Annotated in this window: 56 protein-coding genes (2 of these 56 cut by a window edge); 27 read left to right on the top strand and 29 right to left on the bottom strand. The window is 67.5% G+C overall.

All coding sequences use genetic code 11. The features are described 5' to 3' along the window. On the top strand, positions 1–536 hold the end of the coding sequence (locus tag H2037_RS07035) for an acetyl-CoA C-acetyltransferase (protein ID WP_292119562.1). 640 nt of this gene lie to the left of the window's left edge; only the last 536 of its 1176 coding nucleotides appear in the window; the start codon falls outside the window, past its left edge; it ends in the stop codon at positions 534–536. Positions 537–595: 59 nt separating this feature from the next. Here H2037_RS07035 and htpX read toward each other — a convergent pair whose 3' ends face one another. Further along, entirely contained in the window at positions 596–1564 is a 969-nt protein-coding gene (gene htpX, locus H2037_RS07040; RefSeq protein ID WP_292119565.1) for a zinc metalloprotease HtpX, read from the bottom strand. Between the two features lie 93 nt (positions 1565–1657). Here htpX and H2037_RS07045 point away from each other — a divergent pair, with 93 nt between their 5' ends. The 3 genes from H2037_RS07045 (at position 1658) to H2037_RS07055 (ending at position 3424) form a co-directional block, all read left to right on the top strand. Then, positions 1658–1915, top strand: coding sequence for a succinate dehydrogenase assembly factor 4 (locus tag H2037_RS07045; RefSeq protein WP_292119568.1), 258 nt, complete (start codon positions 1658–1660; stop codon positions 1913–1915). Between the two features lie 79 nt (positions 1916–1994). Further along, positions 1995–2432, top strand: coding sequence for a hypothetical protein (locus tag H2037_RS07050; RefSeq protein WP_292119571.1), 438 nt, complete (start codon positions 1995–1997; stop codon positions 2430–2432). A gap of 59 nt (positions 2433–2491) precedes the next feature. Continuing rightward, entirely contained in the window at positions 2492–3424 is a 933-nt protein-coding gene (locus H2037_RS07055; RefSeq protein ID WP_292119574.1) for a hypothetical protein, read from the top strand. Between the two features lie 18 nt (positions 3425–3442). Here the strand turns inward: H2037_RS07055 and pyrF are convergent, their stop codons facing one another. Beyond that, complete coding sequence (gene pyrF / locus H2037_RS07060; protein WP_292119575.1) at positions 3443–4174, bottom strand: orotidine-5'-phosphate decarboxylase; 732 nt, start codon at positions 4172–4174, stop codon at positions 3443–3445. A gap of 88 nt (positions 4175–4262) precedes the next feature. Between pyrF and H2037_RS07065 the strand changes: the two genes are divergently transcribed. After that, complete coding sequence (locus H2037_RS07065; RefSeq protein WP_292119578.1) at positions 4263–4958, top strand: MarC family protein; 696 nt, start codon at positions 4263–4265, stop codon at positions 4956–4958. A 4-nt stretch (positions 4959–4962) separates the two neighbouring features. Here the strand turns inward: H2037_RS07065 and H2037_RS07070 are convergent, their stop codons facing one another. Continuing rightward, positions 4963–5373, bottom strand: a complete 411-nt coding sequence (locus tag H2037_RS07070; protein ID WP_292119581.1) for a metallopeptidase family protein — start codon at positions 5371–5373, stop codon at positions 4963–4965. A gap of 128 nt (positions 5374–5501) precedes the next feature. On the opposite strand from H2037_RS07070, the gene H2037_RS07075 reads away from it, so the two are divergent. Beyond that, positions 5502–7859, top strand: coding sequence for a PAS domain-containing sensor histidine kinase (locus tag H2037_RS07075; protein WP_292119583.1), 2358 nt, complete (start codon positions 5502–5504; stop codon positions 7857–7859). Here the strand turns inward: H2037_RS07075 and H2037_RS07080 are convergent. Together H2037_RS07080 and H2037_RS07085 are read right to left on the bottom strand one after the other, a co-directional pair. Further along, complete coding sequence (locus tag H2037_RS07080; protein ID WP_292119586.1) at positions 7856–9505, bottom strand: M28 family metallopeptidase; 1650 nt, start codon at positions 9503–9505, stop codon at positions 7856–7858. The two genes, H2037_RS07075 and H2037_RS07080, sit on opposite strands and share 4 nt — an antisense overlap. Positions 9506–9542: 37 nt before the next feature. Then, positions 9543–10748 (bottom strand): TIGR03862 family flavoprotein, encoded by a 1206-nt coding sequence (locus H2037_RS07085; RefSeq protein WP_292119588.1) that lies wholly within the window; start codon positions 10746–10748, stop codon positions 9543–9545. Positions 10749–10812: 64 nt separating this feature from the next. Here H2037_RS07085 and greA point away from each other — a divergent pair, with 64 nt between their 5' ends. Further along, on the top strand, positions 10813–11292 hold the full coding sequence (greA, locus tag H2037_RS07090) for a transcription elongation factor GreA (protein WP_292119773.1): 480 nt from the start codon (positions 10813–10815) through the stop codon (positions 11290–11292). A gap of 6 nt (positions 11293–11298) precedes the next feature. Here the strand turns inward: greA and H2037_RS07095 are convergent, their stop codons facing one another. The 12 genes from H2037_RS07095 to H2037_RS07150 are packed head-to-tail and all read right to left on the bottom strand — an operon-like array spanning position 11299 to position 21179. Beyond that, the gene (locus tag H2037_RS07095; protein ID WP_292119590.1) at positions 11299–11736 is read right to left on the bottom strand and encodes a helix-turn-helix domain-containing protein; all 438 of its coding nucleotides are present in this window, start codon (positions 11734–11736) and stop codon (positions 11299–11301) included. A gap of 11 nt (positions 11737–11747) precedes the next feature. Beyond that, positions 11748–13385, bottom strand: a complete 1638-nt coding sequence (gene lnt, locus H2037_RS07100) for an apolipoprotein N-acyltransferase (RefSeq protein ID WP_292119593.1) — start codon at positions 13383–13385, stop codon at positions 11748–11750. A 4-nt stretch (positions 13386–13389) separates the two neighbouring features. Next, on the bottom strand, positions 13390–13836 hold the full coding sequence (ybeY, locus tag H2037_RS07105; protein WP_292119596.1) for an rRNA maturation RNase YbeY: 447 nt from the start codon (positions 13834–13836) through the stop codon (positions 13390–13392). Then, positions 13833–14819, bottom strand: coding sequence for a PhoH family protein (locus tag H2037_RS07110; protein ID WP_292119600.1), 987 nt, complete (start codon positions 14817–14819; stop codon positions 13833–13835). Before H2037_RS07110 ends, ybeY begins: the two co-directional genes overlap by 4 nt. After that, positions 14819–16264, bottom strand: a complete 1446-nt coding sequence (miaB, locus tag H2037_RS07115; RefSeq protein WP_292119603.1) for a tRNA (N6-isopentenyl adenosine(37)-C2)-methylthiotransferase MiaB — start codon at positions 16262–16264, stop codon at positions 14819–14821. Before miaB ends, H2037_RS07110 begins: the two co-directional genes overlap by 1 nt. A 44-nt stretch (positions 16265–16308) precedes the next feature. Beyond that, a complete protein-coding gene (locus tag H2037_RS07120) occupies positions 16309–16794 on the bottom strand; it encodes a Fur family transcriptional regulator (RefSeq protein ID WP_292119776.1) in 486 nt (161 codons plus the stop codon). Positions 16795–16822: 28 nt separating this feature from the next. Further along, positions 16823–17266 carry a ribosomal protein S18-alanine N-acetyltransferase gene (rimI, locus tag H2037_RS07125; protein WP_292119605.1) on the bottom strand — a complete coding sequence of 148 codons (444 nt, stop codon included), beginning with the start codon at positions 17264–17266 and terminating at the stop codon, positions 16823–16825. Further along, positions 17263–17943: a tRNA (adenosine(37)-N6)-threonylcarbamoyltransferase complex dimerization subunit type 1 TsaB gene (gene tsaB, locus H2037_RS07130; protein ID WP_292119608.1), complete on the bottom strand. Its 681-nt coding sequence runs from the start codon at positions 17941–17943 to the stop codon at positions 17263–17265. Before tsaB ends, rimI begins: the two co-directional genes overlap by 4 nt. A 10-nt stretch (positions 17944–17953) precedes the next feature. Continuing rightward, positions 17954–18358 (bottom strand): helix-turn-helix transcriptional regulator, encoded by a 405-nt coding sequence (locus tag H2037_RS07135; RefSeq protein ID WP_292119610.1) that lies wholly within the window; start codon positions 18356–18358, stop codon positions 17954–17956. A gap of 45 nt (positions 18359–18403) precedes the next feature. After that, a complete protein-coding gene (locus tag H2037_RS07140) occupies positions 18404–18991 on the bottom strand; it encodes a helix-turn-helix transcriptional regulator (protein ID WP_292119612.1) in 588 nt (195 codons plus the stop codon). 59 nt (positions 18992–19050) lie between these two features. After that, a complete protein-coding gene (locus tag H2037_RS07145; RefSeq protein WP_292119615.1) occupies positions 19051–19623 on the bottom strand; it encodes a NifU family protein in 573 nt (190 codons plus the stop codon). A gap of 38 nt (positions 19624–19661) precedes the next feature. Further along, complete coding sequence (locus H2037_RS07150; protein WP_292119617.1) at positions 19662–21179, bottom strand: helicase HerA-like domain-containing protein; 1518 nt, start codon at positions 21177–21179, stop codon at positions 19662–19664. Positions 21180–21275: 96 nt separating this feature from the next. On the opposite strand from H2037_RS07150, the gene H2037_RS07155 reads away from it, so the two are divergent. From H2037_RS07155 to H2037_RS07165, 3 genes are all read left to right on the top strand, one after another. Continuing rightward, positions 21276–22418 (top strand): AI-2E family transporter, encoded by a 1143-nt coding sequence (locus tag H2037_RS07155; protein ID WP_292119619.1) that lies wholly within the window; start codon positions 21276–21278, stop codon positions 22416–22418. 350 nt (positions 22419–22768) lie between these two features. Next, positions 22769–27625: an NAD-glutamate dehydrogenase gene (locus H2037_RS07160; protein WP_292119622.1), complete on the top strand. Its 4857-nt coding sequence runs from the start codon at positions 22769–22771 to the stop codon at positions 27623–27625. 108 nt (positions 27626–27733) lie between these two features. Then, positions 27734–28201: a universal stress protein gene (locus tag H2037_RS07165; RefSeq protein WP_292119623.1), complete on the top strand. Its 468-nt coding sequence runs from the start codon at positions 27734–27736 to the stop codon at positions 28199–28201. Position 28202: 1 nt separating this feature from the next. Here H2037_RS07165 and H2037_RS07170 read toward each other — a convergent pair whose 3' ends face one another. Beyond that, on the bottom strand, positions 28203–28676 hold the full coding sequence (locus H2037_RS07170) for a MarR family transcriptional regulator (protein ID WP_292119626.1): 474 nt from the start codon (positions 28674–28676) through the stop codon (positions 28203–28205). A 114-nt stretch (positions 28677–28790) separates the two neighbouring features. On the opposite strand from H2037_RS07170, the gene H2037_RS07175 reads away from it, so the two are divergent. Next, positions 28791–29216, top strand: coding sequence for an organic hydroperoxide resistance protein (locus H2037_RS07175; RefSeq protein WP_292119629.1), 426 nt, complete (start codon positions 28791–28793; stop codon positions 29214–29216). On the opposite strand, the gene H2037_RS07180 is transcribed toward H2037_RS07175, so the two are convergent. Together H2037_RS07180 and timA are read right to left on the bottom strand one after the other, a co-directional pair. Further along, entirely contained in the window at positions 29213–30295 is a 1083-nt protein-coding gene (locus H2037_RS07180) for an MltA domain-containing protein (RefSeq protein ID WP_292119632.1), read from the bottom strand. The genes H2037_RS07175 and H2037_RS07180 overlap by 4 nt on opposite strands. A 53-nt stretch (positions 30296–30348) precedes the next feature. Continuing rightward, positions 30349–30990 carry a TIM44-related membrane protein TimA gene (timA, locus tag H2037_RS07185; RefSeq protein ID WP_292119779.1) on the bottom strand — a complete coding sequence of 214 codons (642 nt, stop codon included), beginning with the start codon at positions 30988–30990 and terminating at the stop codon, positions 30349–30351. Positions 30991–31185: 195 nt separating this feature from the next. Here timA and secB point away from each other — a divergent pair, with 195 nt between their 5' ends. After that, the gene (gene secB / locus H2037_RS07190; RefSeq protein ID WP_292119634.1) at positions 31186–31707 is read left to right on the top strand and encodes a protein-export chaperone SecB; all 522 of its coding nucleotides are present in this window, start codon (positions 31186–31188) and stop codon (positions 31705–31707) included. Positions 31708–31749: 42 nt separating this feature from the next. Here the strand turns inward: secB and dnaQ are convergent, their stop codons facing one another. The 5 genes from dnaQ to H2037_RS07215 are packed head-to-tail and all read right to left on the bottom strand — an operon-like array spanning position 31750 to position 35442. Then, positions 31750–32475: a DNA polymerase III subunit epsilon gene (gene dnaQ, locus H2037_RS07195; protein WP_292119635.1), complete on the bottom strand. Its 726-nt coding sequence runs from the start codon at positions 32473–32475 to the stop codon at positions 31750–31752. Between the two features lie 6 nt (positions 32476–32481). Beyond that, on the bottom strand, positions 32482–33132 hold the full coding sequence (gene coaE, locus H2037_RS07200) for a dephospho-CoA kinase (protein WP_292119636.1): 651 nt from the start codon (positions 33130–33132) through the stop codon (positions 32482–32484). Further along, the gene (locus tag H2037_RS07205) at positions 33129–33959 is read right to left on the bottom strand and encodes a shikimate dehydrogenase (RefSeq protein ID WP_292119638.1); all 831 of its coding nucleotides are present in this window, start codon (positions 33957–33959) and stop codon (positions 33129–33131) included. Before H2037_RS07205 ends, coaE begins: the two co-directional genes overlap by 4 nt. Before the next feature lie 11 nt (positions 33960–33970). Beyond that, complete coding sequence (locus H2037_RS07210; RefSeq protein WP_292119640.1) at positions 33971–34567, bottom strand: nucleoside triphosphate pyrophosphatase; 597 nt, start codon at positions 34565–34567, stop codon at positions 33971–33973. Next, positions 34564–35442, bottom strand: a complete 879-nt coding sequence (locus H2037_RS07215; protein ID WP_292119642.1) for a pyruvate, water dikinase regulatory protein — start codon at positions 35440–35442, stop codon at positions 34564–34566. The genes H2037_RS07210 and H2037_RS07215 overlap by 4 nt, the downstream gene beginning before the upstream one ends. A 461-nt stretch (positions 35443–35903) precedes the next feature. Between H2037_RS07215 and hemE the strand changes: the two genes are divergently transcribed. The 3 genes from hemE to H2037_RS07230 are packed head-to-tail and all read left to right on the top strand — an operon-like array spanning position 35904 to position 38505. After that, positions 35904–36962, top strand: a complete 1059-nt coding sequence (gene hemE, locus H2037_RS07220; RefSeq protein ID WP_292119644.1) for a uroporphyrinogen decarboxylase — start codon at positions 35904–35906, stop codon at positions 36960–36962. Then, positions 36959–38041, top strand: a complete 1083-nt coding sequence (gene hemH / locus H2037_RS07225) for a ferrochelatase (RefSeq protein WP_292119645.1) — start codon at positions 36959–36961, stop codon at positions 38039–38041. Before hemE ends, hemH begins: the two co-directional genes overlap by 4 nt. Next, on the top strand, positions 38038–38505 hold the full coding sequence (locus H2037_RS07230; protein ID WP_292119646.1) for a CopD family protein: 468 nt from the start codon (positions 38038–38040) through the stop codon (positions 38503–38505). The genes hemH and H2037_RS07230 overlap by 4 nt, the downstream gene beginning before the upstream one ends. A gap of 47 nt (positions 38506–38552) precedes the next feature. Here the strand turns inward: H2037_RS07230 and H2037_RS07235 are convergent, their stop codons facing one another. Beyond that, positions 38553–39287, bottom strand: a complete 735-nt coding sequence (locus H2037_RS07235; RefSeq protein ID WP_292119648.1) for an SDR family oxidoreductase — start codon at positions 39285–39287, stop codon at positions 38553–38555. Between the two features lie 82 nt (positions 39288–39369). On the opposite strand from H2037_RS07235, the gene H2037_RS07240 reads away from it, so the two are divergent. The 11 genes from H2037_RS07240 (at position 39370) to H2037_RS07290 (ending at position 49730) form a co-directional block, all read left to right on the top strand. Then, complete coding sequence (locus H2037_RS07240) at positions 39370–39810, top strand: helix-turn-helix domain-containing protein (RefSeq protein WP_292119650.1); 441 nt, start codon at positions 39370–39372, stop codon at positions 39808–39810. 211 nt (positions 39811–40021) lie between these two features. Further along, entirely contained in the window at positions 40022–41455 is a 1434-nt protein-coding gene (gene rho, locus H2037_RS07245; protein WP_292119652.1) for a transcription termination factor Rho, read from the top strand. A 50-nt stretch (positions 41456–41505) separates the two neighbouring features. Further along, complete coding sequence (locus tag H2037_RS07250; RefSeq protein ID WP_292119653.1) at positions 41506–41730, top strand: DUF6489 family protein; 225 nt, start codon at positions 41506–41508, stop codon at positions 41728–41730. A 168-nt stretch (positions 41731–41898) separates the two neighbouring features. Then, on the top strand, positions 41899–43206 hold the full coding sequence (gene mnmE, locus H2037_RS07255; RefSeq protein ID WP_292119654.1) for a tRNA uridine-5-carboxymethylaminomethyl(34) synthesis GTPase MnmE: 1308 nt from the start codon (positions 41899–41901) through the stop codon (positions 43204–43206). Positions 43207–43309: 103 nt separating this feature from the next. Then, complete coding sequence (gene mnmG / locus H2037_RS07260; RefSeq protein WP_292119656.1) at positions 43310–45205, top strand: tRNA uridine-5-carboxymethylaminomethyl(34) synthesis enzyme MnmG; 1896 nt, start codon at positions 43310–43312, stop codon at positions 45203–45205. Continuing rightward, positions 45205–45837 carry a 16S rRNA (guanine(527)-N(7))-methyltransferase RsmG gene (rsmG, locus tag H2037_RS07265; RefSeq protein WP_292119658.1) on the top strand — a complete coding sequence of 211 codons (633 nt, stop codon included), beginning with the start codon at positions 45205–45207 and terminating at the stop codon, positions 45835–45837. Before mnmG ends, rsmG begins: the two co-directional genes overlap by 1 nt. Before the next feature lie 4 nt (positions 45838–45841). Beyond that, complete coding sequence (locus H2037_RS07270; RefSeq protein WP_292119781.1) at positions 45842–46639, top strand: ParA family protein; 798 nt, start codon at positions 45842–45844, stop codon at positions 46637–46639. 51 nt (positions 46640–46690) lie between these two features. Further along, positions 46691–47572, top strand: coding sequence for a ParB/RepB/Spo0J family partition protein (locus H2037_RS07275; protein WP_292119660.1), 882 nt, complete (start codon positions 46691–46693; stop codon positions 47570–47572). 39 nt (positions 47573–47611) lie between these two features. After that, positions 47612–47809 (top strand): hypothetical protein, encoded by a 198-nt coding sequence (locus H2037_RS07280; protein WP_292119662.1) that lies wholly within the window; start codon positions 47612–47614, stop codon positions 47807–47809. A gap of 197 nt (positions 47810–48006) precedes the next feature. Then, positions 48007–48696, top strand: a complete 690-nt coding sequence (locus tag H2037_RS07285) for an outer membrane lipoprotein carrier protein LolA (RefSeq protein WP_292119665.1) — start codon at positions 48007–48009, stop codon at positions 48694–48696. Positions 48697–48932: 236 nt separating this feature from the next. Continuing rightward, the gene (locus H2037_RS07290) at positions 48933–49730 is read left to right on the top strand and encodes an exodeoxyribonuclease III (RefSeq protein WP_292119668.1); all 798 of its coding nucleotides are present in this window, start codon (positions 48933–48935) and stop codon (positions 49728–49730) included. Positions 49731–49801: 71 nt separating this feature from the next. Here H2037_RS07290 and H2037_RS07295 read toward each other — a convergent pair whose 3' ends face one another. Both H2037_RS07295 and H2037_RS07300 read right to left on the bottom strand, forming a co-directional pair. Beyond that, on the bottom strand, positions 49802–52744 hold the full coding sequence (locus tag H2037_RS07295; protein WP_292119670.1) for a TonB-dependent receptor: 2943 nt from the start codon (positions 52742–52744) through the stop codon (positions 49802–49804). A gap of 322 nt (positions 52745–53066) precedes the next feature. Further along, the gene (locus tag H2037_RS07300; protein WP_292119672.1) at positions 53067–54536 is read right to left on the bottom strand and encodes a PLP-dependent aminotransferase family protein; all 1470 of its coding nucleotides are present in this window, start codon (positions 54534–54536) and stop codon (positions 53067–53069) included. A 60-nt stretch (positions 54537–54596) separates the two neighbouring features. On the opposite strand from H2037_RS07300, the gene H2037_RS07305 reads away from it, so the two are divergent. After that, positions 54597–55214 (top strand): hypothetical protein, encoded by a 618-nt coding sequence (locus tag H2037_RS07305; RefSeq protein WP_292119675.1) that lies wholly within the window; start codon positions 54597–54599, stop codon positions 55212–55214. A 3-nt stretch (positions 55215–55217) separates the two neighbouring features. On the opposite strand, the gene H2037_RS07310 is transcribed toward H2037_RS07305, so the two are convergent. Continuing rightward, a protein-coding gene (locus tag H2037_RS07310) for a response regulator transcription factor (protein WP_292119678.1) crosses the window boundary here: on the bottom strand, positions 55218–55295 show its 3' end. Its footprint extends 609 nt past the window's final position; 78 of the gene's 687 nt are visible here — the last part of the coding sequence; the start codon falls outside the window, past its right edge; the stop codon is at positions 55218–55220.

Raw genomic sequence — 55295 nt, forward strand, 5'->3', positions numbered from 1 at the left:
AGGACGAATACATCCGCCACGGCGCCACCCTGGAGCTGATGCAAAAACTGCGCCCCGCCTTCGCCAAGGACGGCAGCGTCACCGCCGCCAACGCCTCGGGCCTGAACGACGGCGCCGCCGCCCTGGTGCTGATGAGCGCGGACGAGGCCAAGGCGCGCGGGCTTGAGCCCCTGGCCCGCATCGTCTCCACCGCCACGGCCGGGGTCGATCCGTCGATCATGGGCACGGGGCCGATCCCGGCCTCGAAGAAGGCGCTGGAAAAGGCCGGCTGGACCGTCGCCGACCTCGATCTGGTCGAATCCAACGAAGCCTTCGCCGCCCAGAGCCTGTGCGTAGTCAAGGAACTGGGTCTCGACCCGGCCAAGGTCAACGTCAACGGCGGCGCCATCGCCATCGGCCACCCCATCGGCGCCTCGGGCGCCCGCATCCTGACCACCCTGCTGTTCGAGATGAAGCGGTCAGGCGCCAAGAAGGGCCTCGCCACCCTGTGCATCGGCGGCGGCATGGGCGTGGCCCTGTGCGTCGAGCGGGACTGAGTTGAGACAAGGGGGGCGAATTCCCGCGCCCTGAGGACCGACGGACCGAGCCGAAGAGGTCAGCCCCACGGCCCTCGCGGTCCGGTCGGCGTGGCGGGAACGCCGGTCGTGGTGCGGACCGGCGCGGGCGAGGGCGAGGCGGCAAGCGGCTCCAGCGGCGGCGGCCGAAGGGCCGTTTTCGCGGCCAGCTCGGTCAGGGCCCGCACCCGATTGACGGTCGCCGGGTGGGTCGAGAACAGGTTGTCGGCGCCGCGGCCGGCCAGCGGATTGATGATGAACATCTGGCCCGAGGCGGGATTGCGCTCGGCCGTCGGATTGTGGATTCGCCGGGCGTAGGCGTCGATCTTCTGCAGGGCGGAGGCCAAGGCCTGGGGGTCGCGGGCGATCTCGGCGCCGATGCGGTCCGCCTCGTATTCGCGGCCTCGACTGATGGCCATCTGGACCAGACCCGCCGCCATGGGCGCCAGAATCATCAGGGCCAGGGTTCCGATGATGCCCCCCGGCCGTTCGCGATCGTCGCCGCCGCCGAAGAACAGGGCGAAATTGGCCAGGGCGGCGATGGCGCCGGCGATCGTCGCCGTCACGGTCATGATCAGGGTGTCGCGGTTCTTCACATGGGCCAGTTCGTGCGCCATCACCCCGCGCACCTCCTCGCGCGTCAGCATGTCCAGCAGGCCGGTGGTGGCGCAGACGGCCGCCCGCTCCGGGTTACGGCCAGTGGCGAAGGCGTTGGGCTGGTCGCTAGGGATGATCGCGACCTGGGGCTGGGGCAGGCCGGCGTCGCGGGCCATCTGGCGCACGTCGGCGACATAGTTGCGAACCACCGCATTGGGATGCTGTTCGTCGACCGGCTGGGCCCGGTACATCTTCAGCACGATCCTGTCGGCGTTCCAGTAGCTGAACAGGTTCATCCCGCCCGCGAACACCAGGGCGATCGCCATGCCGGTCACGCCGCCGACCATATAGCCGACGCCCATGAACAGGGCCGTGAGGCCCGCCAGAAGAATGAAGGTCTTCAGATGGTTCATCGTCGTTCCACCCACGATCGCCGGTTTTTCTGGCGTCGCGGTCTTGATCCCCTATTTGAGGCCATGAGGGGCCGCCCTCAAGGGAGCTGACCTGTGACCGAACATCCCACCCCGGAAGGGCTCGACCCGACCTCCGAGCCCGAAAACACGCCGGTTTTCAATGCCGACGTGCCGCATGCGACGCCTGAGAAGCCGCTGAACGACATCGCCCGGCGCGCCCTGCTGGAAGCGGCTGATCGTCGCGCGGCCGACACGGCGGCAAACGTCACGTCTGAATATGGCGGCCCGACGGGTCCTGAACCCACCCGTTACGGCGACTGGGAGAAGAAGGGCCTGGCCGTCGATTTCTGACGCTCAGTCGCGTTTTCGCAGAACAAGGCTCGGCCATTTGCGTTAACCTTTCCTCGCAACCATTCAGAGGGAGGGCGCGATGACCGTCGCCAAGTTCAGTCTGGGCCTGGCCGTCGCTGCGGGCCTCGTGGTGTTCGCCGCCGAGAGCCAGGCCCAGAGCACCTGGGGCCAGCCCGTCTATGTTCCGGCGCCGGCGCTTCAACCGTACGACGGCCGCGCCTATGCGGCGACGGGTCGGCTGGCGACGGGTTATTCGACCTATGGCTACGTCGTCGTTCCGACCCAGCCCTACGCCTATGGTTACGGCCACGACCGCGGCGGTCGTTATGGCTGGAGCGACCCCTATCGCCACGGCCGGTCCTATTATTCACGGAGCTACGCCTATCCCCGCTACGACAACGGTCCCCGGCCAGGCTATCGCGACTGGTACGGCTATAACGACGACCGGCCCTATAGTCCGAACCGCCACCAGCGCCGGCCCTGCAACTGCGACGCCGGCTATCTGTACGATCGCTGAACAGGGCCGGCCGGGCGCCGGACTTGCCTGAGACGGGACGACGCAAAGGAGTCTGTCCCGTGACGACACAGTCCATTCTCGCGGCCGCATCGGCGGCCCTTCTGCTCTCAGCCGCGCCCGCCCTGGCCGGCGGCCCCTCCGGCGGACATGGCGGGGGCTGTGGAAGCTGTGGCGGCGGCGGTCATAGGGGCGGCGGCTACAACAGCAACGTCAATGTGAACGTGAACGCGGCGGCGAACGCCTCGGCCCATGCCGACGCATCGGCCTATTCGGCGATCAATGCCCGCGCCTTCTCAAACAGCTCCAGCTTCAGCCGCGGTTCGGTCGGCGGCGGCGTGACCTATGTGGGAGGCGGCGGTTACGCCGAAGGCGGCTACGGCGGCTATATCCCCTCGGCTCCGGTCCAGTTCGTCGGCCCAGCCCCGGTCAGCGCCCCGGTCGGCTATCCCGTCTATGGCTTCGGGCGGGACTATATCGGCTGGCGACCCTATCAGCCGCCGCGCCCGCCCGTCGATTGCGGCTGCCATGACCGCCGCGACGCCTATTATGAAGGCGGTCGTCACGCACAGCGGTATGAAGACCACCGCGAATACCGCGAGGAACGCTACGAAGAGCGGTACGAGGAACGTTACGAGGAACGGGCCGCCTATGTCAGCGCGCCGCCCGTGCATGTTCAGGCCCCGCCCGTCTATATCGAACCGTCGCGCATCTATGTGGCCGCGCCGGAGGTGCACATGGCCCCGCCGATCGTCGAGACCGCGCCCCCCGTCTATGTCCAGTCGCCCCCGGTCTACGTCCAGGCCCCGCCGGTCTATGTGGCGCCGGCCGAGGTCCATGTCGCACCGTCGCAGGTCGAGATGATCCCGCCGCCGCCTCCGATCCAGGAACCGGCGCCCCAGGCCTATTACGGCGACCTGCCGCCGCCGGAAAACGTCCCGCCCCAGGCGCCGCCGCGCCAGTATTACGCCCAGGAGCCGGGCGAGCGCGGCTGATCACCGGATATAAGTCGCCTAGATCAGGGCGATGCTCTCGGCGACCGCCAGGGCCGCCGCGCGAGGGTCGGCGGCGGCGGTGATCGGACGGCCGATCACCAGATGGGTCGCCCCGGCCTGAAGCGCGCTTTGCGGCGTCGCGGCCCGTGCCTGGTCGTCCAGGGCCGATCCGGCCGGCCGGACCCCCGGGGTGACGATCAGAAAATCGGGACGACCGGCCTCGACGGCGATCTCGCGCACCCGCGCCGCCTCGTGCGGACTGGACACGACCCCGTCGATCCCGGCCTCCAGCGCCTGGCGCACCCGGCGCTCGACAAGGTCGGCCGGTGACAGGCTGTGATCGTCGGCGGCCAGATCCTCGGCCGTCAGACTGGTCAGGACGGTGACCCCCAGAACCTTCAGCCCCGACCCGGCCACGCCGCGCGCCGCCGCCGCCATCACCTGGGGCCGGGCGTGGACGGTCAGCAGGTCGCAGCCGGCCTCGGCCAGATTGGCCGCCGCCTTCTCCACCGTCGCGCCGATATCGTGCAGCTTCCAGTCCAGGAACACCTTGCGACCCTCGGCCTTCAGATCTCGGGCCAGGTCCATGCCTCCGGCCGCGAACAGCTGCAGCCCGATCTTGTAGAAGCCCACCGCATCCTGGACCCGCGCGACCAGGGCCGCCGCCTCGGCGGTCGTCGGTACGTCCAGAGCGCAGATGATCCGTTCGTCGGGACCGCGATTAGGAACGACGGAGAGATTTTGGGTCATCGACGGACTCGCGCTGAGCGGCTATGCCGGGACGCAAGGGGTGCGTCGGCCGAGCCGGCGTAACGGGTTTCAAGGGCGAGGTGAGGCGATGAACGCGGTCGATCTGGGTGTCAACCTGTTCGTGACCCTGTTCGCCCTGCTGGACCCGATCGGCAACCTGCCCATCTTCGCCGCGGCCACGGCGGGGGCGACCCTGCGTCAGAGGATTTCGGTCTCGGCCCTGATCTGCACCTTCGCCGCCGTCTTCCTGGCCTTCTTCCTGTTCACCGGCCTGGGCCTGCTGCAGTTCTTCGGGATTTCCCTGGCGGCCTTCCGCATCGCGGGCGGCATTCTGCTGCTGCTCCTGGGTCTGGACATGACGCGGGGCGACTTCCTGGCCATGTTCGCCGACAAGGACGCCCTCGCCGACAGCCAGGACGTGCGCGGCTATGCGCAGCGGCGGTTCCAGCGTCTGGTCGTGCCCTTCGCCATCCCGCTGATGATCGGTCCGGGCGCCATATCGGCCGTCATCATCCAGGCGGGCGAGGCGGCCAAGCTGGGCTATGCCGGGACCATGGGCTCGCTGGTCGCCATCGGCGCCGCCTGCGCCGTCTCCTTCGTCTGTTTCGCCCTGACCGGCTTCCTCAGCCGGGTCCTGGGCGAGGTCGGCATGGCCATCATCGTCCGTGTCCTGGGCCTGATCCTTTGCGCCCTGGCCATCCAGTTCATCCTGCTGGGCCTGGGCGAAGCCATTCCGGGCATGATCTCCGGCGCGGTGACCACGCCGTACCCGACGGGCCGCTGAGGCGTCAGTCCGCCGCGTCCTCGATGGCGTGGATGTCGTCGTCGGACAGGCCGAAATGGTGGCCGATCTCGTGGATCAGGACATGGGCGATCAGTTCGGACAGGCCCACGTCGCCGCGTTCGCACCATTCGTCCAGGATCGGCCGACGATAGAGGAATATCCGCGACGGCTCGGCGGCCGGCCCCAAGCTGTCGCGCCGGCCGATGTCCACGCCGTGATATAGGCCGGTCAGTTCGAACGGATCCTCGATCTCCAGGTCCGCCAGGGTCTGTTCGTCCGCGAAGTCGTCGATGCGGAAGACGACCTCGCCGGCGGCGGCGCGGAACGCCTCGGGCAGGGCGTCGAAGGCCGAACGGGCCAGCCGCGCGAAGTCGTCGAGAGAGGGGGCGAAGAGGTCGTCGTCGGCGTCGGTCATGGCTTCGCTATCGCCGTCCGGACGCTGCGGCGCAACCGGGCGCGACGACGCAACCGCCGCCACGATTTTTTCTCGCGCGCTTGGGGTATGGTAAGGGCGAATCAGGTCGCCGGAATCCAAGGACAAAAATGGCCGAGGCCGACATCGCCTATGTCGCCACCGCAGGCGCAGCCGGACTGGCCCTGGCCGTCAGCGCCTGGGCCTTGCGACTGCGCGCCCGGCTGAACGCGACGACGACCGCCGCCGAACGGGCGCGGAACGTCGCCCTCAGCGACCTGGGCCGCCACGACAGCATGTTGCGCGCCTTCGATGACGTCAGCCTGGCCCTGACGGCGGAGGGTGAAGCCAGCGGCGCGCCGATCGGCCCGGCTGAACTGGTCGCCCGGCTGTGCGGCGTGGAAGATGGGGTCGCCGCCGACGCGGGGGCGATCGTGCTGACGCGCCTCAAACAGAGCCATGCCGGGCAGATTGAGGCCCTGGTCGCGACCGGCAAGGCGTTCGAAGGTCTGACCGATCTGGGCGACGCCGAGCCCTGGCGGATCGAAGGCCGGGTCGCGGGCGGCGGCGCCTGGCTGCGTCTGTCGCCGGCGTCGAGCGTCATGTTGACCGGCGCCGACGCGACCGAGAGCGGTCTGGCCATGCTGGGCGACGCTTCGCCGATTCCGACCTGGGTGGTGGACGGGACGGGCCGGCTGGCCTGGGCCAACCGGGCCTGGCTGCACGAGATCGGCGCCGACAGCGTCGCCACGGCGCTGGAGGAGGGCCTGTCCTTCGATCGGGGCGCCGACGCCTTGGTGGCCGAGGCCGGACGGCTGGGCGTGCGACAGGAAGGTTTCCGCTGGACCACCGGCGGCGGCCATCGCCGCGCCTGGCGGGTCATCGCCGAACCGGCGGGCGGCGGGGCCGTCACGGCCTTCGCCATCGAAGTGACCGAGGCCGAGGAGACGCGCGACACCCTGCGCCGTCACGTCGACGCCCATGACGAGACCCTGAACCATCTGGCCGACGCCGTGGCCATCTTCGGCCCGTCCAAGCGGCTGGCTTTCCACAACACCGCCTTCCAGACCCTGTTCGACATCGATCCGGCCTGGCTGGACGAGCGGCCGACCCATGCGGAGCTGCTGGACCGGCTGCGCCAGCGTCGACGCCTGCCGGAAGTCGTCGACTACGCCGGCTGGAAGGCGCGCGAGCTGGAGTTCTACGGCGCGTCCCAGGCCTCGCCGGACGACAGCTGGTCCCTGCCCGACGGGCGGACCCTGCGCGTGGTGCGCCAGCCCCATCCGCTGGGCGGCATATTGCTGATCTTCTCGGACATCACCGACGAACTGAACCTGCGTAGCCGGTTCAACGCCCAGATCCAGGTCCAGACCGCCACCCTCGACAAGCTGAACGACGCGGTCGCCGTGTTCGGCTCGGACGGACGGCTTCGGCTTCACAACGAGGCGTTCGAGAATTTCTGGACCCTGTCGGGCGAACAGATCGCCGCCTCGACCGATTTCGACGCCCTGGCCGAACTGTGCAAGGCCACCCTGCCCGACCCGGCCCTGTGGCTGGGGCTGAAGGCGCGGGTCGCCGATCCCGATCCGGAAAGCCGGGTCGCCATTTCCGGCGAGGGCCGCACCAACGACGGCCGGATCGCCGCCTGGCAGACCCGCCCCCTGCCGGACGGCGCCACCCTGGTCGCCTTCTCGGACGTCACGGCCCGGCGCGGGCTGGAACAGGCCCTGGTTCAGCGCGAACAGGCGTTGGCCGAGAGCCAGGCCCTGAAACGCGAGTTCGTCGGCAGCGTCTCCTATGAGCTGCGGACGCCGCTGACGACCATCGTCGGCTATTCCGAACTGCTGGAGACCATGGCCGACCTGCCCGAACGCAGCCGTCAGCACGCCGGGGCCATCCGCGTCGCGGCCAGCCAGCTGGCCCGGTCCATCGACGACGTGCTGGACATGGCCCAGATCGACGCCGGCGAAATGGAGCTGTCGCTGGGCGATCTTCGCGTTTCCGACCTGCTGGGCCAGGCGGCCGAGAAGGTTCGTCCCAAGGTCGAGGGCCGGGGCGCGACCCTGACCGTGCTGTGCGAACCGGGCCTGAAACCGATCCGGGCCGACGACCACCGTATCGGCCAGGCGTTGAACCATCTGCTGGAGAACGCCGCCCGTTCCGTCTCGGAAGGCGGCGCGGTCACCCTGTCGGCCGAGAGCGGCGCGGCCGAGGTTCGCATCACGGTGTCGGACTCGGGGCGCGGCATCCCCTATCATCTGCAGGCCCATGTGTTCGACCGGTTCGTGCGGCGCGAACGCGGCGGCCCAGGCGTCGGCCTGGCCCTGGTCAAGGCCCTGGTCGAGCTGCACGGCGGCTGGGCCGAGGTCGAGAGCGAGCCCGGCAAGGGCGCCGCCTTCATCCTTCACCTGCCCTTGGGCGCCGCGACCACCGCCGCCGCGCCCGAGCTGGAGCTGGAGGTCCCGTCGGTTCGGGCGGCCGTTTCCTAGGGCCGCATCGATTTCGAGCGGTCCCGCGCCGGGCCGAACTCGGCGCCTGGGTTCCACTCCGGCCATTGGTCCGAATCCGCCAGCTCGCGGCCTACGGCGTAGATCAAGGCCACATCGGCGGCGGCGGCGTCCATCCGCCAGGTGTGGTCCCATTCGTCCGATGGCTGGTGATAGCGGTTCTGGACATAGTCGCGGCTGGCCGCGCTGGCGCCGGTGAAGCCTGCGGCGGGGAAGAGGGCCGGGACGCCCTTCAACGCCAGCGGGAAGTGATCCGAGCGATAGAAGGCCCCGGCCTGGGGCGCCGGATCGGCGATCAGGCTGCGGCCGACTTCGGTCGCGTGGCGGGCCAGCACATCGTCCAGCTGGTTCTTGCCCTTGCCGATGACGACGACATTGGCATCGATCTCGGTTCCGGGCAGCAGGCTGTCGACATTGATGTTGGCGACCGTGGTCTCCAGCGGCCAGACCGGATTGGCGGCGTAATAGGTCGAGCCCAGCAGGCCCGCCTCCTCGCCCGACCAGGCGGCGAAGACGACCGACCGTTTCGTCGGCGGCGCGCTGGCGAAGGCGTGGGCCAGTTCCAGCAGGGCGGCGACCCCCGTCGCATTGTCCACGGCAGCATTATAGATCTTGTCGCCCGAGGCGTCCGGCGTGCCGACGCCGTAGCCGTCCCAGTGGGCGCCGTACATGACCGTCTCCTCCGGACTTTCCGCGCCGGGGATGCGGGCGATGACGTTCTTGGTCTCGACCCGGTCGGCGACCTGACCGAAATCGACGCTCAGGGTCACGCCCGGCAGGACGACGGGGCGGAAGTCGGCGCGGCGGGCGCTGGCCTTCAGGGCGGTGAAGTCGAGACCCGCGGCGGTGAACAGTTCTTCCGCCTTGGCGCGCTGAATCCAGCCCTGGAAGGGCGCGCGTTCGGCGTCGGGATCGGCGCGGACGATGTCGAACTTGGGCGCGGCGGACGAGTTCTGCAGCACCGACCAGCCATAGCCGGCGCCCGCCGTCTCATGCACCACCAGCACGCCGGCGGCCCCGCGTCGGCCCGCCTCCTGGAACTTGTAGGTCCAGCGGCCATAGAAGGTCATGGCCTTGCCGTCGAACAGATCCGCCACGGGATCGCCCGCGGGGGCCTCGAAGTCGGGGTCGTTGACCAGGACGACGATGACCTTGCCCCGGACGTCGACGTCCTTGAAGTCATCCCACTGGCGCTCGGGCGCCGTGGCGCCATAGCCGACGAAGACGACCGGCGCGTCCGTCACCGTGACATGATCGACGGGACGGTCGCTGGAAACCAGAACGTCGGGGCCGCGCTCCAGGCTGATCGTGCGGTCGCCGACGCGGGCAGCGATAGCGGCCGGGCCGTCCTGACGGGTGCGCGACAAATGGGCGACCTGAACAAAGGCTCCGTCGGGTCCGCCGCCCTCGGCCCCGGCGGCGCGGAACTGTTCGACCAGCCAGGCGACGGTCTTCTCCTCGCCCGGCGAGACGGGGGCCCGACCTTCGAATTCGTCCGAGGCCAGGACGCGCACCGCCTCGTTCATCCGCGCGGCGTCGATGTTCGGCGCGGCCTCCTGGGCCGAACCGGCCGTCGATACGGCCATCATCAGGGCCAGGGCGGAAACGGCGGGAAGAGCGTGGCGCATCGGGAACTCCTTGGGGGCGAGGGCCAGCCTGCCCGCCTCAGTCCCGGATGTCGACCCAGTCCAGCACGCCGCGGGCCGCGACGACGCCGGAGGCGAAACTGGCCTGAAGCAGATAGCCGCCGGTCGGCGCCTCCCAGTCCAGCATCTCGCCGGCGACGAAGACCCCCGGTCGGCCCCGCAGCATCAGACGGGCGTCGACCGCGTCGAGCGCTACGCCCCCGGCGGAGGAAATGGCCCGCTCAAGCCCCTGGACCCCCGTCAGTCTCAGCGGCAAGGCCTTGATCCGTCGCGCCAGGGCCGCCGGCGAATCCGGCAGGGGGCCGGCCTCGCGCAGAAGGGCCGCCTCGACGGGATTCAATCCCGCCGCCTTGCGCAGATGGTTCGACAGGCTGGCCTTGCCGCGCGGACGCGACAGCCGTTCCGTCAGCCGCCCGGTCGCCACATCCGGCTTCAGGTCGATCTCGAGATCCGCCCGTCCCTGCACCTCGACCGCCGTCCGCAGTTGGGCCGACAGGGCATAGACGGCCCCGCCCTCTATGCCGTAGCCGGCGATCATGGCTTCGCCGCGCACGGTGCGGCCGTCATGGGTCAGGGCGACGCCCTTCAACGGTTGACCGGCGAACCGCTCGCGGAACATCGACGACCAGTCGACGTCGAAGCCGACGTTGGCCGGTCGGAACGGCGCTACAGGCGCGCCCAGCCAACCAGCCCAGGCGCCGTCCGAACCCAGACGCGGCCAGCTGGCGCCGCCCAGGGCCAGGACCACGGCGTCTGGCCGTTCCAGACGCTCCCCGTCCGGCGTGTCGAAGACCAGCGCCCCGTCCCGCCACCCGATCCAGCGCGACCGGGTGCGGATTTCGACGCCGAGCCCGTGAAGCCGCGCCAGCCAGGCCCGCAGCAAGGGCGAGGCCTTCATGGCCCGGGGAAACACGCGCCCGCTGGACCCGACGAAGGTCGGCTGGCCCAGCCCCTCGACCCAGGCGGTCAGATCGGCGGGGGAAAAGACGCCGATCCAGGCGCCGACCGCCGCCGAAGCCTCGCCATAGCGACCCGCGAACCGCTCCATCGGCTCGGAATGGGTCAGGTTCAGCCCGCCTCGGCCCGCCATCAACAGTTTTCGCGCCGGCGACGGCATCCGCTCGTGCACCACAACCCCCATCCCGGCCTCGGCCAGGGTTTCAGCCGCCATAAGGCCGGCGGGGCCGGCGCCGATCACATGCACCAGACAGGCGGATTGGGTCATCGGCCTGCTTTGCCCGCTCAAGGCGACGCTGGCTATAGGGGGCCGGATCGTTATGTTCCGCACCATGAGCGTCGCCTTCACCCGAGAAGAAGATCTGGAAGCCACGGCCGCCGACCTGGTGGACCGCCCGATCTCGCCCCATCCCAATCTGGTCACGCCTGAAGGCCTGGCCCTGATCGAGGCCGAACTGGCCTCGGCGCGCGCCGCCTACGGCGCCGCCCAGGTCAAAGGCTCGATCGAGGCCGACCGCACCGCCATGGCGCGGGCGACGCGCGATCTGCGCTACTGGTCCGCCCGACGGGCCTCGGCCCAGCTGGTCGAGCCGGGCGAGGACGACGGCCGCGTACGGTTCGGGGGTTGGGTCTCTATCGAGCGCGACGACGGCCGCGCCCAGACCTGGCGTATCGTCGGCGAGGACGAGGCCGATCCGGCCAAGGGTTCGGTCAGCCACGTCTCCCCTCTGGCGCGCGCCCTGCTGGGCCGACGGGTCGGAGACGAGGCGGTGGTGGCCGGTCAGTCGGTCGAGATCGTCGGCCTGGGCTAATCCGCCTTAGCGGCCCCTCTCGGATTCTTCGCCCAGCATCTCGCGGATCATGTCCAGGATCAGTTTCTGGTTTCGGGCCGGCAAGCGCGGCGCAAGCCGGGCGATCTCGACGCTGTGTTTCGTCGGCCTGTCCGTCGGGCTCTGCGGCGCGTGTTGGAAACCAGGGCCGTCGTCTTCGCCGACGCCCAGGGCGCGGTCTTGCGGCGCGTCGAAGCCGTGGAAGAAGAAGGGAATGTCCACCTTCATGAACTCGGCCATCTCGAACAGTTTGGACGCCGAGACGCGGTTCGTGCCCTTCTCGTATTTCTGGACCTGCTGGAAGCTGACGCCGACGGCGCGGGCCAGGGCGGTCTGAGTCAGGCCCAGGCCGAGACGTTTTTCCTGCACGCGGCGGCCGACGTGGCGATCGACGGGATGCGGCTCCTCGATCTTCTCACGCGTCATGCCCGTCCGCCTCAGATCACTGTTCGATTCGTACGGAGCCTAGTTGTTCGAATCAACGGCCACAAGCCGGCGAGACCGGCGGCGATCAGACCGACGAGGAAGAACCAGTCGCCCATACGGCCATAGGGGGTGACGCCGGTCGGACGCGGCAGGCGGGCGTCGATCACGCCCATGACGCCGGGGTCCAGTCGCTGACCCTCCACGATCCGGCCCCAGGGATCGATCATGGCCGAAATCCCCGTAGGCGTGGCTCGAGCAATGGGCAGGCCCGTCTCGATGGCGCGATAACTGGCCAGGTTCAGGTGCTGGCGGGGTCCGGAGGTGGCGCCGAACCAGGCGTCGTTCGAGGCGTTGACGATCCAGTTCGGACGGCCCGCCGCGCCCGGCGTGAAGCCCGGATAGAGGCTTTCGTAGCAGATCAGCACCTGGGCCGGCGGCGCGCCGGGAATGGCGATCGGCGCCGGGACGGGTCCGGCGGAAAAATCGCTGGGCATATGCACCAGGCTGCGCAAGCCGACCGCCGTCATGATCGAGCCGAGGGGCAGATATTCGCCGAACGGCACCAGCCGGTGCTTGTCATAGACGGCGGCGATCCGCAGACCCGGTCCGCCCTCGTCGGCCAGGGCGAACAGGCTGTTGTAGTAGCGGCCGCCCTCGGGCGCCGTCGGGTCCGGCTCGCCGCGCGCCAGGCCCATCAGCAACGTCTGGCCGGGACGGAGGGCGGTGGCGATGGATGTGGCGTCGGCCGAGGCGAAGACGTCGTTGGCCGAGGCCGGCAGGGCGCCTTCGGGCCAGACCACCACGTCGGGAGTGGCGGCGCCGGGCTGGGCCGTCAGGGACAGGTAGCGATCCACGATGGAGCGGTAGGTCGCTGGAGACCATTTCGTCTCCTGTTTCACATCGGCCTGGACCAGACGGACCACCGTGTCGGTGAACTGGAGATCGGCCTGCGCCAGCCGGACGGCGCCGAAGACGCCGACCGCCGCCAGGGCCAAAACGCCCAGGCCGGCCGAAATCAGACGGCCGCGCTGCGCCCCCGGTCCGATCAGCGGGGCGAGGGCGGCGGTCGCGGCCACGGTGACCAGGCTAAGGCCATAGACGCCGACGACCGAGGCGAACTGCGACATGCCGCCGCCCGCCCGCCAGGTCGCCCCGGCCGGGTTCCAGGGAAACCCGGTCAGCACATGGCCGCGCAGCCATTCGGCGGCGCAGAACAGGGCGGCGAACAGCAGAACCCGAACCGGACCGATTGGCGCGTATCGGCGATAGAGGGCGCAGGCCGCGCCCCAGAACAGACCCAGGCCCGCCGGCAGCAGGCTGGCGGCGAAGGGCGCCATCCAGGCCTGTTCCGGATTGACGAAGAAGGCCTCCGCCACCCACCAGCAGCCGATGAAGAAATAGGCGAAGCCCGCCAGCCAGCCCATCCAGAAGGCGCCGCGCGCGGTGTCGGAACGCTCCGACAGGATCATCAGCAGCGGATAGCCCAGAAGCCCGATCAGCAGGCCGAACGGCGGATGGGCCAGGGCGGTCCCCGCCCCCGCCAGCAGCGCCAGACCGATGCGGATCAGCCGCCAGGTCAGGGCGCGCCGCCGCTCGGGCAGACTTCGGATGCGGGCGGCGAAACGGTCCAGGGCGGCGTCGGGGAACATCGGGTCAGTCCTGCTCGGCGGCGTAGGGATCGGCGACCCCCAGTCCGGCCAGGATCTCGCGTTCCTCGGCTTCCATCTCCTCGGCCTCGACGTCGTCCTCGTGATCGCGGCCCAGCAGGTGGAGCACGCCATGGACGACCAGATGGCTCAGATGGTCGGACAGGGTCTTGCCCTGGGCCTCCGCCTCGGCCGCGCAGACGCCGTAGGCCAGGACGATGTCGCCCAGATGGGGCGCTGCGCTTTCGGGCGCCGGGAACGACAGGACATTGGTCGGCCGGTCCTTGTCCCGGAACCGGGCGTTCAGGTCGCGCACCGCCGCATCGTCGGTCAGCAGGACGACGACGTCGCCCGCCACAGATCCCAGCGCCGCCTCGGCGGCCCGGCTCACGACGGCTTCGGCCTCCGGCACAGCGCCGGTCCAGGCTTCGGCCTCGATTTCGATCTCGATCATGCCAGGTCTTCGAGGTCGGGAGTCGGCCGGCTGCGTTCGGCGTCAGCGTCATAGGCGCGCACGATCCGCTCGACCATGGCGTGGCGCACCACGTCCTCGGCCGCGAACTTCAGAATGCCGACGCCCTTGACCCCGTCGAGGATCCGCAGGGCGTGGGCCAGACCGGAATCGCGCGGGTTCAGCAGGTCGATCTGCGACGGGTCGCCGGTGACGACCATGCGCGCGCCCTCGCCCAGACGCGTCAGGACCATCTTCATCTGCAGGCGCGAGGTGTTCTGGGCCTCGTCGACGATGACGAAGGCGTGGCTGAGGGTGCGGCCGCGCATGAAGGCGATGGGGGCGGCCTCGATCTCGCCCTTGTCGCGGCGCCGCTGCACGTCCTCGGCGCCGAGGATGTCGTTCAGCGCCTCCCAGATCGGGGCCAGATAGGGGTCGACCTTCTCGTTCAGGTCGCCGGGCAGGAAGCCCAGTTTCTCGCCCGCCTCGACCGCGGGCCGGGTGATGACCAGCCGGTCCACCTGACCACGCCGCAGCAGGGAAGCGCCATAGGCCGCGGCCAGGAAGGTCTTGCCGGTGCCGGCCGGGCCGACGCCGAAACTGAGCTCGCAGCGACCCAGCATGTCCAGATAGGCCGCCTGGGCCTTGGTCTTGGGCACGATGGAGCCGCGCTTGCCCCCCGGCAGCGAAACGCCGGCGGCCGCCATGCCCGGCGTGCCCTTGCCGCCCCGCGCCTGGCCCAGGGCCGCGCGCACATCGGCCTCGGTGACTTCCGCCCCCAGGGCCGCGCGCTTGGCCAGGTCCTCGATCACGCGACGTGCGTCGGACCGGTCGCGCGTGCCGCCGTTGACGGACACCCCGCCGCCCGGCGCCTCGACCAGCACCTTGAAGGCGTCCTCGATCAGGGCGACGTGACGGCTGTTCGGCCCGACGACGGCTTGCAGTTCGGCGTCGTTCAGCGGGACGAACTCGGACTCTCTCGCCATCAAGCGGCCTTTTCTTCTTGAGCTACCGCCTCGCGCGCGGCGCCAGGTTGCATGAGCCCGGTGGTGACAAGCCTGCCGGTCAGGCTGTTCTGCTGGCCGGCCAGGATCTCGACCGGAACGATCTGGCCGATCAGATGATCCGCGTCGTCGACATGGACCGACTGAAGATAGGGGGAACGGCCCACCGCCTGATGACGGTGGCCATGCCGGCCCTTGCGGTCGAACAGGATGTTCAGGGTCCGCCCAGCCTGGGCGGCGTTGAAGGCGGTCTGCTGTTCGGTCAGCAGTTCGATCAGCCGGTGCAGCCGCTCCCTGGCGACCTCGGGATCGACCTGTTCGCCCATACCGGCGGCCGGCGTGCCGGGGCGGGGCGAGTACATGAAGGCGAAGGCCGAGGCGTAGCGAACCTGCCTGACCAGATTCAGCGTGTCCTCGAACTCCTTGTCCGTCTCGCCGGGGAAGCCGACGATGAAGTCGCCGGCCATGGCCATGTCCGACCGGGCCTCGCGGATGCGGCCGATCAGATCGAGGTATTTTCCGCGCCCGTGCTTCCTGTTCATCAGCCGCAGAATCCGGTCCGAGCCGGCCTGAACCGGCAGGTGCAGATAGGGCATCAGGGCGTCCAGGTCGCCGTGGGCGGCGATCAGTTCGTCCGACATGTCGTTGGGATGGCTGGTCGTATAGCGGATGCGGTCCAGACCGGAGATCTCGGCCAGAGCATAGGCCAGTTCGGCCAGGCTGGCGGGCTTGCCGTCCGGACGCTCGCCGTCATAGGCGTTGACGTTCTGGCCCAGCAGGGTGACTTCGCGCACCCCGCGATCGGCCAGGGCCCGCGCCTCCTCCAGCACCGAGGTCATCGGCCGCGACCATTCGGCGCCGCGCGTATAGGGGACGACGCAGAAGGTGCAAAACTTGTCGCACCCTTCCTGCACCGTCAGGAAGGCGGTCGGGCCGGTGGTCCCGCGCGCCGCGGGCAGGGCGTCGAACTTGTCGTTCGGAGCGAAGTCGGCGCCGATCCGCTCGCCCCGCGCCCGCGCCGTGCGGGTCAGCAGCTCGGGCAGCTGGTGATAGGCCTGGGGGCCGACGACGATATCGACCGCCGGCTGGCGTTTCATGATCTCCTCGCCCTCGGCCTGGGCGACGCAGCCGGCGACGGCGATGGTCAGGTCGCCGCCCGCCTCGCGCTTGATGTCGCGCAGTTCGCGCATCTTGCCGAGTTCGGAATAGATCTTCTCGGCCGCTTTTTCGCGGATGTGGCAGGTGTTCAGGATGATGAAGTCGGCCGCCTTGACGTCTTCGGTCACGGCATAGCCCAGCGGTCGCAGGACATCGGCCATGCGCTCCGAGTCATAGACGTTCATCTGGCAGCCGTAGGTCTTGATGAACAGGCGCTTGGCGGGCGCGTCCGGCAGGGCGTCGGCTTGCGGAACCAGGGTGTCGGTCATGCCGGGCTTATGATCGCCCGTGCGAGGGACGACAAGACCGAGGCTCAGCCCGCGTCCACATCGGCGGGTCTCACCCGGGCGGCGTGGCGCTGGAAGATCAGGCCCTCACGCTTGGACGGTTCGGCGCCCTCGATCGGCACGCCGTACAGTTCCAGCTTGTGGCCGATCAGTTCGAATCCCAGGCGTTCGGCGATCTCGGTCTTCAGTTTCTCGATCTCGGCGTCGAAGAATTCGATCACCTCGCCGGTCTTGGTGTCGATCAGGTGGTCGTGGTGATCGTCGCCCGCCTCTTCGTAGCGGCTGCGGCCGTCGCCGAAATCATGCTTCTCGACCACGCCCGCCTCTTCGAACAGGCGGACGGTGCGATAGACGGTGGCGATCGAAATATGGGGGTCGATCGACGACGCGCGGCGGTACAACTCCTCCACATCCGGGTGATCCTCGGCCGAAGACAGGACGCGGGCGATCACCCGGCGCTGTTCGGTCATACGCATGCCGCGGTCGGCGCAGAGTTTTTCGATCCGGTCCATGGCGCTTAGAATAGGCATTTGGATCGCATCAGGGAAGCGTCGCCGCACGCGGAATCGCCGCAAGGTCGAGACCGAGGACCAAGGCGTCCGTCCGGCCGCCCTCCGGCGCGGCGTAATAGGCCTTTCGACGGCCGATCGGGCGAAAGCCCGCCCGGTCGTAGAGGGCGCGGGCCGCGACATTGTCTTCCGCCACCTCGAGGAACAGGCGCGAGGCTCCGGCGCGGGCGGCCTCCACGGCCCCCTGCCCTGTCAGACGTCCGCCCAGACCCGCGCGGCGCGCATCGGGCCGCACCGCCAGGGTCAGGATTTCAGCCTCGTCCAGGACGACGCGGATCAGGATGAAGCCGTCCGGCTCGACCACGGCGAAGACCCCGGCCTGGGTCAGCAGATCCGCGAACTCGGCCTCGCCCCATGGCGTAGCGAAGGCCTGGGCGTGGATGGCCGCCAGGGCGGCGGGACCGACGCGCGTCATGGCGCCGGCTGCCGCGGCTGGCCCGGCAGACGACTGGGCGGGGTGGCGTCGGGCGCGCGAAGATAGAGGGGGCGGGGCGGATATTCGGCTGGATCGGCGGCGGCGACCAGCCGCGCCAGGGCCTGAGGCGACGGCGCGACGCGGGCGTCCAGCGTCGCATATTTCAGGTCGGGGAAGGCTTCCGCCAGGACGGCGGCGCCGCTGCCGACCAGACGAACCTCCGGACCCAGGACGGCGATCCGTCGCGACGCCTCGTCGAGCGAGAGAGCCTCGTCTGGCCCGACAGCCGCGCCGTCGATGAAGAATTTGGCGTAGACCTGACCACGCCGCGCGTCGATCAGGGCCGCGACCGGCGCGTCGTCGGCGTCCAGCGAGGCCGCCAGCCCGTCCAGCGCCGAGATCCCGACCACCGGCCGGTCCAGGGCCGCGCCCAGACCCTGGGCGAAGGCCAAACCGACCCTCAGGCCGGTGAAGGAGCCCGGCCCGACGGTGACGCCGATCCGGTCCAGGGCGTTGAAACCCCCGCCCGCCTCGGCCACGACGTCCCGCGCCAGACCGCCCAGCCGTTCCTGATGGCCCTTGGTCATGGGTTCGAACCGTTCGGCCAGGGGCCGCCCGTCCTCGAATACGGCCGCCGTGCAGGCGCCGAGCGCCGTATCGATCACCAGAAGTCTCATGTCCGGCCTTCTAGGCGGCTCGCGCAAGAACCTCCACCAGTCGCGTCAGGGCCTGGCGAACCGAACGATCCTCGATGCGGGAGAAACCGTCCGCCATCGCCCGCCCCTCGGGCGTCGCGGCCATGGACCGCATCAGGGAAAGCTCCGCGTTTTCCGCCTCCCCCGGCCGCTCCGGGAAAAAGGCTTCGACCGGCAGGCCCAGCGCCAGGGCCAGGTGATGCAGGCGGGAGGCCGAAATCCGGTTCTGCCCGCCCTCGTATTTCTGCACCTGCTGACAGCTGACGCCGACCAGTTCGCCCAGGGCGGTCTGGGACAGGCCCAGCGCCGCCCGCCGGGACGCGATCCGCGCCCCGACCATCGCGTCGAGGGGTTCCGGCGCACGGGCCGTGTTGCGAGGGGCGTCTTTCCTGTTCATGGACGAAGAGTGACACAACCCTTCCGAGCATACAACCTTTTCGTTTCATTCCTCGCGGCGCGCGATCACGGCCGACACCGTGGCGATCTCGGCGCGGTCGAGGGTTTCACCCCCGTCCAGAGATCCTGCGCCGCGGACGTGAATTCGGCTGGCGTCCTCCCGGTCGAAAAGACGCGCCCGCACGTCGCCGTCCTTCATTTCGATGACGCAGCCCTGGCCGGGACGGGGCCAGAGACCGGGACGGACTTCCAGCACCACGCCTGCGGACGCCCAGGGCGAGAGGGCGTCGTTGGAGAGCCGAAACCGGGTCACGCCGACGGCCGGCGGGGCGTCAAAGCCGCGCCCACGGGCCTCCAGTCCGGTGACGGTCAAAGCGGAAATGGTCGCCTCAGACGGCCCGGACAGGCGCAGGGCCAGAGCCTCCGGCGTCGAGTCCAGGGCCCCGGTCAGCCGCCGCTGCACGTCGGGACGAAACAGGCCCGGTCGGCGGCCGGATTCATACAGGCCCCAACCTTGGCTGGTCATGTCCAGGCGGGCGCCGGCCTCGGCTTGGGACAGGCCGCGCTCCCGGCGCAGGGCGGCGAGCGCCTCGCCCAGGCGAAGGACTTCGGGATCGGGAATAAAACGCGGCATGGGACGGAGAGGATGGCGCCCCGACGCACGTCTGACGAGAACGAAAGCGCGTCCGAAGCCTAGATTGTCTGCTCGACCCGCGTCACTTCGGGCACATAGTGGCGCATCATCTGCTCCACGCCCGCCTTAAGGGTCGCCGACGACGAGGGGCAGCCCGAACAGGCGCCGCGCATCCGAAGGCTCAGCACGCCGGTTTCTTCATCGAAGGAATCGAACAGGATGTCGCCGCCGTCCTGGGCCACGGCCGGGCGGATTCGGCTGTCGAGCAGAGCCTTGATCTCGGCGACGATCTCGCTGTCATCCTCGGCGTGGGTCTCGACCCCGCCGTCGCCGCCGCGCGTCAGGGGCTGGCCCGAAACGAAATGATCCATGATGACGCCCAGGATCGGCGCCTTCATCTCCGACCAGTCCGGTCCCGACTCCTGCCGGGTCACCGACACATAGTCCGCACCGAAGAAGACGCCGTCGACGCCTTCCAGCTCGAACAGAGCTTCCGCCAACGCCGATCCGTGCGGCGATGCGGTCGCCTCGTCTATGGTGCGATATTCCAGGGCGGCGGTCGGCGAGACCTCGCGACCGGGCAGGAACTTCAGCGCATTCGGATTGGGCGTGGGTTCGGTCTGGATGAACATGGACGGGAGATGCGCCCGCCCCTACCCCGTTGCAAGACCTAGCGCCGCTTCAGACCGCCCAGAACGCCGCGCAGCAGTTCGCGGGTGATGGTCGATCCGGCCGTCCGCAGCACCGACTTGGTCAGGGCCTCCATCGGCGTCTGGCGATTGGAGGTCCGGGCCCGCGGGGCGGGACGGGGGGCGGCGCGGACCTGTTCTTTGACCTGTTCCCTGGCTGCCTTTTCGTCCGATCTCGCCTGGGCTTCGGCGGCCTCGGCCTGATCCGACGCCGCATGACGAGCGGCCAGGATTTCCTCGGCGGATTCCCGGTTCAAGGCCTGGTCATAGAGGCCCCGCACGGGGCTGGCGGCCATGACGGCGGCGCGTTCGACCTCGGTCGCGGGACCCAGGCGCGAGGCTGGAGGACGGATCCTGGTGCGCGCCACGACGGTGGGAGCGCCCTTCTCGTCCAGCACCGAGACCAGGGCTTCGCCGACGCCCAGGCCCTGGATCGCCTCGGCCGTGTCGAAGGCGGGGTTGGCGCGGAAGCTCTGAGAGGCGGCCTTAAGCCCCTTCTGCTCCGACGGCGTATAGGCGCGAAGGGCGTGCTGGATGCGATTGCCTAGCTGGGCCAGGACGCTATCAGGGATGTCGGCCGGGTTCTGAGTGACGAAATAGACGCCCACCCCCTTGGACCGGATCAGCCGCACGACCTGCTCGACCTTCTCCAGCAGGGCGCGCGGGGCGTCGTTGAACAGCAGGTGCGCCTCGTCGAAGAAGAAGACCAGGCGGGGCTTTTCGGGATCGCCGACTTCCGGCAGCTGCTCGAACAGTTCCGACAGCAGCCACAAGAGGAAGGCGCCGTACAGGCGCGGGCTGTTCATCAGCCGGGTCGAATCCAGCACATTGACCTGTCCCCGGCCGTCCAGCCCGACGCGGATCATGTCCTCCAGCTTCAGGGCGGGTTCGCCGAAGAAGGCGTCGCCGCCCTGCTGCTCCATCTGAAGCAGGGCGCGCTGAATGGCGGCGATCGAGGCGGGGGCGACATTGCCGACCTCCCGCCCGATCCGGTCGGCGTTCTCGCCGACATAGGCCAGGAGACTGCGCAGATCGCCCAGGTCCAACAGTAGCAGGCCCTCCTTGTCGGCGACATGGAAGACCACCGTCAGAACCCCTTCCTGCACCTCGTTCAGGTTCAGCATCCGCGCCATCAGCACTGGACCGATCTCGGAAACCGTGGTGCGGATGGGATGGCCCTTCTGCCCGTAAAGATCCCAGAAGACCGTCGGCGCGGCGCGCGGCGTCAGGGTCAGACCCATGTCGGCGGCGCGGGAGAGCAGTTTCTCGTTCGGCGCGCCGATCTGGGAAATGCCCGACAGGTCGCCCTTCACGTCGGCGCAGAAGACCGGCACCCCCGCGTCCGAAAAGCCCTGGGCCATGATCTGCAAGGTGACCGTCTTACCCGTCCCGGTCGCTCCGGCGACCACGCCGTGTCGGTTCGCGCGATGGAACAGCAAGGTTTCCGGCAGGGCGGCGTCGGACTGGCCGAGGAACAAGCCGGGAAGGGCGTCGGACATGCGGTTCTCCGATTGCATCTGCGCGAGGTCTAGCGCGTTCAACCCCAAGCCGAAACCGCGATTGACGCGGCCGTCGGACGCCTCGACAAGGGCAGGATGAAAAGCCCCGTCACCATGCAGCCGTCGGCCGTATCGCGGAACGCCGCCGCCCTGATCGCCACGGTGGCCGCAGGGGCGGCCATCTATTGGCTGCGGGACATACTGACCCCCCTGGCCATGGCCATCTTCCTGCTGATCATGATCGACGGGGCGAAGCGGTCTGTGGCGGCGCGGACGCCGCTGAACGATCGCTGGGCCGGTGTCACCGCCCTGATCCTGGTGGTCCTGGCCTTCTTCGCCTCCATAGCCATCATCGTGAACGGGGCGGCGGGCTTCTTCGGCGAGGCGTCCGGCGTGTCGCAAAACATCGGTCCGCGCATCGACCAGATCATCCGCGACGCCTACGGCCTGGTTCGCTTGAACGACCCGCCGACTGCGCAGGATCTGATCAACGGTGTCGACATCCGGGGCTATCTGACCGGCATGGCTGTTCAGGCCCAGGGCATCGCCTCGGGCTCCTTCTTCGTCATGGTCTATCTGGGGTTCCTGCTGGCGTCGCAGATTGGTTTCCGACGCAAGATCGTCGCCATGTTCCCCCTCAAGAACCAGCGCGACGAAGCCGTCGCCGTCTTCCACCGGGTCCGCGGCGGGGTCGAGGGATATATCTGGGTCCAGACCGTCACCGGGGCCATGATCTGTCTCGCGGCCTGGATTCTGATGCGGGCCGTGGGGCTTCAGAACGCCGAGTTCTGGACCTTCGTGATCTTCATCGTCGGTTTCATACCGGTATTGGGGGGAGCGGTCGCCGGCCTCGCGCCGCCGTTGTTCGCCCTGGTGCAATTCCCCAGCTATTGGCCCGCCCTGATCCTGCTGGTGGGACTGCAGACCATCCTCTTCATCGTCGGCAACCTGGTCCAGCCCCGCATGCAGGGCGACAACCAGAACATAGATCCGGTCGTGGTCCTGTTGTCCCTGGCCTTCTGGGGCAAGCTGTGGGGTGTGGTCGGCATGTTCCTGTCCACCCCGCTGGCGGTCATGGCCATGGCGATTCTGGCGGAGTTTCAGGGGTCGCGCTGGATGGCGATCCTGCTGTCTGGCGACGGCGAACCCTATGCCGACGAGGCGAGGCCGAGACGAGACTCGGTCGACCGCACTGGCGAAGCAAGGACAGACGAGGATGGGACCGGAGCCGGGGCCTGAACCCTGCGGCGCCGCGTCGCGTCGAAAGCTGCGCCTTTGTCCCTTGAACGGCGCAACGGGCCTCCCATCTGATCATCAACGCTGCGGGACATTTCCCCTCCGAACCGCAGCGAAGCGAGGCCGACGCACCCTCCCCTCCCCAAGCGTCGGTTCGCGCAGGCCGCCGAGTTCCCCCGCTCGGCGGCCTTCTCGTTTGTGGCGCCGCACAAGTATTCCACTCTGAACACTGTTCATGAAAATCTCGGTCGTGAGGGGCTTCCCGCGCGACCGGACCTGGCCTAGTCAGCGATGTGGCGCGCAGTCGCGCGCCCGCCCCTGCGGCCACGGCCGCGTCGCCGAGACTGTAGTCCATGACCGCCCTCGATCCGCGCCCCGCCACGGTTCAGCCGATCTCCCTGGCCGACCTGGAAGCTTCATTCGCGCGGATTATCGGCGCCGACCCCGGCCGATCCGAACAGTCCTTCCTGGCTCAGGCGCACGACGATTATGCGGCCGACGAAACGCCCGAACTGGACGGCGAGGACCTTGCCGCGCTCCTGGCGGCCTCCTGGCGCGCGGCGATGGATTATCCGGTCGGTTCGGCGCCCCTGATCACGGTCGGGCCGCTGGCCGGCGCCGACGGCCAGGCGCTGGACTACGACCTGGTCCGCATCATCCAGACCGACGCGCCCTTCCTGGTCGACAGCGTCATGGGCGCCCTGGCCGAGGCCGGGGTCTCGGTGCGCGCCCTGTTCCATCCGGTGGTCGAGCTGGAGGACCGGCGCCTGTCGGTGATCATGCTGGTCATCGACGGCGCGCCGCAGGAACGTCGCGACGCCCTGGGCGAGGGCCTGGCCGAGTGTCTGGCCGACGTCCACGCCGCCGTCGCCGGTCACGAGGCGATGACCAGTCTTATGCGTCAGGCCGTGCAGCGGCTGGAAACGACTCCGCCGGGCGTCGATCCGGCGATCCTGGCCGAGAACATCGCCTTCCTGAAATGGCTGAAAAGCGACCATTTCGTTTTCCTGGGCGCGCGCGACTACGATTACCCGCGCGGCGCCGACGGCGATTACCAGGCCGAGGCCCCGCTGAGCCAGTCGAGCGCCGGCCTGGGCATTCTGGCCGATCCCGAGCGCACCGTGTTGCGTCGCGCGTCGGAACCCGCCGTCCTGACTCGCCAGATGCGCCGCCAGCTGGACCTGAGCGAGCCGGTTACGGTGGCCAAGGCCAACGCCCGGTCACGCGTCCACCGCCGCGCCTACATGGATTACGTGGGGGTCAAGCGGTACGGCCCGGACGGCAAGGCGACGGGCGAGACCCGGTTCGTCGGCCTGTTCACCTCTGAAGCCTACGATCAACTGGCGACCGAGACGCCGCTGATCCGCCGCAAGGTGGCCAATGTGATGGCCCGCGCGGACAAGGCGCCCGGCAGCCACAACGAAAAGCGGCTGCGCAACATCCTGGAGAATTATCCGCGCGACGAGCTGTTCCAGATCAGCGAGGACGAGCTTCTGTCGATCTCCCTGGGCATACTTCACCTCTATGACCGGCCGCGCATCCGCCTGTTCTCGCGCCAGGACCCGTTCGACCGCTTCGTCTCGGTCCTGTGCTTCATTCCGCGCGAGAAGTTCGACGCGACGGTGCGCGAACGGATCGGACAGATCGTGGCTCGCGCCTGGGGCGGCCGGATCTCGGCCTGGTATCCGCAACTGTCCGACGCGCCCCTGGTGCGGGTCCACTTCATCATCGGCGTCACGCCCGGCGAGCATCCGACGCCCGACGCGGCTCAGCTGGAGCATGACGTGGCCGAGGCCGGGCGCGGCTGGGTCGAACGGTTCGAGGGGGCGCTGCGCCGCGCCGATGTCGAGGACGTCGAGGTCGGTCCGCTGAGCGCCCGCTGGGCCCGCGCCTTCGGCGCCGCCTATCGCGACCGGTACGCCGCCGACGAGGCCGCGATCGATCTGAATGAAATGAACCGGCTGAACGCCACCGGTCAGGTTGGCGTCGGCGAATCGGTCGTGGTGCGCGCCTTCCGCAACCCCGACGACAGCCGTCTGCAGTTCCGCTTCAAGCTCTATCGCCGCGGGCCTTCGGTGCCCCTGTCCGACGTCCTGCCGATCATGGCCGACATGGGCCTGAAGACCCTAGAGGAATACGGCTATCCGATCCGGCCGATGGGCGAGGAGGAGATCCACGTCCATGAATTCCTGATGGAGGATCCACGCGGCGAGGACCTGGTCTTCGCCGACGTCAAGGGACCGTTCGAGCGCGCCTTCGCCGCCGTGTGGAACGGGCGGACCGAAAGCGACGGCTTCAACCGCCTGGTCGTCGAACTGGGCATGGAATGGCGCGAGGCCGCCCTGATCCGCACTTTGGCCCGTTACCGCCAGCAGACCGGTCTCGATCCGTCCCAGGCGGTGCAGGAAGAAGCCCTGCGCGAATATCCCGACGTGTCGCGGGCCCTGCTTTCGCTGTTCATGGCCAAGTTCGAAGAGGCCGGCGGCCCTGTCGAAACGCGTGCGGCGGCGGTCGCCGAGCTGAGCGCCAAGATCAACACCCTGCTTCAGGACGTGAAGAGCCTGGATCACGACCGGGCGCTGCGTCGGATCGCCGCCCTGATCGGCGCGATCAAACGGACCAACTATTTCCAGCTGGACGTCGACGGCCTGCCCAAGCCGCACATCTCGATCAAGATCGCTTCCAGCGAACTGGAAGATCTGCCCCTGCCCAAGCCCTATCGCGAGATCTTCGTCTGGGCGCCGCACGTCGAGGGCGTCCACCTGCGCTTCGGCCCGGTGGCGCGGGGCGGCCTGCGCTGGTCGGACCGTCGCGACGACTTCCGCACCGAGGTGCTGGGCCTGGTCAAGGCGCAGCAGGTCAAGAACGCCGTCATCGTGCCGGTCGGCTCCAAGGGCGGCTTCTATCCGAAACAATTGCCCCGCACGACCGACCGCGAGGCCATCCAGGGCGAGGCGATCCGCGCCTATCGCACCTTCCTGTCGGGCTTGCTGGACATCACCGACAATATCGCGGCCGACGGATCGGTGACGCGCCCGGCCCATGTCGTGGCCTGGGAACAGGACGACCCCTATCTGGTCGTCGCCGCCGACAAGGGCACCGCCACCTTCTCGGACATCGCCAACGGGGTCTCGGCCGCCTACGGCTTCTGGCTGGGCGACGCCTTCGCTTCGGGCGGGTCGATCGGCTACGACCACAAGGCCATGGGGATCACGGCGCGCGGCGCCTGGGAGGCGGTCAAGCGCCACTTCCGCGAGATGGGCAAGGACATCCAGACCGAGCCTTTCACCATGGTGGGGGTCGGCGACATGTCCGGCGACGTCTTCGGCAACGGCGCCCTGTTGTCCGAGGCGACCAAGCTGATCGCCGCCTTCGACCACCGCGACATCTTCATCGATCCCGATCCCTTCCCGGCCATCAGCTGGAAGGAGCGCAAACGCCTGTTCGACCTGCCGCGCTCGTCCTGGCAGGACTATGACAAGGGCCTGATCTCCAAGGGCGGCGGCGTCTTTTCGCGCTCGGCCAAGTCGATCCAGCTGACGCCCCAGATCAAGGCGGCCCTGGACATCGCCGAGGACGAACTGGACCCGGCCAGCCTGATCCGCGCCATTCTGAAGGCGCCGGCGGAGCTGCTGTATCTGGGCGGGATCGGCACCTATGTGAAATCGGCCGCCGAGACCGACGCCCAGGTCGGCGACAAGGGCACCGACGCCCTGCGGATCAACGCCGACGAACTGCGGGTCAAGGTGGTGGGCGAGGGCGCCAATCTGGGCTTCACCCAGGCCGGACGGATCGTATTCGGCCAGAACGGCGGCCGGATCAACACCGACGCCATCGACAATTCGGCCGGGGTCGACACCTCGGACCATGAGGTCAACATCAAGATCCTGGTTGGTTCGGCAGTGACCAACGGCGTCCTGCCGGCCAAGGAACGCCCTGCGTTGCTGGCGTCGATGACCGACGAGGTCGGGCTGAAGGTGCTGGCCCACAACTATGACCAGACCCTGGCCCTGACGCTGCAACAGGCCGAGGGGCCGGGCGCGCTGGACGCCCAGCAGAGGTTCATGCAGACCCTGTCGGCGCGCGGCAAGCTGGACCGCAAGGTCGAGGGCCTGCCGAACGACGCCCGCGTCAAGGAGATGATGGCCGCCGGCATACCGCTGGCCCGGCCCGAACTGGCGGTCCTGACCGCCTACGCCAAGCTGGAGCTGTCGGAGGAGATCGTCGCGTCCCAGGCGCCGGAGGATCCCTTCTTCGAAGAAATCCTGGTCCGTTACTTCCCCCAGGCCCTGGCCAAGTTCGAACCTCAGATGAAGAGCCACCGGCTGCGGCGCGAGATCATCGCCACCGTCATGGCCAACGAGGTGGTCAACATGTGCGGCCCGACCTTCCCGGACCGGCTGCGCGGCTCGGCCGAGTGCGACACCACCGCCCTGATCATCGCCTTCGAGGCCGCGCGGCGCGTGTTCCGGCTGGACGAGGCCTGGGACGCCGTCTCGGCTCTGGACCTGAAGATCTCGGCCGAGGCCCAGACCGCCCTGTACCGCGAAATCGCCGTCGTCCTGCGTCGCCAGACCTTCTGGCTGGCCCGACGCGCCAAGGCCGGCGTCTCGGTCCAGGCGCTGATCGACCGCTACCGTCCGGTCGCCGACGCCCTGCAGGACGAGGGCGCGCCGGTATTGTCGCGGTTTGAGCAGGCCTGTCTCGACGCCCGGGTCAAGAAGTTCGCCGACCACGGCGCGCCGACGGACCTGACCCGCCGCATCGCCATCATGCGCCCGCTGGTCGCCGCGTCCGACGTCGGCGACCTGGCGCGGGAGACCGGCTGGCCGGTCGCGGCGATGGCGCGTCTTTATCACCAGGTCGGAGCCGCTTTCGATTTCGACCGGCTGCGCGCCGCCGCCGGCTCGATTCCATCAATGGACCATTTCGACCGGCTGGCGGTGCGCCGGCTGATCGAGGACCTGATGAACGAGCAGGCCACCCTGACACGCGCCGTGGCCCGCGCCTCGGACGCCTCGGTCGGGATCAGCGAGGACGCGTCGGAAACCGCCGTCGATCGGTGGATCGGGTCCAAACAAGCTGTGGTCGAGGGCGTCCGCGCCTCCGTGGACGAGATCGAACAGTCCGGCACGGGCTGGACCTTCGCCAAACTGACCATCGCCAATGCGACGATCCGCGATCTGGCCAGCGCCGCGGTCGCTTCTTGAGGGCGGTCTCCTTTCTCGGTCGGACCGAGCGCCTGTTCGGGCGCGGCTTGACGAGAGCCGCGTCTCGCGGCCTCTTCGGTCGATAAGAAACGAGCCGGGGAGGCCGTCATGCCGAGAAAATTCCTCGTCGTCGTCGACGACAGCCCGGAGTTCGAGGCAGCGCTGCGTTTCGCCTGCCGCCGCGCCAAATCGACCGGCGGACGGGTGGTGATGCTGCGCGTCCTGCCCTCGAACAGCGACGCCCACTGGTCCGGCGCCCGCGAAGAGATCGAACGCCAACAGCGTGAGGAGGCCGAGACCCTGTTGAACCGTCTGGGCGAGGAGGCGCTGGAGCGGTCCGGCGCCCCGCCTGTCTTCCTGATCGAGAAGGGCGAGGCTCAGGGGGCGATCAAGACGGTGGTCGGCGACGATCCCGACATCAAGATCCTGGTCCTCGCCGCCGGGACGGGTTCTCGAGGCCCGGGACCGCTGGTGTCGGCCATCATCAAACAGGGCGCCCAGCTGGGCGGCCGCAAACTGCCGGTCACCATCGTTCCAGGCGAACTGACCGAGGCCGAGATCGAGGATCTGGCCTAGATCAGACCGACGCCGTCCGCAGCTGCTCCCGTAGGGTCGCCAGGTCGTCGCGCAGTCGCATCATCGCTTCCGGGGGCAGCTCCGTGGCGGATTGGACCGCTTCAGGCAGGCACACGGCCTCGGCGGCGAGCGCCCGACCGGCTTCGGTCAGACTGATCCGCACTACGCGTTCGTCCGTCTTGTCGCGCGTCCGCGTGACCAGGCCGGCCGCCTCCAGCCGCTTGATCAAGGGGGTTACGGTGTTGGATTCCAGAAACAACCGCTCGCCCAGCCGGCCCACGGTCTGGTCGCCCTCGCGCCATAGCACCGTCATGGCCAGCAGCTGCGGATAGGTTAGACCCATCCGGTCCAGCATCGGCTTGTAGAACCGGTTGAAGGCCAGACTGGCCGAATAGGCGGCGAAACACAGCATGTCGTCGAGCCCCAACAGCGTGGGCGCGGCGGCGGGTTCGCAGGAAGGGGCCGCATCTTTCATGGACCAATAATAATCGCGCACGATCCAATCGCAAGCTTGACGATCTCGACATCCGCGCCTAGGTAATCACACGCGATTATATCGTGTACGATATTTATTTCCTCAGGAGCCCCCATGTCCCTCAACGTCCTTTACCGCACCACCGCCGTCGCCACGGGCGGCCGAGACGGCCGCGTCGCCACCACCGACGGCGGGCTGGATCTCGCCCTGGGCATGCCCAAGGAACTGGGCGGCGCCGGCGTCGGCAATAATCCCGAACAGCTGTTCGCCTCCGGCTATGCCGCCTGTTTCCTGAGCGCGATGAAATTCGTCGGCACGCAAGAGGGTTTCGCCAAGGTCCCCGCCGAGGCGACGGTCAAGGCCACTGTCGGCATCGGTCCGCGCAGCGACAAGGGTTTCGGCCTGGATGTGGCGCTGGAGATCAGCCTGCCAGGCGTCGATCGCGCCGAGGCGGAAGCTCTGGTGGCCGAGGCAGACACGGTCTGCCCCTATTCCCACGCCACGCGCGGCAATATCAGTGTGACGCTGACGGTCGCCTAGCCCTTCGGGACCAGGCGCCACATGCGCAAGGGGTGACGCACCGTGCCGGCTTCGGTTCCGGCCGCGTCGCCCCGGCCCATATAGAGATCGGCGCGGACAGGGCCGCGAATGGCCGAACCGGTGTCCAGCGCCATGGCCAGACCGCGATAGGAGGCGGTCGCGCCGCGCAGGTTTCCGCCGTCGGCCTCAAGCCAGACCAATTCCCCATACCGCCACTGGGACGGATCGACGGCGACGGCGCGCCGCTCTGTCAGAGGTATGCCGGCCGCGCCCGGCGGATGGCCGTCATCGTCCGGATCCAGCCGGAAGAAGATGTAGCGGGGGTTCAGGGCCATGACGGCCTGAGCTTCGGAGCCGCGATGATCGGCCAGCCAGCCGCGAATGGCTTCGCCGGAAGTTCCGTTCTCGGGCAGCAGGCCCTGACGCGCCATCGGTCGGGCGATGCCGACGAAGGGCCGGCCGTTGTCAGCGGCATAGGCGACGCGACCGCGACCGCCGTCCTCGAAGGTCAGATAGCCGGACCCTTGAATCTGCAGGAAGAACAGGTCCTCGGCCCGCATCCAGGCCAGGGCCTGGCCGAGCCGGGCGTTCGCCTCGATGGTCGCCCGGTCGCCCGCCGCGCGGGGATCGGCCGGCTTGGGCAGGACCGGCGCCGAGAACTCGGCGTCGGGCGTACGACGCGCCGGATATTCCGGAGCGAAATAGGCGGTCAAAAGGCCGTGTCCGCCGTCCGCGGTTCGGGCGGGAACGGCGCTGAAACTCGCTTCAAAGAAGGCGCGCGCGTCCGACGGCGTGACGGTTGACCTTGCGGTCATCGCCTGGGCGCGGGCGCAGACGGCGCGGCCGACCGCGTCGCGCGTAGCCCCGCAACCTTCGACATAGGCGCGAAAGGCGGCCAGATGATCCTCATCGCCCCAGCCTGGCAGAACGGCCGGGCTGACGGCGTCCGGGGGTGAGGGCAGGGGGGCGTCCGGCCCCGGCGTGGGTACATACGGGCGGGGGCCGGGTCCAGCCTCAGGAGCGGAGGCGGGGGGCGTCGGCGCCGTGGAACAGGCGGCGGCGGCGAGAACGGGCGCCATCACGGTCGCCAGGCGAAGTGACGGCCGCCGGGCAAGCCGGCCCAGAGCCGGCATCAGGCGTTGGCCGGCTCGACGCGGGCCAGGACCCAGTTGGGGTCGGCGGCGCCCAGGGTGCGTTCGAAGGTCCAGTGTTCGGCCGTGCGGCGTTCCTCGACCACCGGCTCGCCGGTGGCGGGATCGGCGTTCTCGCCCGAGGACTTGCTGACGCGGCTGCGGAGTTCGGCGAGGAACCGAACCTTGGCCACGGCCTTGTCGCCCTGGGCTGTGGCGCCTTCCAGATCGGCGCGGGGCGGGAACAGGAATTCAACCGTTTCGGTTTCGCCGCGCGTTTCACGCGCCGCGATGCCGGCGTCGAACGAGTCCATGACCGTGGGGGTCAGTAGCGGCTTGAGCGCCGCCCGGTCGCCGGCGGCGTAGCCGCGCACGATCGTCTCATAGGCCTGGCGGGCGCCCTCGATGAAACGGTTGGGATCGAACGCCGGATCGCGCGCCTTCAGTCCGGCGATCGAGGCCAGGGTCGCGGCGTCCAGGGCAGGAGTCTTGGGTGTTTCGGGCGCGGCCATCGGCGAGGGCGCCGCAATCTTGGCGTCCTCCTGGGGCTGACGGCCGACCTTCTTGCCCAGGACGTTATAGAGCTGGAACAGGACGAACGCCGCGATGACGGCGAAGATCACGATCTGGAATTGGACCGGCAAGGCGGGCAAAGCGAACTTCCTGACTGTCGGCGCGCGAGCGGGGCGGGCCACGGAGACGATTAGGGGCTCATATAGGACGAAGCAAGGCGGCGCGCGCCCCCTGGACGCGTGCGACATTGCGGCCAAGCGTCTCGCCGTGTTAGTCGCGGCGCCTTATTCCCGGCCCAATCAGCCCTTTTCCCATCGAAGACGCCCATGACCGACGCCGTTCCGCCCGCCGAAACCAACCCCGCTCAGGGCGAAGGACAGCCGCAGCAGGGCCAGCCGGCCGGCCCCGGCTTCCGCATCCTGGCCCAATATGTCCGCGACTTCTCGTTCGAGAACCCGCGCGCGCCGGAATCCCTGCGCGTCGACGGCAAGCCGGCGATCGACCTGGGCGTCGAAATGTCGGCCCAGGGCCGTCCCGACGGCCTGTTCGAACTGGATCTGAAGCTGTCGATCAAGGCGACCCACGAGAACCAGCCGGTCTTCCATGTCGAACTGGTCTATGGCGGCCTGTTCCAGCTGACCAATGTCCAGGAGCAGGACATCGAGCCGCTGCTGCTGATCGAATGCCCGCGCTATCTGTTCCCGTTCGCGCGCGAGATCGTCGCCCGCGCGACGGCGGACGGCGGCTTCTATCCGCCCTTCATGCTCGATCCGATCGACTTCGCCGCCATCTATATCGCCCGCCAGCAGCAGATCGCCCAGCAACCGGTCTCGACCGGCCAGGCCTAAGGCGAGACGAGCCTCCCTTCCCGCGCGGGAAGGGAGGCCTTTTTAGGCCGCCTCTTCCTGGGCCTTGATCCCGTAGGCTTCCCACAGGGATCGGTCCTTCAGCACTTCGGCCAGGAAGGCGATATGGGCGGCCTGTTCGGCCTCGGTCGAACGCGGAGCCAGGGGGCGAGGGCGAGCCCCATAGACCGCGACCTGGGCGACTTCGCCCGCGGAGCGGCGGCCGACCGGGCCGGACGACAGGTCCAGAACCCGTTCCTTGCCGCCGCGAAGCTCCAGATAGACTTCGGCCAGCAGACGGGCGTCGATCAGGGCGCCGTGCAGGGTGCGTTCGACCAGCGACACCTTGAACCGCTTGCACAGGGCGTCCAGCGAATTTGGCATGCCCGGAAACCGGCTCTGGGCCAGTTTCAGCGTGTCTATCCAGCGCGCCTCGCCGGTGATCGCCCGACCGCACAAGCGGTATTCATAGTCGATGAAATTGCGGTCGAAGGCGGCGTTGTGCGCGATCATCGGCGCGTCGCCGATGAATTCGATCAGGTCGTCGGCGATCTGATGGAATTTGGGCGCGTCCTTGACCTTTTCGTCGGTGATGCCGTGCACCCGGATCGCGTCGGGCGGGATCAGACGTTCGGGATTGACGAAGCGGTGGAAGGTGCGACCGGTCGGCAGCAGGTCCTGCAGCTCGATACAGCCGACCTCAATCAGCCGGTCGCCCGTCTTGGGGTCGAAGCCGGTGGTTTCGGTGTCCAGAACGATCTCGCGCGCCATTCGCCCTTAATGGGGGGGTTCGCCGCCCGGCGAAAGAGCGGGCGCGCGCCGACGCGGAGATATCCACGCCGGATCCAGCACGGTCTCGACGATCGCGGCCACATCGGCGCGGGCGGCCTCCAGCCCCCGGCCGGTGTCGATGACGAAGTCGGCGCGAGCGCGCTTTTCAGCGTCGGGAAGCTGGCGGGCGAGGATGGCCTCGAACCGTTCGCGGGTCATGCCGGGTCGGGCCAGGACCCGCTCCGCCTGGATATCGGGGTCGGCCGTGACCACGACGACGGCGTCGACATGGGCGTCGCCGCCGGTCTCGAACAACAGGGGAATGTCCAGCACCGCCAGCTTGGCCCCCGCGGCGCTCGCAGCCTCGAGATCCGCCGCCCGACCTTCGGCGACCAGAGGATGGACGATTAACTCCAGCCGGCGAAAGGCGGTTTCGTCGCGACCCAGGGCTTCGGCCAGCCGGGTTCTGTCCACGGCACCGTCCACGACCACGCCGGGGAAAGCGGCCCCGACCGGATCGACAGCGGCGCCGCCTGGCGCATAGAGGCGGTGCACGGCGTCGTCGGCGTTCCAGACAAGGGCGCCCAGGTCGGCGAACATGGCCGTCGTCGTCGACTTGCCCATGCCGATCGAGCCGGTCAGACCCAGGACGATCATGACCCCTCGCCCAGGTGCGCCGTCAGCAGGGCGCGCAGATTCAGCGGCGGGGGCGGCCGTCGGAACAGGGCCTCGAACGACGGCGCCGCCTGACCGATCAGCATGGAGAGGCCGTCCACGGTAGGCAGGCCACGCGCCCGCGCCGCCGCCAGGAAGGGCGTGATCAGGGGCTTGTAGGTCATGTCCATCATCACTGTGCCCGGCGCGACGGCGTCGAAATCCAGATCCGGCTGGACGCTGAGCGCATTGATCACCAGGACCGCGCCGTCCAGAGCCGCAGGTCCCTCCATGACCCGGACCGAGGGGCCGAGATCAGCGGCCAGGGCTTCGGCCCGGTCGGGCGACCGATTGACGATGCGGACCTGAGCGCCGGCCTCCACAAGGGCGCCCGCCCCGGCCCGCGCCGCGCCGCCCGCGCCCAGCAGGACGACCGGCTGACCCGCCACCGTCAGGTCCGGCGCCTGTTCACGAAGCCCGCGCATCAGGCCGACACCGTCGGAACTGTCGGCCTGAACCCGGCCGGCCTCGAACACCAGAATATTGGCCGAGCCGGTCAAGTTCGCCGCCGGGGTGGCCGTGTCGGCCAGGGCGAAGGCCTGTTCCTTGAACGGCGCCGTGACGTTCAGCCCCAGGATCAGACCGGCCCGACCGGCCGCGACCAGGGCCTCGAACCCCGCCGGGTCGGCGGGAGCGAAGGGGACATAGGCGCCGTCCATGTCGGCGGCGGCCAGCCAGGCGTTGTGGATCACCGGACTAAGCGAATGGGACACCGGGTCGCCGGCTATCCCGGCGACAAGGGCTGCCCCGGTGATGCGGTTCCCGCTCATTCCGCCAGCACTCATTCCACCAACACTCCGGCCCGCCGCAACTCCGCCAGCACCGGCCACAGCGGCAGTCCCAGGACGGTGAAATAGTCCCCGTCTACGGCCGAGAACAGCTGCGAGCCCATTCCTTCCAGCCGATAGGAACCGACGCAGGACAGCAGGGCCTCACCCTCTGCCGCCAGATAGGCGTCGAGGAAGGCGTCGGAGAAGTCGCGCATCCGCATCTCGACCGTATCGACGCCGGACCAGACGATCTCGCTCTTTACGGCCAGGGCCGCGCCCGAGTGGAGATAATGGGTGCGTCCACGCATGGATTTCAGCCGTTCGCGAGCCGCCTCCAGACTGGTCACCTTGGACACCAGGCCGTCGTCGAAGGCCAGGGTCTGGTCCGAGCCCAGAACCCAGGCGGTCTCGACATCGCGAGACACGGCCAGGGCCTTGGCCTCGGCGAGACGGATCGCCAGGGCGGCGGGGTCCAGATCGGCGGAGACGGCCTTGATCGCGTCCTCGTCGACACCGGCGACCCGGACCTCGAACGGGACGCCGGCGTTTTCGAGCATGGCCCGGCGTGCGGCGCTCTTGGAGGCCAGGATCAGGGTTTCGCCGCTCACCAGGTGGTTCCGATCTTGTGGTTGCGGTGCTCGCTGAGCAGGTTGGTGATGGCGGCCGCCGTCTCCTCCACCGAGCGGCGGGTGACGTCGATCGTGGGCCAGCCGCGGCGTTCAAAGGCTCTCTTGGCCTTGATGGTCTCGTCGCGAACGGCGTCCTGATCTGTGTAGCTGGAGGCCTGAACGGCGTTCAGATTGTCGAGCCGGTTGCGGCGGATCTGGACCAGTCTGTCGGGCGAGACGGTCAGGCCGATGACCAGGGGGTTCTTCAGGTGGGTCAGGCGCTCGCCGTCCTCCTGCCCCGGCACCAGTGGCACATTGGCGGCGCGGATGCCGCGGTGGGCCAGATAGATGCAGGTGGGGGTCTTGGAGGTCCGGCTGACGCCGCACAGCACCACGTCGGCGCCCTCGAGCTGCTCCAGACCGCCCTGGCCGTCGTCATAGGCCATGGCGAAGTCCAGAGCGGCGATGCGGTTGAAATACTCGTGGTCCAGCGCGTGCTGGGCGCCGACGCGGGTCGACAGGGCCGCGCCCAGATAGCGGGACATGGCGCCGACCAGCGGGTCCAGGGCGCCGATCTGGGGCATGTCCAGCCGCCGACAACCCTCCTCGAGCTGTCCGCGCAGGTCGCGGTCGACCAGGGTATGCAGCACCACGCCCGGCGCGGCCTCCACCTCCTGCAGCACCCGGTCCATCTGTTTCGCCGAGCGGACAAGGGCGTAGATGTGTTCGATCGGAATGACCCCGTCGAACCGGGCCGTCACCGCCTTGGCCATGGCGTTCAATGTCTCGCCGGTCGAATCCGACACCAGATGCACATGGAAATAGGTGGCCAGGCGGGCGGGGCCGGACGGACGGGCGGGTCGCGCGGGGCTCATTCGGTAGGTCGACTCCCTGTTGAAGGACACGGCGCCGGCTGGGGACGGCGAGGGACCGTCGGGGCGCCTTTCTCCTTAGCCGCTGATCGCGCGGGCCGCGAGCGGGGATGACGGTGGACGCTCCACCCCGCCCGACACGGCTTCATCCCAAGGCGGAAAACCGGTTTCATCCTCGCTGTGGAAAATCCTAACGAAGGGTTAATGTCGCTTAACCCCGTTCACAGGCGAAGAGGCCCGTGAAGCCTTGCCTGTTAAGGTTTCGTTAGGGATTGTCCACCGACGGGACGAGGGTGTTCGACGGACTGGAGAGGCAGGGGCGGGGCGTGGATATCCGCTTTTGTTCCGGGGGCGAGGCCGACTTCGTCCCCGCCATTCCACCGCACTACCTGCCACTTCGAATCTTTTAATTCTTAATCTGATTAGGGATTGAGAGCGGGGGGCTGTGACCTTAATCGTCCGGCATGACCGAACTCGCCCAAGCTTCCTCCCAGACGCCGATGATGATCAGGGCTCTCCGGGGAGAGGCGCTGGAACGTCCCCCCGTCTGGTTCATGCGCCAGGCGGGACGATACCTGCCCGAATATCGCCGTCTGAGGGCCGAGGCGCCGGACTTCATCGCCTTCTGCCTGAACCCCGAGATGGCGGCCGAGGCCACCCTGCAGCCGATGCGGCGGTTCGGTTTCGACGCGGCCATCGTCTTCGCCGACATCCTGCTGATCCCGCGCGCCCTGGGCCAGGATGTCTGGTTCGAGGCGGGCGAAGGGCCGCGGCTGGGCGAGATGCCGATCCCCGGTCGGATGGCGGAACTGGCCCCCGAGGCGGGCGAACATCTGTCGGCCGTTGGCGAGACCCTGAGCCTCGTGCGCAAGGCTCTGGAGCCGGAGCGGGCCCTGATCGGTTTCGCCGGCGCGCCCTGGACGGTGGCCACCTATATGCTGGACGGCGAGCACCGGACCATCGGCAAGGGCGAACGCGCCCAGGCTCGCACCTACGCATATGCCGATCCGAAACGGGTGGACGAGACGCTCGAGGTCCTGGTCGAGGCCACGGCTCGGTATCTGAAGATGCAGGCCGACGCCGGCGCCCAGGTGTTGAAGATCTTCGAGAGCTGGGCCGAGGGCCTGCCGGACGACCTGTTCGAAAGACTGGTCCTGAAGCCTCACCAGGCGCTGGTGAAGCGTGTCCGGGAGCTGGGGGTCGATGTCCCCCTGATCGGCTTCCCACGGGGCTCTGCGGCGCTTGCTGAGCGCTATGCCGAGACGGTCGAGGTCGACGCCGTCGCCCTGGACACCGCCTGCCCCCTGGAGGTCGGAAAACGCGTGCAGCAGATCAAGCCGATCCAGGGCGCGCTGGATCCCCTGCTGCTGCGCGCCGGCGGCGATCTGCTGGACCGGCGGGTGGATCAGCTGATGGAGGCCTGGGGGCAGGGACCTTGGGTCTTCAACCTGGGCCATGGCATACTGCCGGACGTGCCCATCGACCATGTCGAACGGGTGCTGAAACGGATCGGCGCCCAATGACCGGGACCGAGTCGGGGGAAAAGACGATGCTGAAGGGCCGTCGCATCGCCGTGGTGCTGTTCAATCTGGGGGGACCGGATGACCAGGCGTCGGTGAAGCCGTTCCTGTTCAACCTGTTCAACGACCCGGCCATCATCGGTCTGCCCGGCGTGGTGCGTACGCCCCTGGCGAAGCTGATCTCCAGCCGGCGCGAGACCAGTGCCCAGGCCAACTACGCTCTGATGGGCGGGGGGTCGCCGCTGCTGCCCGAGACGCGCCGCCAGGCCGAGGCCCTGGAGGCCATGCTGAACGGCCGACTGGTCGAGGACGAGGTGCGGGTCTTCATCGCCATGCGCTACTGGAACCCCCTGACCGAGGAGACGGCGGTCGATGTCGCCGCCTTCGGCCCGGACGAGGTGGTGCTGCTCCCGCTCTATCCGCAGTTCTCGACCACCACGACCCAGTCGTCCTTGAAGCTGTGGACCGAGATCTACGCCGGTTCTGGCGTCAGTCGTTCAGTCTGCTGCTATCCCCGCGCGGCGGGTTGGGTCCAGGCCCAGGCTCAGGCCATTGGCCAAAAGCTTGACGAGGCGGGCGAGGCGAGGGTGCGCGTCCTGTTCTCGGCCCACGGCATTCCTGAAAAGCTGGTGAGCGGCAAGGGCGACCCCTATCAGGAACAGGTCGAAACGACTGTCGCCGCCGTGGTCGCCATGCTCGAGGCCGAGCGGGGACCCATCGACCACGCGCTCTGCTACCAGAGCCGGGTCGGACCGATGAAATGGCTGGGCCCCTCGACGCCGGAGGCCATCGACATGGCGGCCCAGGACGGCGTGGGCGTGGTCGTCACCCCCATCGCCTTCGTCTCCGAACATATCGAGACCCTGGTCGAGCTCGACATCGAATACGGGGAACTGGCCCACGAAAAAGGGGTCAGTCCCTATCTGCGAGCCCCAGCCGTGGGCATAGAACCTCTGTTCATCGACACCTTGGCTGACGCGACGGTTGAAGCTTTGGGCCGCACCGGCGTGGCGCCCTTCGGCCAGGGCTGCAAGGCCGGCTGGAAGGCCTGCCCCTATCGCAACGGGAAGAACGCGGCATGAATATCTACGACCTGGCGCGGGGCCTGCACATTCTGGCGGTGATCGCCTGGATGGCCGGCATGCTGTTCCTGCCCCGCCTCTATGCCTATGACGTCGAGCAGAACGCCAAGCCCGAGCCTCTACGTGGCGAGATGCAGGGCCTGTTGCGGCTCTGGCAGACGCGGCTGCTGCGCATCATCGTCAATCCGGCCATGATCCTGGCCTGGGCCTTTGGCCTATGGCTGATCCATATCGACGTTTCCGCCCGTGGCTGGGCCTTTCTGGCCGAGCCCTGGATGGTGACGAAACTGGTCGGCGTCTTCCTGCTGAGCGGTTGGCATGGGTTCCTGGCCGGTCAGAGGAAGAAGATCGTCGCAGGGACGTCGAAATATTCAGGCAAGTTCTGGCGGATGACCAATGAGGTCCCGTTCGTCCTCGCCATTATCATGGTGCTGTCGGTGACGACGGAGTGGACCTTCGGTTGAAGGCTCCGATCCTTGCGAATCGAAGCCTTCATGGCGACGCTTCTACTTCAGACCTGAGCCAGGCCGCCGTCGACGAAGACCTCGCCGCCGGTCATGAAGCTACTGTCCGATGAAGCCAGGAAGGCCGCGACGGCGCCGGTCTCCGACGGTTCGCCCATCCGGCCGAGCACGGTCGATGCCCCTATCGCCGAGATACCCTCATCACCGAGAACCTCGAGCGCCAGCTCGGTCGTGATCGGTCCGGGAGACAGGACGTTGACGCGAATGCCTGTACCTTTCAGGTCCAGCGCCCAGGACCGCGCCAGATTGCGGATCGCGGCCTTGGTGGCGCTGTAGATGCTGAAGGCGGGTGTTCCCATCACCCCGGTGCTGGAGCCGGTCAGGATGATCGACCCCCCTTCGCTCATCAGCGGCAGGGCCTTCTGCACCGTGAAGACCGTTCCCTTTACATTGACGTCGAAAATCTGATCGTAGTGTTCAGGCGTGATTTCGCCCAACCTCGCGAAGGCGCCGGTTCCGGCGTTGGCGAACAGGATGTCCAGACTGCCGCGCTCGGACTTCACCGTTTCATAGAGCCGGTCGAGGTCGGCCTGATCGGTGATGGAGCCGCTTACCGCACGGGCGTTGTCACCGAGTTGGTTCACCGCGTCCTCGAGTTGAGCTCGCCGCCGTCCAAAGAGATAGACGAAGGCGCCTTCCTCGACGAACCTTTTGGCGGCTCCCAGGCCGATGCCGCTTCCGCCCCCCGTCACAACCGCCGTCTTGCCGCTTAGTCTGCTCATGATGTGCTCCTTCATTGGTTGCACAGAGCTGGCGGCGCACCTACCTAACAGCAAGTATGCACCTTTTGGTAAGTGCCAAGAAATGTCAGCGAAAGTATCAGACCCGGTTTCGGAGTCTCTTCCGATCCAGCCGCAGGCCGAGACCGATAGTTCAACCCTGCCAGGGTTTACCTGCGGACTTGACGCGACTCTGCGGGTTGTTTCCGGCAAGTGGAAACCTTTGGTGCTCTACTTCCTCGCCCAAGGGGGGCCAACCCGTTACGGAGACCTTCGGCGCGCGGTGCGGGATGTCAGCGACAAGATGTTGATCCAGCACCTCAAGGAGCTGGAGGCCGACGGTCTGGTGAAGAGAACAGACTATAAGGAAATCCCTCCGCGCGTTGACTACAGCCTCACGCCCCTGGGACGCAGTCTCGCGCAGGCGCTGGTTCCGCTCTGTACCTGGGGCGCCGAAAACATGGCGGAGGTCACTCGCATATTCGCTGAACGCGACGCCTGGAGAGACAAGGGGCGTAAAGCGTGATGAAAGACCGCAACGCCTCCGCTTGACCTTCACCCCCGCCTGTGGTTCCGCTGGCGACGAACCGTTCGGCTTTGTCGGCGGTCCCTCTCTTTTCGCGACGCCCGCCGGTTCTACCAGCGGGAGCCCGCCGCGCTCCCCTTCGGCCGTAAGGCCAGACATTTCCAGATACCCGACGCCGCAGCCCTGTTGCGCGCGCCCGCGAGCCTGCACCATGACCGACGTCCGCGACACCAATCCCGACACGCCCGAAACCGAGACCCTCGACGCGGAGGTCCGGACCCATCACGGCGCCGAATATGAAGCCGGCGAGTCCGCCGGCGCCGATTCCGGCGTGGACACAACGGCCGACGACGAGGACGACGGCGAGCCCGTCGTCGCCAACGGCCGGATCACCCTGGCCGAGCTGAACGAGAAGACGCCGGCCGATCTGGTCGCCTTCGCCGAACAGCTGGAGGTCGAGAACGCCTCCAACCTGCGCAAGCAGGATCTGCTGTTCGCGATCCTGAAGGCGCTGGCCGACGAAGAAGTCGAGATCATCGCCGACGGGGTGCTGGAAATCCTGCCCGACGGCTTCGGCTTCCTGCGCAGTTCGGACGCCAACTATCTTCCGGGTCCGGACGACGTCTATGTGTCGCCCTCGCAGATCCGTCGCTTCGGCCTGCGCTCGGGCGACACCGTCCACGGCGCCGTGCGGGCGCCGCGCGAGGGCGAGCGCTATTTCGCCCTGCTGAAGGTCGACACGATCAATCTCGAAGACCCCGAGATGGTCAAGACCAAGGTCTTGTTCGACAACCTGACCCCGCTCTATCCCGAAGAGCGGCTGCATATGGAAATCCAGGACCCGACCCTGAAGGATCGTTCGGGCCGTGTGATCGACATCGTCTCGCCGCTCGGCAAAGGGCAGCGCTGCCTGATCGTGGCCCCGCCGCGGGTCGGCAAGACGGTGATGCTGCAGAACATCGCCAAGTCGATCGAGAAGAACCATCCGGAAGTGATCCTGATCGTCCTGCTGATCGACGAACGGCCCGAAGAAGTCACCGACATGCAGCGGACGGTGAAGGGCGAGGTCGTGGCCTCGACCTTCGACGAACCGGCCACGCGCCACGTCGCCGTCGCCGAAATGGTGATCGAAAAGGCCAAGCGCCTTGTCGAGCACAAGAAGGACGTGGTGATCCTGCTGGACTCCATCACCCGCTTGGGCCGCGCCTATAACGCGACGGTCCCGTCGTCGGGCAAGGTGCTGACCGGGGGTGTCGACGCCAACGCCCTGCAGCGCCCGAAACGCTTCTTCGGCGCGGCGCGGAATGTGGAGCAGGGCGGCTCGCTGACCATCATCGCCACGGCCCTGATCGACACCGGCAGCCGGATGGACGAGGTGATCTTCGAAGAGTTCAAGGGCACCGGCAACTCGGAAATCGTGCTGGACCGCAAGGTGGCGGACAAGCGGATCTTCCCGGCCATCGACGTGCTGAAGTCGGGCACCCGTAAGGAAGATCTGATCACGCCCAAGGATCAGCTGGCCAAGACCTATGTCCTGCGCCGTATCCTCAACCCGATGGGCCCGCAGGACGCGATCGAATTCCTGCTCGACAAACTACGTCAGTCGAAGAACAATTCCGACTTCTTCCAGTCCATGAACACCTGATCTAATTTGATCAGCCCGGGGACGTTTCACGTGAAACAGGAGACGCTCGCATGAAGGTTCAGGTCGAGATCGATTGCACCCCGGCCGAGGCGCGCGCCTTCCTCGGTCTGCCCGATGTCGCCCCGCTCAACGAGGCGATGGTGGCGGAGATGCAGAAGCGGATGGAGGCCAATGTCGCCGCCATGCAGCCGGAAGAGCTGATGAAGACCTGGACCAGTTTCGGCCTCCAGGCTCAGGACCAGTTCCGCCGTCTGATGGAAGCGGCTGTGAAGTGACCGGACACCGTCTCCTCCCCACAGAGTGGGGAGGGGGACCGCGAAGCGGTGGAGGGGCCCTTGCCGTGCCCCGGGCGTCTAGCTTTTATCGTGGTGAGAACCCCTCCGTCACGGCGCTGAAAAAGCGCCCCGCCACCTCCCCACGCTGTGGGGAGAAGACTTGAGATAATGACCGACACCATCTTCGCACTTGCGACCCCGCCGGGACGGGGCGCCATCGCCGTGCTTCGTCTGTCCGGGCCGGCTGTCGAACAGACCTTGACCGCACTCGGCGCGACGCGGCTCAAGCCGCGGATGGCGTCGGTGCGCGATCTGGCCCACGACGGGGTGCGCATCGACCAGGCCCTGGTGCTGAGGTTTGTCGCCCCTCATTCCTATACCGGTGAAGACTGCGCCGAACTGCATCTGCATGGTGGCCGGGCCGTGGTCGAGGCGGCTAGCCAGGCCCTTATAGCCCTGGGCGTTCGACCGGCCGAGCCCGGAGAATTCACTCGTCGCGCTTTCCAGAACGGACGGATGGACCTGGCCCAGGCCGAAGCGGTCGCCGACCTGATCGACGCCGAAACCACCGCCCAGGCGCGTCAGGCCCTCGGGCAGTTGGACGGACGGCTGAGTGAGACCTATGCCGGCTTCCGCCGCGACCTACTGCACGCGCTGGCGCTGGTCGAGGCGGAGATCGATTTCCCCGACGAGGATGTGCCGGACAATCTGGCTCGCACCGCCGGTCCCGTGCTGGATCGGCTGGCGGAGGATCTGCGTCGGGCGGTGGAGACGGGGCGGCGCGGCGAACGGGTCCGCGACGGTTATCGCATAGTGCTGATCGGCGAGACCAACGCCGGCAAGTCCTCTCTGTTCAACGCCCTCGTGGCCCGCGAGGCGGCGATTGTCACCCCGATCGCGGGGACCACGCGCGATGTCTTGGACGCCGATCTGATCATCGGCGGCTATGCCGTGACCCTGTCCGATACGGCCGGTTTGCGCGATAGCGACGACCCGATCGAGGCCGAGGGCGTGCGTAGGGCGCGGGCGCGGGCCGAGCAGGCGGATCTGAGACTATGGGTCCGCGCCCCGGGCGATCCAGACGGGGTCGCCGCCGACTATGTTCGACCGGGCGACCTGGTGGTGGCCAATAAGGCGGATCTCGAGGGAGCCGTGCCTAATCGAGGGCTGGAGGTTCTGACGGTCAGCACTCGAAGCGGCGAGGGGATGTCGCGGCTGCACGACTGGCTGGCCGCACGGCTGGCCCGTGATTTGTCTGGTGCGGACTTTCCGGCCGTGACCCGGGAGCGACATCGTCTTCGTCTGACCGAGGCGTTGGCGGCGGTGGAGGCGGGGCGTAAGGCCCTGGATATTGCGCCTGAAATGGCGGGGGACGATTTGCGACGCGCGGCGGCGGCTTTGTCGCGGGTGACGGGTGAGGTCGGGGTAGAGGACATCCTTGGCGAGGTGTTCTCGAGCTTCTGTATCGGAAAGTAATACCGGTGTTTCACGTGAACACCTTAAGTATGACCCCGTTCATCGACCCTCGTGCGCGCCCTGACCTCTGGCGAAAACGCCGGATTTGCACTATGTGGCGCGGATGAAAGCCTCAACCGAAATCTGCTTCGACGTCGTCGTCATCGGCGGCGGCCATGCCGGCTGTGACGCGGCGGCCGCATCGGCGCGCGCCGGCGCTCGCACCCTGCTGCTGACCCAGAAGCTGGAAACCATCGGGGAGATGTCTTGCAATCCGGCCATCGGCGGCTTGGGCAAGGGGCATCTGGTGCGTGAGATCGACGCCTTGGACGGGTTAATGGGGCGGTTGGCCGATGTGTCCGGCATCCAGTTCCGCCTGCTGAACCGGTCGAAGGGCGCGGCCGTGCGCGGCCCGCGTAGTCAGATCGACCGCCGCCTTTATCGCGAAGCCATGCAGGCCGAACTGGCGCGGACGTCCAATCTGACCCTGATGGCGGGCACGGCTGAACACCTGATCATGGACGGCGATCAGGTCACGGGCGTGGTCACGGGGGCTGGCGATAGACTGCGGGCAGGGGCCGTGGTGCTGACGACCGGCACCTTCCTGAACGGTGTGATCCACCGCGGCGACGAACGGATCCCGGCGGGTCGTCATGGCGAGGCGCCATCGACGGGGCTGGCCGCCGATCTCCACAGTGCGGATTTGATGATGGGACGGTTGAAGACCGGCACCCCTGCGCGTCTGGACGGACGCACCATCGCCTGGGACCAATTGGAGATGCAGCAGGCGGACGAGACGCCGTCGGCCTTCTCCTTCCTGACCGACCAGATCTCCGTGCCGCAGATCGCTTGCGGCGTGACCCATACGACCGAGGAAACCCATCGTATCATCGCCGAAAATCTGGGCGAGAGCGCCGTCTATGGCGGCAAGTTGTCGGGCCGGGGACCGCGCTATTGTCCGTCGATCGAGGACAAGGTGGTCCGGTTCGCCGACAAGACCAGCCACCAGATCTTCCTCGAGCCGGAGGGTCTGGACGATCCGACCGTCTATCCGAACGGGATTTCGACCTCGGTGTCCGAGGCGACCCAGCTGGCCTTTCTGCGGACCATCCCCGGTCTGGAGGCGGTGGAGGTGTTTCGGTACGGCTATGCGATCGAATACGACTATGTCGATCCGCGCGAGCTGACCCCTGCTCTGGAAGTGAAGAAGCGGCCAGGCCTCTATCTGGCGGGCCAGATCAATGGGACGACCGGCTACGAGGAGGCGGCCGCCCAGGGCCTTATGGCTGGGTGGAACGCGGCGCGGGCGGCGGCGGGGCAGGCTCCGATGATTCTGGGGCGTGATCAGGCCTATATCGGCGTCATGATCGACGACCTGGTGACACGGGGCGTGACCGAACCCTATCGCATGTTCACCAGCCGGGCCGAGTATCGACTGACCCTGCGTGCCGATAACGCCGACCAGAGACTGACGCCGCTGGGCGTTGAGTGTGGGATCGTCGGCGACGAACGTCGCGTGCGGTTCCAGGCCAAGGCCGAGAAACTGTCCGTGGCCAGCACTGTTTCACGTGAAACCCTGTTCACCCCCAAGGAAGCCAACAGCCTCGGGATTCCCGTCAACGCCGACGGTCGGCGTCGGTCGATGCGCGAACTGCTGGCCTTCCCCGACGTGACGCTGGACCATTTCGTCCCCGTCTGTCCCACCATCTCTGGATGGGGCGCCGAGATCCGTGAACAGATCGAGATCGACGCCGGCTACGCCAACTACCTGGATCGGCAGGCGATAGACGCCGAGGCTCTGCGTACCGAAGAGGCGATGCTACTGCCTGCCGACCTGGATTATGCCGCCATCGGCAGCCTGTCCAACGAGGTCAAGGAGAAGCTGGCCCGGATTCAGCCCAGAACCCTGGGCCAGGCGGGTCGTATCGAAGGCATGACGCCCGGCGCCCTGACGGCCCTCCTGGCCCATGTGAAGAAGGCGCCGGCCAGGGCGTCCGCCAAGGGCGAGGTCGCCGCCTGATGTCGGACGCGGAACGAGCCGTCTTCCAGGCCAAGACAGGCGCCACGGTGGCGCAGATGGCGGACCTGGAGACTTTTCGTCTCCGTCTGACCGAGGCTAACGAGGTGATGAACCTTGTCGGTCCCGACAGCCTGCCGGATTTCTGGAACCGGCACGCCTGGGACAGCGCCCAGCTACTGGCCCTCGCGCCGGATGCTCTGACCTGGGCCGACCTGGGCGCGGGCGCGGGATTTCCGGGCGTGGTGCTGGCGATTCTGTTGAAGGGCAGAGTTGGAGGCCATATCTGGTTGATCGACAGTCTGGGAAAACGGTGTCGTTTCCTGCAAGAGGTGGTGGACGCCTTCGATCTTCCGGCGACGGTCGTGAACGGCAGGGCCGAAGCTCAAACGATCCGATGCGACATCGTCACTGCTCGCGCGGTCGCGCCGATGGAGAAGTTGCTGGGTTATGCACAGCCCTACTTTGAAAGGGGTGCACAAGGTCTGTTTCTGAAGGGGGAGAAGGCCGAATCCGAGTTGATCGAGGCGCGGAAATCCTGGCATTTTGAGGCTGAACTGGCCCCGTCGCAAAGCGACCCGCGCGGCCGCATCGTGACAGTCCGGAGTGTTCGACGTGCCCGCCCCCAGCACTAGCAAACTGCCTGCCCGCGTTCTCGCCGTGTCCAACCAGAAGGGCGGTGTGGGCAAGACCACGACGGCGATCAATCTGGGAACGGCTTTGGCCGCTATCGGCAAGCGCGTCCTGATCGTGGATATGGACCCCCAGGGCAATGCCTCGACGGGTCTGGGTGTTCCACGTGAAACACGCCGGGTCACCATCTATGATGTGGTTGTCGATCAGCGCTCGATCGACGACGCCGCGGTGCAAACGACTGTTCCCGGCCTGTGGATCGTGCCGGCCGACGCCGATATGTCGGGCGTCGAGATCGAATTGAGCCAGGCGGATCGCCGCTCCTATCGTCTGCGCGACGCCTTGAGGACGCATGACGAAGGCCCTACCGCGTATGACTATGTGCTGATCGACTGTCCACCGTCGCTGAACCTGCTGACGCTGAACGCCATGGCCGCCGCAGATGCGGTTCTGGTGCCCCTGCAATGCGAATTCTTCGCGTTGGAGGGCCTGAGCCAGCTGATGCGAACCATCGACATGGTCAAGCAAAGCCTTAATCCCGCACTGGAAATTCAGGGCCTGGTCCTGACCATGTTTGATCGGCGCAGCGCCCTGTCGGGCCAGGTCGCCAATGACGTCCGCGCCCATTTTGGCGACAAGGTCTATGACAGCGTCATTCCCCGCAATGTCCGCGTCGCCGAGGCGCCTTCGTTCGGAAAGCCGGCGCTGATCTATGATCTCAAATGCGCCGGCAGCCAGGCCTATCTCCGCCTGGCGAAGGAAGTGGTGAAGCGGGAACGTCAACGGCTGAAGCTGGCGGCTTGATAGCGGTCGCTCAAGGCGGCCGATCCCTGGAAGAAGAAACGGAACAGTATCTTGGCTGAACGACAAAGAGGCCTGGGCCGCGGCCTGTCGGCCCTGATGGGCGAAAATGTGGAGGCGCCGACCGCAGCGGGGGCGACCCTGCCGTCGGGCGTGCAGACGGCGCCGATCGAAAGCCTGAAGCCCAATCCGGATCAACCGCGCAAGATCTTCACCCAGGAACATCTGGAAGAACTGACGGCGTCGATCCGCGACAAGGGGGTGCTTCAGCCCATTCTGGTGCGGTCGCAACCCGGCGAGGATGGGGTCTGGCAGATCATCGCCGGTGAACGTCGCTGGCGCGCCGCCCAGGCCGCGCGTCTGACCGATGTGCCGATCGTCGTGCGTGAGATGGACGATGTCGAGGTATTCGAAGTCGCCATCATCGAGAATGTCCAGCGGGCGGATCTGAACCCTCTGGAAGAGGCCGACGCCTATCGCGTGCTGATGGAGCGGTTCGGGCGCACCCAGGACCAGGTCGCCGGCATTGTCGGCAAGAGCCGCAGCCATGTGGCCAATACCCTGCGCCTGCTGCAGTTGCCGGAGGAGGTGCTCTGGTACGTCCGTAACGGCAAGCTGACGGCTGGCCACGCCCGCGCCCTCGTGACCGCGCCCAACGCCCCGGCCTTGGCGGAACAGGCTTTTAACGAGGGACTGAACGTCCGCCAGGTCGAGGCCTTGGTTCGTCGCGCCGCCGAAGGTCCCAAGCCGGTCAAGGTCAAGCCGGCGACTGTAGGAGAGGGAGAGGCCGACGTCGCCGCTCTTCAGCAGGATCTCGCCGACGCTCTGGGCCTGAGCGTCCAGCTGAACGACAGGAACGGCAAGGGCGATCTGACCATCCGCTATGGGTCGCTGGAACAATTGGACGAGTTGTGCCGCCGCCTGATGCGGGGCTGAGGCGCCAGACTCGTCCGGATGGGCGTGCTAGGGTATGGCATGACCGACGAAACCACGCCCACGCCCACCGCCGCCGACAAGCTGAAACAGGCGCTCGCCGCCAAGAAGGCGCGAGCGGGGGGCGCCGGACACGGCTTTAACGCCCAGGCCGGCGCCCGGGCTGAGGAAAAGAGCGTCTCGGCCCGCAATGTCGCCATGGCCCAGCCCGCGTTCCGCAAGGCCTCAAAGCGGGGCTAGCCCCGCCAAGGGGTGATGAGGGGAACGGCGGCCTGTCACGCCCGTTGTTGAACCCGCTGTCCTTCCAAGCTTCAGCGTCGCGATGAACAGGGCTTCATCGGAGCGCCGGAATATGGTCAGGCTGACGTCATTTCGACGCCAAGCTGGCCGGGCATGACGGCAGGATCGCTGACCATCCCGACCGGGAGACTGAACACATGACTGAACGCGCCATCTCCAGGGCCCAGGCCCTCGCCCCCGTCGAACTCCAACGCCGCCAGCTGTTGCTGGGGGCGGGTCTTGTGACCGGGTTTGCGGCCCTGGGCGTCTTTGATGTCGCCGAGGCCCAGGCGAATTTGTCGGCTGAAGACCGCGCCGTGGTCCAGCAGGCCCAGGCCTATCTCCAGGCCCTGACCTCGGCTCAGGGAAGCTTCGTCGAGACCGGGCCGGGCGGGCAACGCCGCGAGGGCCGGTTCTATCTGCAGCGTCCAGGCAAGATGCGGTTCGAATACACCAATCCGGCCGGGCTCCTGGTCGTGTCGGACGGCTACAACGTCAAACGCTATGACCCGCGTTTGAAGAATTTCCAGCAGGTGCCGCTGGGCCGCACGCCGCTGTCGACCTTCCTGGCGCGAAACGTGCGGCTGGATCAGGGTGTCCGCATCGATCGGGTGACGCGGATGGATTCCGGCGCCTTCGCCATCACAGCGCGCGACGCCGGCCGACCCAACGACGGCACGGTCGTCCTAGCCTTCGCCGGCAGTCCGATGCGTCTGCACGAATGGACGATCACGGACGCCCAGGGGGCGCGGACGCGGACCCAGTTGACCAGTCTGCAGCCGGCCTCGGGCTTGTCGGCCAGCCTGTTCCAGCTGCGAGACCCGACCCGTCGCCCCGGCCGTAACTAGCTCGGAACTCATGGACCGCCGTTATCCATCCGTTGCCGGATAATCACGTCCAAACGGTAAATATGACAATTTGACCTTTTCTACCGATCGTGACATCTAAAGCACAGGACGGCGGCGGCCGTCCTACCGCTCGGATTTATCCCCCTCCCGGCGGCGAGAGAGACGATCAACTTCCATAAGCCCGGCCCGTAGCGGCCGGGCCTTTTTTATGGGGCGAGGCCTGCTAAAGCGGGGCCATGACAATTCGCCTCGCCACCTGGAACATCAACTCCGTCCGCCTGAGAATCGACCAGGTGGCGCGGTTCGTCGACGAACGCGCGCCCGACGTCCTGCTGCTGCAGGAGATCAAATGCACGACGGACCAGTTTCCGCGCAACGCCTTCGAAGAGATGGGCATGCCGCACCTGCGGGTGGCGGGCCAGAAGGGATGGCACGGGGTGGCCATCGCCTCGCGTCTGCCGCTGGAGGACAGCGACACCATCCAGGTCTGCAAGCTGGGCCACGCCCGCTGCGCTTCGGCTAAGGTCGCGGGGATCGACGTGCAGAACTTCTATATTCCCGCCGGCGGAGACATTCCCGATCGCGCGCTGAATCCGAAATTCGATCACAAGATGGATTTCTATGAACAGCTGACCGCCCTCGTGGCCGGTGAGGACCGGGCCCGTCCCCGGGTGATGGCCGGGGATTTCAACATCGCGCCGGGCGAGGGCGACGTCTTCAACCATCGCTACATGTCCAAGATCGTCAGCCATACGCCGATCGAGGTCGAGACCCTGAATAGGCTTCAGGAGACGGGCGGCTTCGCCGACGTGCTGCGCGACCGCTTCCCCGAGCCGCAGAAACTGGCCAGCTGGTGGAGCTATCGCGCCGCGGATTTCCGCAAGTCCAATCGCGGCCTGCGCCTGGACCATATCTGGACCTCGCCGGGCCTGACGACGGCCGTGGTCAAGGACACCGCCCGCATCCACGACGACGTCCGCGAATGGGACCGCCCGTCGGACCATGCCCCGGTGACGGTGGACCTGGACGTCTGAGCCCCACCAAACTCCATGAAAAAGGCGGCGAACCGGGGTTCGCCGCCTTTCCTGTCTCTACTCCATCCTGATTAGAAGTTCTTCTTCAGGCTGACGAAGACATAGCGTCCGAGGGCGTCATAGAGGGCCGGATAGGTGTTGCCGTTGGCGCCCGAGGGCGAAACCGGCGGATCGCTGTCCAGCACGTTGTTGACCCCGACGCGGGCCTCGAGCGTGTCGTTGACCTGCCAGGTCGCGCCGAGATCGAAGTAGTTCATGGCGTCAAAGGTCGAATCCAGCTCCCCCTCGACCTTTCCGGTCAGGCTCGAGCCGAAATCGACCGAGCCGATGTGACGCCAGGTTCCGCTCAGGTCGACCGTCCAGGGCGTGCGCCACGTGATCTGGGCGCGGTGACGCCATTCCGGGTTGGGCGAACCGCACTGATCCGAGCCGTAGTAGCCGACGCAGTCATAGACCGAGCTGGCCGTCTGGGTCCCGGTGTCGGTTTCCAGGGTCTCCAGCCAGGTGCCGGTGAAGGCGAGGCGGATCGAGCCCACAGCGGGCAGACGGACATCGGCCAAATCGAAGCCGTAGTTGGCGTTGACGTCGACGCCACTGGTCTTGAGGCCGCCGATATTGATCGACAGGTTCTCCACATAGCCGTCGCCGAGCCACAGGGCGCCGGTATCGGCGTCGCGATTGATGCGCGCGCAGGCCGCCGCGTCATTGTCGTCGTAGCAGAGCGCCAGGGTGTTGGCGGCGCCGACCGTCGAGATCAGATCGTCGACGCTGATGTTGAAATAGTCGACCGAGATATTGAACCCGGGAAGGAAGCCGGGCGTGTAGACCGCGCCAAGGGTGAAGGTCTTCGCCGTTTCCGGATTCAGATCCTCGTTTCCGCCGGTCAGCTGATTGTACTGGCCCGCGGAATTATCGACTACAGAGCTGCCGTAATCGTCAGCCGACATGCCGGTCGCGACGCATTGCGCCAAGGTGGCGGTCATGGCCTCGCCGCAGGGATCCGCGTCCAGATCGAAGAGACCGAGGCCCTGGGCCGAGTAGAGCTCCAGAACATTGGGCGCCCGAACCGCTTCCGAATAGCTGGTCCGGAGACGCAGGTCCTGGACCGGCGCATAGTCGAAGCCGACCGTGTAGGTGTCGGTCGACAGGCTGGAATATTCCGAGCGGCGATAGGCGGCGTTCAGCGAGGCGGAATAGATGCCCGGCAGGTTGTCGATCAGCGGAACCTGGACCTCGCCGAAGATGTCGATGACGTCGCTGGAGCCGCTGACGCCGATCGTCGGGCCGCCCTGACCGGCGCCGTCGCCCGAGGCGAAGGCGGCGTCGGTGGTGGAGGTGAGGGCGTCGCGGCGGTATTCAGCGCCGAAGGCCACCTGAACGCCACCATCCGCATAGGGCGATCTGACGCCATACTGACCGAGGTCGCCGGTCATCGCCGCCGTCAGCACCTGCTGGGTGGTCTCGCCGGTCTGAACCAGCGGAATCTGCAGATAATCCAGCGCCTCCTGCGTCACGCCGCCTTCGGAAAAGATATCGTAAGGCACGCAGTTGGGATCGGTGCCGTCGACGACGGAGCGGCAGGTCGCGACGCCGTCGACACTGACGACGTCCAGGGCTCGGGTCAGGCGGGTGACGGAGAAGTCATTGGTATAGACCCGCGACAGGCGGACCTTGGAGAACTGGCCTGTGACGTCGTAGTCCCAACCGTTCGAGATCTCGCCGCGCACACCCCCGACGGCGCGGTAGGATTCGTAGTTGAGGACGTCCTGACGGCCGCCGCCTTCGACGTTTCTTCGACCGATGAGCAGCGAAACGCTGTCGCCCGCGGCGATATTGGCGGCGGTGCAGCCGATCGTCGTCGCCTGCTGGGCCGACATCAGTGGATTGTCGCAGTTGATCGTCGACGTATTGAAGAAATCGCCGGACGGCGCGATCTGGGCCACCGACGAATAGTCGGTGAACATCAGTTGAGCATAGGCTTCGGCGTGATCATTGATCTGATAATGTCCGAAGGCGCCGAACGTATATCGTTCGTCCGGACGTTGGTAATAGTTCATCGGACCGTAGTTGTAGGCGTTCTCGGATGCCGAATACGGGACAAAGGTCTGGTTCTCGCCGAGGGTGTAGCTGCCGGTCGAGGCGATGAAACGTCCCGGATAGGAGGTGCTGGAGCCGCCGCAGTCGTAGGTGTCTCCCGAACTCGGCGCAGTGATGGTGCAGGCTGAATAGTCACGGTTGGCCTGAAGCACGGCGTTGTTGCTCCGATAGCCGGCGTAGGCCGTCAGATTCCCTCGACCGTCAGGAGAGGACACGCCCATGGTCAGGGTGACGTCGCGGCTTTCGCCGTCGATGACATTGTCGTTGGGGAGCTGGAACTGGGACGCATTGGTTTCCGCCCGCGCGGCGATGGCCTCGCGGATGTTTCCGACGCCGTCATAGTCGTTATTGTGCTGGTAGAAGCCGTATTTGGCGTCCAGCTGGATGCCTTCGAAGTCCTTCTTCATGATGAAATTGACCACGCCGGCGACGGCGTCGGAGCCGTAAACGGCGGACGCGCCGCCGGTCAGGACTTCGATTCGCTCGACGAGGGAGCCGGGAATCTGGTTGAGATCCGCCGCGATGTCATTCGGCGACCCATAGCCCATCCGACGACCGTCGATCAGGACGAGGGTGCGCGAGGCCCCAAGATTTCGCAGCGAAACGGTCGCGGTGCCCGAGGCGCCGTTGGAGACGGTCGAGTTCTGCGAGGCGAAGGCCTGGGGCAGCTGGGTGACCATGTCCTCGATGCGCGACACCCCTGAGGCCGCGATGTCTTCGGATGTCACCTGGGTCACCGGGCTGGTCGTCGTCAGGTTCGCCTGGCGAATACGTGATCCGGTCACCACGATCTCGCTGACGTCCGTGCCGACTGGAGGGGTGGCCTCCTGTGCAATCACCGGCGTCGCCCCGATCATTATGGCGCCGAACAAGATGCTGCTGGTCAGCAACTTTTGACGGATGGAATGAATTTTCAATGGAACCCCCAAAAATCAGGACAAATCCACCGTCAACCAATCACAATGTATCTAGGCTGATACAATGTATATCTTAGTTGCAATACACTATATCAAATTAGACATATTCAGCATTGACGCCGGCTGCCGACAGGGTTATTCTAAACAAACGCTCATGCATCATAAAACGCAGTGAGTGCGCTCATTATACATTCACATGTCATATTAAGGTCACGCTTCTGCCTTCGATCCCAAGTCGAGACGAAGAGATGTGTGCGGGTTCGGCTGGGAGACGTAAGATCGAGCAGAGCGCGTCGTCACTCTGCGCCGCGGGACGTGCGCCTCAGTAGATAGGCACGGGGCGCGTGGGCTTCGTCACTGCCGGCTTGCCGCCCCGCGTCAGCCTGTGCGCCGCCCTTGCCAGCCGTTCGACCGCTTCGTCGAGCACGGGTTCGGGCAGGGTGTAAGGCAGGCGCAGGCGGCGTTCGAAGGCCCCGTCGACGCCGAAGCGGGGGCCCGCGGCCAGTCTTAGCCCTTCGGTCTCGGCCAGAACGGTCAGGGCCGAACTGATCGGCGCGGGCAGATGCGCCCACAGCGACAAGCCCCCAGCCGCGCGTGGACAGATCCAGTCCGGCAGGCGTTCGGCCAGGTGCGCGCGCAGATGATCGCGCCGCGCCCGCAGCAGGGGCCGGCGCGCCGCCAGGGCTTGGCCGCCGTCGTTCAGCAGTTCGACCGCCGCCAGCTGTTCCAGGATCGGGGTTCCGAGGTCGAAACTGGCGCGGCTCTGGGCCAGACGCTGGATCACGGCGCGGTCGGCGCGGATCCAGCCGATCCGCAGTCCTCCCCAGACGCTCTTGGACATGGAGCCCAGCCGCACGATGCGTGGGGCGTCGACGGCGGAGGCGGTCAGGGCGGGCGGGCCGCTGAGGGTCAGTTCGACCAGGGTCTCGTCCAGCACCAGCAGGGTCTGCGACCCCTTGAGCGCGGCCAGCAGACGCAGGCGATCGGCGGCCCGCATCATCCGGCCGGTCGGATTGTTGTGGTCCAGGACCAGATAGGCCATGGGAGCCCCGCTGTCGCGACAGGCGGAGGCGAGACCCTCGACGTCCCAACCCTCGTCGCCTGGACCGTCTGGCAGGGCGACCGGAGCGGGACGGGCGCCTGCGGCCAGGATGGCGTCAATCGCCTGCGGATAGGTGGGGTGGTCGAACACCACCGCCTCGCCGGGCCGCACCGTCAGCCGCAGCAGATGGACCAGGCCGTTGTGCGCCCCGTGGGTGATCAGGATCTGACCCGGCGAGGTGGGCAGGCCGCGACGCCGATATCCGGCGGCCACCGCCTCGCGCAGTTCCTCCAACCCGGCCGTCTCATAGCCGTGGCCGGGCAGGTTCGCCGGCAGCCGCTCCAGCGCGCGGACATAGGCGGCGTGGACATTGGGATCGGCGGGCAGGACGGCGGCGGTCAGATCGATCATGCCAGGCCCGGCGGACTCAGAGCGCGGCGATTCCTCCGTCGTCGCGCGAGCCCTGGGCGCGGCTGGCAGTCGGGTGCGCGCCGCCTCGCCCGGCCCCCCGTCCAGAAAGCCGTCATCCCGAAGTCTGCCGTAGGCGGCAGAGACGGTCGTACGGCTCAAACCCAGCGCCCGCGCCACTTCGCGCTCGCCTGGCAGCTTGGCCGCCAAGGGAAGTCGTCCGTCCAGGATCAACAGTCGTACCGCGCCAGCCAGTTGGCGATAGGCCGCGCCGCTGCCGGGGGTGCGCCAGGCGCCGAGATGCCGGATCAGGGTGGCGGGACCGAGGGCGCGGGGCGACATGGGGCCAGAATGGCATAACTGGCCCTTTTTTTCAAAGCCGGTTTGGCTCAAATCGGTCGAATGACCCGTCGCCTTATCCAGCTTTTCGCCGGCCTCACCCTCTACGGCCTGTCCATCGCCCTGATCGTTCGCGCCGATCTGGGGCTTGATCCTTGGGATGTGCTGAACCAGGGGGTGTTCGAAAGATTCGCCGGGCCTGCGGGAATCAGTTTCGGCTTGGTGGTCAATCTGATTGGTATGGCCGTGCTGCTGCTGTGGATTCCGCTACGCCAGAGGCCGGGAATCGGCACTATGGCCAATGTGCTGGTGATCGGCACGGTAGCGAATTTCGGTCTGGACTGGATTCCGTCAGACCTGGGACTACCGCTGCGAGCGGTGCTGCTGGGCGCCGGGATCGTGCTGAACGGCGTGGCCAGCGGGGCCTATATCGGCGCGGGGCTCGGTCCGGGTCCGCGCGACGGCCTGATGACAGGACTGGTGGCCCGCACCGGCTGGCCGGTAAAATGGGTGCGGACCAGTATCGAACTGGCGGTCGTCACCGTCGGCTTCGGCCTGGGCGGTTCGGTCGGCCTGGGCACGGTCCTCTACGCCCTGACCATCGGCCCGCTGGTCCATATCTTCCTGCCGATGTTCGCGATCAAACCCCGCGACAGGCTCCGCGAACGGGCGGCTCACTGATCCTCAGGGCTGAAGCCGGTACCCGCCCGCGTCGGTCAGCAACAGCCGGGCCTGGCCGGGCTCGGGCTCGATCTTCTGGCG

Origin of the sequence: Brevundimonas sp. (genome assembly GCF_013912065.1) — a bacterium.
GTDB lineage: Bacteria > Pseudomonadota > Alphaproteobacteria > Caulobacterales > Caulobacteraceae > Brevundimonas.

Excerpts from the sequence above, each read along its gene's own strand:
- H2037_RS07075 (WP_292119583.1), top strand. The coding sequence starts at position 5,502 with ATGGCCGAGGCCGACATCGCCTATGTCGCCACCGCAGGCGCAGCCGGA.
- H2037_RS07250 (WP_292119653.1), top strand. The coding sequence starts at position 41,506 with ATGAAGGTTCAGGTCGAGATCGATTGCACCCCGGCCGAGGCGCGCGCC.
- H2037_RS07095 (WP_292119590.1), bottom strand. The coding sequence starts at position 11,736 with ATGACGCGTGAGAAGATCGAGGAGCCGCATCCCGTCGATCGCCACGTC.
- H2037_RS07300 (WP_292119672.1), bottom strand. The coding sequence starts at position 54,536 with ATGTCGCCCCGCGCCCTCGGTCCCGCCACCCTGATCCGGCATCTCGGC.
- H2037_RS07170 (WP_292119626.1), bottom strand. The coding sequence starts at position 28,676 with ATGAAAGATGCGGCCCCTTCCTGCGAACCCGCCGCCGCGCCCACGCTG.
- H2037_RS07180 (WP_292119632.1), bottom strand. The coding sequence starts at position 30,295 with ATGGCGCCCGTTCTCGCCGCCGCCGCCTGTTCCACGGCGCCGACGCCC.
- secB (WP_292119634.1), top strand. The coding sequence starts at position 31,186 with ATGACCGACGCCGTTCCGCCCGCCGAAACCAACCCCGCTCAGGGCGAA.
- H2037_RS07205 (WP_292119638.1), bottom strand. The coding sequence starts at position 33,959 with ATGAGCGGGAACCGCATCACCGGGGCAGCCCTTGTCGCCGGGATAGCC.
- H2037_RS07290 (WP_292119668.1), top strand. The coding sequence starts at position 48,933 with ATGACAATTCGCCTCGCCACCTGGAACATCAACTCCGTCCGCCTGAGA.
- hemE (WP_292119644.1), top strand. The coding sequence starts at position 35,904 with ATGACCGAACTCGCCCAAGCTTCCTCCCAGACGCCGATGATGATCAGG.
- H2037_RS07080 (WP_292119586.1), bottom strand. The coding sequence starts at position 9,505 with ATGCGCCACGCTCTTCCCGCCGTTTCCGCCCTGGCCCTGATGATGGCC.
- rimI (WP_292119605.1), bottom strand. The coding sequence starts at position 17,266 with ATGACGCGCGTCGGTCCCGCCGCCCTGGCGGCCATCCACGCCCAGGCC.
- H2037_RS07175 (WP_292119629.1), top strand. The coding sequence starts at position 28,791 with ATGTCCCTCAACGTCCTTTACCGCACCACCGCCGTCGCCACGGGCGGC.
- H2037_RS07215 (WP_292119642.1), bottom strand. The coding sequence starts at position 35,442 with ATGAGCCCCGCGCGACCCGCCCGTCCGTCCGGCCCCGCCCGCCTGGCC.
- rho (WP_292119652.1), top strand. The coding sequence starts at position 40,022 with ATGACCGACGTCCGCGACACCAATCCCGACACGCCCGAAACCGAGACC.
- rsmG (WP_292119658.1), top strand. The coding sequence starts at position 45,205 with ATGTCGGACGCGGAACGAGCCGTCTTCCAGGCCAAGACAGGCGCCACG.
- H2037_RS07280 (WP_292119662.1), top strand. The coding sequence starts at position 47,612 with ATGACCGACGAAACCACGCCCACGCCCACCGCCGCCGACAAGCTGAAA.
- H2037_RS07145 (WP_292119615.1), bottom strand. The coding sequence starts at position 19,623 with ATGTTCATCCAGACCGAACCCACGCCCAATCCGAATGCGCTGAAGTTC.
- H2037_RS07120 (WP_292119776.1), bottom strand. The coding sequence starts at position 16,794 with ATGGACCGGATCGAAAAACTCTGCGCCGACCGCGGCATGCGTATGACC.
- H2037_RS07230 (WP_292119646.1), top strand. The coding sequence starts at position 38,038 with ATGAATATCTACGACCTGGCGCGGGGCCTGCACATTCTGGCGGTGATC.
- H2037_RS07070 (WP_292119581.1), bottom strand. The coding sequence starts at position 5,373 with ATGACCGACGCCGACGACGACCTCTTCGCCCCCTCTCTCGACGACTTC.
- H2037_RS07235 (WP_292119648.1), bottom strand. The coding sequence starts at position 39,287 with ATGAGCAGACTAAGCGGCAAGACGGCGGTTGTGACGGGGGGCGGAAGC.
- coaE (WP_292119636.1), bottom strand. The coding sequence starts at position 33,132 with ATGATCGTCCTGGGTCTGACCGGCTCGATCGGCATGGGCAAGTCGACG.
- ybeY (WP_292119596.1), bottom strand. The coding sequence starts at position 13,836 with ATGATCGAGATCGAAATCGAGGCCGAAGCCTGGACCGGCGCTGTGCCG.
- H2037_RS07285 (WP_292119665.1), top strand. The coding sequence starts at position 48,007 with ATGACTGAACGCGCCATCTCCAGGGCCCAGGCCCTCGCCCCCGTCGAA.
- tsaB (WP_292119608.1), bottom strand. The coding sequence starts at position 17,943 with ATGAGACTTCTGGTGATCGATACGGCGCTCGGCGCCTGCACGGCGGCC.
- H2037_RS07110 (WP_292119600.1), bottom strand. The coding sequence starts at position 14,819 with ATGGCGAGAGAGTCCGAGTTCGTCCCGCTGAACGACGCCGAACTGCAA.
- mnmE (WP_292119654.1), top strand. The coding sequence starts at position 41,899 with ATGACCGACACCATCTTCGCACTTGCGACCCCGCCGGGACGGGGCGCC.
- H2037_RS07155 (WP_292119619.1), top strand. The coding sequence starts at position 21,276 with ATGAAAAGCCCCGTCACCATGCAGCCGTCGGCCGTATCGCGGAACGCC.
- H2037_RS07135 (WP_292119610.1), bottom strand. The coding sequence starts at position 18,358 with ATGAACAGGAAAGACGCCCCTCGCAACACGGCCCGTGCGCCGGAACCC.
- miaB (WP_292119603.1), bottom strand. The coding sequence starts at position 16,264 with ATGACCGACACCCTGGTTCCGCAAGCCGACGCCCTGCCGGACGCGCCC.
- greA (WP_292119773.1), top strand. The coding sequence starts at position 10,813 with ATGAGCGTCGCCTTCACCCGAGAAGAAGATCTGGAAGCCACGGCCGCC.
- H2037_RS07065 (WP_292119578.1), top strand. The coding sequence starts at position 4,263 with ATGAACGCGGTCGATCTGGGTGTCAACCTGTTCGTGACCCTGTTCGCC.
- H2037_RS07160 (WP_292119622.1), top strand. The coding sequence starts at position 22,769 with ATGACCGCCCTCGATCCGCGCCCCGCCACGGTTCAGCCGATCTCCCTG.
- H2037_RS07305 (WP_292119675.1), top strand. The coding sequence starts at position 54,597 with ATGACCCGTCGCCTTATCCAGCTTTTCGCCGGCCTCACCCTCTACGGC.
- hemH (WP_292119645.1), top strand. The coding sequence starts at position 36,959 with ATGACCGGGACCGAGTCGGGGGAAAAGACGATGCTGAAGGGCCGTCGC.
- H2037_RS07050 (WP_292119571.1), top strand. The coding sequence starts at position 1,995 with ATGACCGTCGCCAAGTTCAGTCTGGGCCTGGCCGTCGCTGCGGGCCTC.
- lnt (WP_292119593.1), bottom strand. The coding sequence starts at position 13,385 with ATGTTCCCCGACGCCGCCCTGGACCGTTTCGCCGCCCGCATCCGAAGT.
- H2037_RS07150 (WP_292119617.1), bottom strand. The coding sequence starts at position 21,179 with ATGTCCGACGCCCTTCCCGGCTTGTTCCTCGGCCAGTCCGACGCCGCC.
- dnaQ (WP_292119635.1), bottom strand. The coding sequence starts at position 32,475 with ATGGCGCGCGAGATCGTTCTGGACACCGAAACCACCGGCTTCGACCCC.
- H2037_RS07240 (WP_292119650.1), top strand. The coding sequence starts at position 39,370 with ATGTCAGCGAAAGTATCAGACCCGGTTTCGGAGTCTCTTCCGATCCAG.
- H2037_RS07085 (WP_292119588.1), bottom strand. The coding sequence starts at position 10,748 with ATGACCCAATCCGCCTGTCTGGTGCATGTGATCGGCGCCGGCCCCGCC.
- H2037_RS07140 (WP_292119612.1), bottom strand. The coding sequence starts at position 18,991 with ATGCCGCGTTTTATTCCCGATCCCGAAGTCCTTCGCCTGGGCGAGGCG.
- mnmG (WP_292119656.1), top strand. The coding sequence starts at position 43,310 with ATGAAAGCCTCAACCGAAATCTGCTTCGACGTCGTCGTCATCGGCGGC.
- H2037_RS07165 (WP_292119623.1), top strand. The coding sequence starts at position 27,734 with ATGCCGAGAAAATTCCTCGTCGTCGTCGACGACAGCCCGGAGTTCGAG.
- pyrF (WP_292119575.1), bottom strand. The coding sequence starts at position 4,174 with ATGACCCAAAATCTCTCCGTCGTTCCTAATCGCGGTCCCGACGAACGG.
- htpX (WP_292119565.1), bottom strand. The coding sequence starts at position 1,564 with ATGAACCATCTGAAGACCTTCATTCTTCTGGCGGGCCTCACGGCCCTG.